General features: G+C 56.3%; 36 protein-coding genes (2 of these 36 only partly in view). 27 read left to right on the top strand and 9 right to left on the bottom strand.

All coding sequences use genetic code 11. The features are described from left to right. The 10 genes from fliQ to Q0778_RS05065 form a co-directional block, all read left to right on the top strand. Nucleotides 1-218 carry the 3' portion of a flagellar biosynthesis protein FliQ gene (gene fliQ / locus Q0778_RS05110; protein ID WP_298303638.1) on the top strand. Its footprint begins 52 nt before the window's first position, so only the last 218 of its 270 coding nucleotides appear in the window; the start codon falls outside the window, past its left edge; it ends in the stop codon at nt 216-218. A gap of 20 nt (nt 219-238) precedes the next feature. Next, on the top strand, nt 239-1,003 hold the full coding sequence (locus Q0778_RS05105; protein WP_298303640.1) for a flagellar biosynthetic protein FliR: 765 nt from the start codon (nt 239-241) through the stop codon (nt 1,001-1,003). After that, entirely contained in the window at nt 1,000-2,097 is a 1,098-nt protein-coding gene (locus tag Q0778_RS05100; RefSeq protein WP_298334509.1) for an EscU/YscU/HrcU family type III secretion system export apparatus switch protein, read from the top strand. Before Q0778_RS05105 ends, Q0778_RS05100 begins: the two co-directional genes overlap by 4 nt. Beyond that, entirely contained in the window at nt 2,094-4,133 is a 2,040-nt protein-coding gene (locus tag Q0778_RS05095) for a flagellar biosynthesis protein FlhA (protein WP_298303647.1), read from the top strand. The genes Q0778_RS05100 and Q0778_RS05095 overlap by 4 nt, the downstream gene beginning before the upstream one ends. 30 nt (nt 4,134-4,163) lie before the next feature. Then, a complete protein-coding gene (locus Q0778_RS05090) occupies nt 4,164-5,294 on the top strand; it encodes a tetratricopeptide repeat protein (RefSeq protein WP_298334507.1) in 1,131 nt (376 codons plus the stop codon). A gap of 361 nt (nt 5,295-5,655) precedes the next feature. Then, nucleotides 5,656-6,504, top strand: coding sequence for a phenylalanine 4-monooxygenase (gene phhA / locus Q0778_RS05085; RefSeq protein WP_298303652.1), 849 nt, complete (start codon nt 5,656-5,658; stop codon nt 6,502-6,504). Next, nucleotides 6,501-7,421, top strand: a complete 921-nt coding sequence (locus tag Q0778_RS05080) for a tryptophan 2,3-dioxygenase family protein (protein WP_298334506.1) — start codon at nt 6,501-6,503, stop codon at nt 7,419-7,421. The genes phhA and Q0778_RS05080 overlap by 4 nt, the downstream gene beginning before the upstream one ends. After that, nucleotides 7,411-8,043, top strand: coding sequence for an arylformamidase (gene kynB, locus Q0778_RS05075; protein WP_298334504.1), 633 nt, complete (start codon nt 7,411-7,413; stop codon nt 8,041-8,043). The genes Q0778_RS05080 and kynB overlap by 11 nt, the downstream gene beginning before the upstream one ends. Continuing rightward, the gene (gene kynU, locus Q0778_RS05070) at nt 8,043-9,272 is read left to right on the top strand and encodes a kynureninase (protein WP_298334502.1); all 1,230 of its coding nucleotides are present in this window, start codon (nt 8,043-8,045) and stop codon (nt 9,270-9,272) included. The genes kynB and kynU overlap by 1 nt, the downstream gene beginning before the upstream one ends. Before the next feature lie 251 nt (nt 9,273-9,523). Further along, the gene (locus Q0778_RS05065) at nt 9,524-10,195 is read left to right on the top strand and encodes an SDR family oxidoreductase (RefSeq protein ID WP_298334500.1); all 672 of its coding nucleotides are present in this window, start codon (nt 9,524-9,526) and stop codon (nt 10,193-10,195) included. 5 nt (nt 10,196-10,200) lie between these two features. Here Q0778_RS05065 and Q0778_RS05060 read toward each other — a convergent pair whose 3' ends face one another. Further along, on the bottom strand, nt 10,201-10,662 hold the full coding sequence (locus tag Q0778_RS05060; RefSeq protein WP_298303662.1) for an Lrp/AsnC family transcriptional regulator: 462 nt from the start codon (nt 10,660-10,662) through the stop codon (nt 10,201-10,203). 127 nt (nt 10,663-10,789) lie between these two features. Between Q0778_RS05060 and ald the strand changes: the two genes are divergently transcribed. Further along, a complete protein-coding gene (ald, locus tag Q0778_RS05055; protein ID WP_298334498.1) occupies nt 10,790-11,905 on the top strand; it encodes an alanine dehydrogenase in 1,116 nt (371 codons plus the stop codon). A gap of 21 nt (nt 11,906-11,926) precedes the next feature. On the opposite strand, the gene Q0778_RS05050 is transcribed toward ald, so the two are convergent. After that, on the bottom strand, nt 11,927-13,666 hold the full coding sequence (locus Q0778_RS05050) for a methyl-accepting chemotaxis protein (protein ID WP_298334496.1): 1,740 nt from the start codon (nt 13,664-13,666) through the stop codon (nt 11,927-11,929). A 436-nt stretch (nt 13,667-14,102) separates the two neighbouring features. On the opposite strand from Q0778_RS05050, the gene Q0778_RS05045 reads away from it, so the two are divergent. The 4 genes from Q0778_RS05045 to Q0778_RS05030 all read left to right on the top strand — a co-directional run bounded on the left by Q0778_RS05045 (nt 14,103) and on the right by Q0778_RS05030 (nt 30,807). Continuing rightward, nucleotides 14,103-16,385: a TonB-dependent receptor gene (locus Q0778_RS05045; RefSeq protein WP_298334494.1), complete on the top strand. Its 2,283-nt coding sequence runs from the start codon at nt 14,103-14,105 to the stop codon at nt 16,383-16,385. Nucleotides 16,386-16,793: 408 nt separating this feature from the next. Further along, nucleotides 16,794-19,952 (top strand): CHAT domain-containing tetratricopeptide repeat protein, encoded by a 3,159-nt coding sequence (locus Q0778_RS05040; RefSeq protein ID WP_298334492.1) that lies wholly within the window; start codon nt 16,794-16,796, stop codon nt 19,950-19,952. After that, nucleotides 19,949-21,754 (top strand): ShlB/FhaC/HecB family hemolysin secretion/activation protein, encoded by a 1,806-nt coding sequence (locus Q0778_RS05035; protein WP_298334490.1) that lies wholly within the window; start codon nt 19,949-19,951, stop codon nt 21,752-21,754. The genes Q0778_RS05040 and Q0778_RS05035 overlap by 4 nt, the downstream gene beginning before the upstream one ends. A 17-nt stretch (nt 21,755-21,771) precedes the next feature. Then, nucleotides 21,772-30,807: a hypothetical protein gene (locus tag Q0778_RS05030; RefSeq protein ID WP_298334488.1), complete on the top strand. Its 9,036-nt coding sequence runs from the start codon at nt 21,772-21,774 to the stop codon at nt 30,805-30,807. A 257-nt stretch (nt 30,808-31,064) separates the two neighbouring features. Here Q0778_RS05030 and Q0778_RS05025 read toward each other — a convergent pair whose 3' ends face one another. After that, the gene (locus Q0778_RS05025) at nt 31,065-31,868 is read right to left on the bottom strand and encodes an SDR family oxidoreductase (protein WP_298334486.1); all 804 of its coding nucleotides are present in this window, start codon (nt 31,866-31,868) and stop codon (nt 31,065-31,067) included. A gap of 86 nt (nt 31,869-31,954) precedes the next feature. Further along, a complete protein-coding gene (locus Q0778_RS05020; RefSeq protein ID WP_298334485.1) occupies nt 31,955-33,121 on the bottom strand; it encodes an acyl-CoA dehydrogenase family protein in 1,167 nt (388 codons plus the stop codon). Between the two features lie 304 nt (nt 33,122-33,425). Here Q0778_RS05020 and Q0778_RS05015 point away from each other — a divergent pair, with 304 nt between their 5' ends. Both Q0778_RS05015 and Q0778_RS05010 read left to right on the top strand, forming a co-directional pair. Next, entirely contained in the window at nt 33,426-34,742 is a 1,317-nt protein-coding gene (locus tag Q0778_RS05015; RefSeq protein ID WP_298334483.1) for a FecR domain-containing protein, read from the top strand. An 8-nt stretch (nt 34,743-34,750) separates the two neighbouring features. Beyond that, nucleotides 34,751-36,937 (top strand): CHASE2 domain-containing protein, encoded by a 2,187-nt coding sequence (locus Q0778_RS05010; protein WP_298334481.1) that lies wholly within the window; start codon nt 34,751-34,753, stop codon nt 36,935-36,937. A 12-nt stretch (nt 36,938-36,949) separates the two neighbouring features. On the opposite strand, the gene Q0778_RS05005 is transcribed toward Q0778_RS05010, so the two are convergent. Together Q0778_RS05005 and Q0778_RS05000 are read right to left on the bottom strand one after the other, a co-directional pair. After that, a complete protein-coding gene (locus tag Q0778_RS05005; RefSeq protein ID WP_298334479.1) occupies nt 36,950-37,471 on the bottom strand; it encodes a hypothetical protein in 522 nt (173 codons plus the stop codon). Nucleotides 37,472-37,499: 28 nt separating this feature from the next. Beyond that, nucleotides 37,500-38,201, bottom strand: a complete 702-nt coding sequence (locus tag Q0778_RS05000; RefSeq protein WP_298303688.1) for a response regulator transcription factor — start codon at nt 38,199-38,201, stop codon at nt 37,500-37,502. Between the two features lie 183 nt (nt 38,202-38,384). On the opposite strand from Q0778_RS05000, the gene Q0778_RS04995 reads away from it, so the two are divergent. After that, a complete protein-coding gene (locus Q0778_RS04995; RefSeq protein ID WP_298334476.1) occupies nt 38,385-38,540 on the top strand; it encodes a hypothetical protein in 156 nt (51 codons plus the stop codon). Between the two features lie 217 nt (nt 38,541-38,757). Here the strand turns inward: Q0778_RS04995 and Q0778_RS04990 are convergent, their stop codons facing one another. Continuing rightward, a complete protein-coding gene (locus Q0778_RS04990; RefSeq protein ID WP_298334474.1) occupies nt 38,758-39,390 on the bottom strand; it encodes an isochorismatase family protein in 633 nt (210 codons plus the stop codon). Between the two features lie 64 nt (nt 39,391-39,454). On the opposite strand from Q0778_RS04990, the gene Q0778_RS04985 reads away from it, so the two are divergent. From Q0778_RS04985 to Q0778_RS04970, 4 genes are all read left to right on the top strand, one after another. After that, the gene (locus Q0778_RS04985; RefSeq protein ID WP_298334472.1) at nt 39,455-40,726 is read left to right on the top strand and encodes a cytosine permease; all 1,272 of its coding nucleotides are present in this window, start codon (nt 39,455-39,457) and stop codon (nt 40,724-40,726) included. After that, a complete protein-coding gene (locus tag Q0778_RS04980; RefSeq protein WP_298334469.1) occupies nt 40,723-42,282 on the top strand; it encodes a hydantoinase/oxoprolinase family protein in 1,560 nt (519 codons plus the stop codon). The genes Q0778_RS04985 and Q0778_RS04980 overlap by 4 nt, the downstream gene beginning before the upstream one ends. Beyond that, nucleotides 42,279-43,346: a DUF917 domain-containing protein gene (locus tag Q0778_RS04975; protein WP_298334467.1), complete on the top strand. Its 1,068-nt coding sequence runs from the start codon at nt 42,279-42,281 to the stop codon at nt 43,344-43,346. The genes Q0778_RS04980 and Q0778_RS04975 overlap by 4 nt, the downstream gene beginning before the upstream one ends. A 106-nt stretch (nt 43,347-43,452) precedes the next feature. Continuing rightward, nucleotides 43,453-46,743, top strand: coding sequence for a glycosyl hydrolase (locus tag Q0778_RS04970; protein ID WP_298334452.1), 3,291 nt, complete (start codon nt 43,453-43,455; stop codon nt 46,741-46,743). Nucleotides 46,744-46,818: 75 nt separating this feature from the next. Here Q0778_RS04970 and Q0778_RS04965 read toward each other — a convergent pair whose 3' ends face one another. Together Q0778_RS04965 and Q0778_RS04960 are read right to left on the bottom strand one after the other, a co-directional pair. Continuing rightward, nucleotides 46,819-48,417, bottom strand: a complete 1,599-nt coding sequence (locus tag Q0778_RS04965) for an alkaline phosphatase D family protein (protein ID WP_298334450.1) — start codon at nt 48,415-48,417, stop codon at nt 46,819-46,821. A 193-nt stretch (nt 48,418-48,610) separates the two neighbouring features. Beyond that, on the bottom strand, nt 48,611-51,124 hold the full coding sequence (locus Q0778_RS04960) for a TonB-dependent receptor (RefSeq protein ID WP_298334448.1): 2,514 nt from the start codon (nt 51,122-51,124) through the stop codon (nt 48,611-48,613). 213 nt (nt 51,125-51,337) lie between these two features. On the opposite strand from Q0778_RS04960, the gene Q0778_RS04955 reads away from it, so the two are divergent. The 5 genes from Q0778_RS04955 to Q0778_RS04935 form a co-directional block, all read left to right on the top strand. Beyond that, nucleotides 51,338-52,006, top strand: a complete 669-nt coding sequence (locus tag Q0778_RS04955) for a GntR family transcriptional regulator (protein ID WP_298334446.1) — start codon at nt 51,338-51,340, stop codon at nt 52,004-52,006. Between the two features lie 8 nt (nt 52,007-52,014). Further along, a complete protein-coding gene (locus tag Q0778_RS04950) occupies nt 52,015-52,944 on the top strand; it encodes a hydroxymethylglutaryl-CoA lyase (RefSeq protein ID WP_298334882.1) in 930 nt (309 codons plus the stop codon). After that, nucleotides 52,944-55,004 carry a hydantoinase/oxoprolinase family protein gene (locus tag Q0778_RS04945; protein ID WP_298334444.1) on the top strand — a complete coding sequence of 687 codons (2,061 nt, stop codon included), beginning with the start codon at nt 52,944-52,946 and terminating at the stop codon, nt 55,002-55,004. Before Q0778_RS04950 ends, Q0778_RS04945 begins: the two co-directional genes overlap by 1 nt. A 124-nt stretch (nt 55,005-55,128) precedes the next feature. Continuing rightward, nucleotides 55,129-57,012, top strand: a complete 1,884-nt coding sequence (locus tag Q0778_RS04940; RefSeq protein WP_298334442.1) for a hydantoinase B/oxoprolinase family protein — start codon at nt 55,129-55,131, stop codon at nt 57,010-57,012. Beyond that, nucleotides 57,005-57,671, top strand: the 5' portion of a protein-coding gene (locus Q0778_RS04935; protein ID WP_298334440.1) for a CoA transferase. It continues 533 nt past the right edge of the window; only the first 667 of its 1,200 coding nucleotides appear in the window; the start codon lies at nt 57,005-57,007; its stop codon lies beyond the right edge, outside the window. The genes Q0778_RS04940 and Q0778_RS04935 overlap by 8 nt, the downstream gene beginning before the upstream one ends.

The raw sequence follows: 57,671 nt of genomic DNA, 5'->3' as shown, positions 1-57,671 counted from the left end.
CATTGGTCGCAGGACCAGTCATGCTCGCCACTCTTCTTGTTGGATTGACTATCTCAATCTTCCAGGTCGCAACACAGATACAGGAAATCACGCTCTCCTATGTGCCAAAGATCGTAACCGCTGGGACGATGTTGATCATTCTGGGTCCATGGATGGTCTCGCAGCTCACCAGTTTTGCGACTGAACTCTATCTATTGATCCCTCAACTAGGCCGCTGACGGATCATAGGTCTGTACCGATGGAAGATCTGAGCAATACTGTCCTTGCGATTATGCTGGTGACCTTGCGATTGGCGCCAAGCATTACCTTTGCCCCTCCGTTTACGTTGCTGCGCGTCCCAATTACGGTTCGGGTATTCTTGTCGATAAGCCTGTCCATTTGGCTTGTCGCAGCTCGGCCAGAGCAGATGACTGCGGTTAGTGAGACTGACAGGTTTGCGATGCTCTTGTTTGGCGAATTGCTAGTCGGCGTGAGTTTGGCGCTGGGGCTGCAATTGACATTTGCAGCTATTGTTTGGGCAGGGAGAGCATTAGATATTCAAGCGGGATTTGGACTTGCAATGCTTGCAGATCCCACCACCAACGCGCGCATACCTTTGGCGGGCACTATTCTCGCTTATGGCGCTGGTATGATCTTTTTCGCGATCGGTGGCCATTATGATCTGATTGCACTTTGGGCCTCATCGTTCGACGCGTTGCCAATTGGATACGACCTGTTCGCACCAGACATCGGCGCGATCGCCGCAATAATGTCGACACTTTTTCTTCTGGCCGTTGGCCTTGTCGGCATTTCAATGCTGTCGATTTTCCTGACCGACTTGGTGATTGCCTTCCTCAGTCGAACCTTACCTCAGATGAATGTCCTTCTTTTAGGCTTTCAGGTGAAGGCGATGGTGATGTTGGTGACGCTTCCAATCTGTCTCACTTTCGCCCTCGGAATATATCTCAGAATCCTTCGAATTGCTGTGACCGAACCAGCAAATTTTTGGCAGGTGATCCCGTGAGCGAGCAGGGGGAAGAACAGAATAAGACCGAGGAACCTACCCCGTTCAAGCTGAAGAAAGCGCGGGAAAAAGGACAGGTTGCCCGTGGCATGGACCTGGGGTTTTCCGCGGGATTGATTGCGCTCGCATTTGCAGCTTCATTCTTGGGACAGCGATTTGTCGTTCAAGTCGCAGATGTAATGCGCTTCACATTCGCAACCGGCATAGATGGGCGAGGGGATGCAAACGAAGTCTTGGGCATTATCGCCTCGATCTACTGGTATTTGTTCCAGCCGCTTATCATCTTTGGCTGCATCGTCGCGATCCTGCTCATCACCCTGGATCTGCTCCAGTTGCGTGGACTTATCTTCAGTGCGCATCCGCTCAAGCCTGACTTCAAAAGGCTCAACCCTGCCAAGGGTTTGAAGCGCATATTCAGCCTGCGAATGGTAAAGGAAACGATCAAGAATATCGTCAAATTCTCCACCTATACGGTGGCCGCCTATTTCGTAATCAGCTCCGCGATTGAACAGTTTGGGATCCGGCTGACCGATGCGAGCAAGCTTGCGATGACGATGGAGGAAGCCGGGCTGTGGATGCTCTACGTTTTCATCGCATTCTCGCTGGTGTTTGCGGCAATTGACCAGATCATCGTGCGGGGCGAATTTCGCAAACAGATGCGCATGAGCCGTCGTGAGCTAACCCGTGAGACCAAGGATCGAGAAGGCGAACCTCGGATCAAGCAAAAGCGCAAAGAGCTGCATCAGCAAATGAGCCAGCAGTCAGAAAACCTCGGCGCTGTTCCGGGGGCGGATATGGTTGTCGTTAACCCTGAACACTACGCTGTGGCGCTCAGCTATGACCCAGAGAATGACTCGGCACCAAAGGTCCGCGCAATGGGCAGGAATCATCTGGCTCAATTGATCAAGCGCAAGGCGGGACTCCACGCTGTTCCGATCATTCCCAACCCGCCGTTGGCACGCGCGCTCTATGCCGATTGCCGCCCGGGTGGGGAAATCCCGCCCGCACATTATCGCAAGGTGGCGGCTCATTATCGCCAGTTGCAAGTCGATAAAACACCGATGAGGGGCAATATGCCAAAGAGTGTCACATGATTGGCAATATAATAAATAACAACAAAGATTTGGCCTTGGTTTTTGGCACCTTGGCGATCCTCATAATCTTGTTCTCGCCGATCCCACCGGCGCTTCTTGATTTTGCCATCATCGTGAATTTTGGCTTTGCGTTCACGATTCTTCTGCTCACTTTCTATGTGCAGAAACCGGTCGAGTTTTCGACCTTCCCTTCGATCTTGCTGGTGGCGACTCTATTCCGCTTGTCGCTCAATGTAGCGGCCACGCGGTTGATCCTGACGGATGCTGACGCCGGTGAGGTGATCGACTCGATCGGCTCTTACGCGGTCCAGGGCAATTTCGTGATTGGCCTCGTCGTCTTCATAATACTCGTCGTGGTGCAATATGTCGTGGTTACCAGCGGTGCGCAGCGCGTGTCTGAGGTGGCGGCGCGCTTTACTCTCGACTCAATGCCCGGCCAACAGATGAGTATCGATGCTGATTTGAATCTTGGCATCATAACTCAGGACGAAGCCAAGGCGCGGCGCGAAGAGCTTGAGAAGCAAGCCAATTTCTACGGTGCGATGGACGGAGCGTCCAAGTTCGTCAAAGGCGATGCGATTGCCGGCGTTATCATCGTGTTGGTCGATATTATCGCAGGTCTGATCGTCGGCGTCGCGCAGATGGGCATGTCTTGGTCAGAAGCGATGCAGCGCTTTACCCTACTCACAATTGGCGATGGTATTGCAACGCAGCTCCCAGCTCTGATCATCGCGGTTGCGACTGGGATCATTGTGACGCGCTCTGCTGCTGACAAACAGCTTAGCACAGAGATATTCAAGCAACTCGCTTCTGTCCCACGCATCCCCCTGATTGTGGCGGTGATCCTTGTGTTCATGCTGCTTTTGCCAGGCATGCCCAAATGGCCGATTGTAATCGTGGGCGCCGTGGCTTTCCTGGCCTGGTGGCGCATTCGTAAGAGTGGTGCTGCCGCGGCGTTGGAAGAAGGTGAGGACGACGAGAAAGAGAGTGCGCTGTCGGTCGATGGTCCGAATTCAATCGAACTTCGTTTGGGTTCTGAGCTTATGGAAGCATGGCAGAGCCAGCAAGCAATCTTGCTTGATCGGATCAGCAAGCAACGCGAATCTATTGAGCGAAACCTTGGCTTTTCGCATCCCAAGGTATCGATCCTGGCGAGCTCCGATCTAGGGGGGCTAGACTATGAGATTGCGGTCTATGGCGATGCCTATGGCAAGGGAATGGTTCATCCAGACCGGCTTCTCGCATTGAAACAGAATGATTCTGCAACCCCGATTGCAGGCATCCCGGGCAAAGACCCTGCATACGGCCTCGAAGGCTTCTGGATCGAACAATCGCTTGCCGATACCGCACGCCGTTCAAGCTACAGCGTGGTTGAGCCTGAAGCAGTGGTTACCGCCCATATCAGCGAGGTGGTTAAGTCGGAGATTTCTGCGCTCATGACAAGGGCGGCGACGGTTGAATTGCTTGATCAGGTTCGTTCACGGCAGCCCGGGCTGATAGAGGAATTGGTGCCAAACATCATGACCGCGTCTGACGTACAAAGAGTACTCCAGAACCTTCTGCAAGAGCGCGTGTCTATTGCCAATATCGACCTTATTCTGGAAACGCTTGTTGATATAGGTCGCCACACCAAAGAGCCCGCCGTTCTAAGCGAAAGATTGCGTGAACACTTGGCGGTATCGATATGTTCTTCATTGCGTGGGCAAAACTCAGACCTGTCAGTGCTCAGTCTAGACCCTCGTGTTGAAAATCGTATCCTTGCCAATCTCGGCGAAGGTGGGGGTGAAAACCTGATCTCAGCAGATCCACGCCTTGCGGAACAATTGCTCCAGTCGCTCGCTCCGATGGTGGACAATATGGTGCGACAGGGCCGTAATCCCGTGCTGCTCTGCGCAAGTCCGATCAGGCGGGCGATGGTACGGCTGGCTCAGCGCACGATCCCTCATTTATCTGTCATCTCAGTCGACGAGATCCCGCTTCGCACTGCCTTGAGCAGTTTTGGTATTGTCAAAATACCCGATCATGAGCCAGCCTAAACACTGACAAGACAAATAAAGAAGATACGCATGGACAATCTGCCCGCTGCCCGCCTCAAGAGCCTGACCCAGTTTCTGGAAACCGATCCAGAGAACCCTGCGCTCTTGCGCGATGTTGCTGAAACCGCGCTTGAAGCCAATGAATGTGATCTTGCCGTGAGTGTTTTTGCACGCCTCCACGGAATTGAGCCATTGGAGGGAGCGCTGGCCAACCTTGCCGGAATTGCTTCCATGAGAGCGGGTGACCAGAAAACGGCGGGCGAATGGTATGCTGTCGCGGCAAAAGAAATGTCGGACGACGACGGGCTCAGATTTAATCAGGCGTGGAGCCTTGCGCTTTCCGGCGACTTTAGCGCGAGCGCCGAGTTGCTGAGTGATGATGTGACCAAGGCACTTCCTCAAGCGGCCATGCTCGATATGCAGATTGCGCATGAGCTTGGAGAATTTGAGGACGCCGAAGCCAAGATGGATGCCTATGTGGCGCTTCATCCAGACTATCCGCCCCTTCAGGCCGCGGCATCAGTGCTTGCGATGGATGTGGATCGGCCCGATCTAGCACGTGAAGCTGCGCTCAAAGGGGGCTCCCATCCCGACGCTGTTACGACATTGGGCACGCTCAATTTGGGAGATTTCAAGGTCGACGAAGCGCAAGCTCAATTCGAGCAAGCTCTGGCCACAGGGCACAAAAATCCAAGGGCCGAAATCGGACTAGGCCTAGTGGCACTTGCGCGGCAAGACTACACTGGCGCGGCGAATTCCATCGATAAGGGAGCCGAGCAATTTGGCGATCACCTGGGCTCGTGGATCGCCGCAGGTTGGTCATACCTCCTTGCGGGAGATATGGAAAAGGCCAGAGAGCGTTTCCAGAAGGCCTTTGATGCCGATGACACCTTTGGCGAGGCTCAGGGTTCGCTTGCAGTCATGGATATTCTGGAAGGCGATGTTGAAGAAGGTCAGCGTAAGACGAAGGTTGCCCTGCGTCTCAACCGTCAGAGCTTCTCGGCCTCCCTTGCAGGCATACTCCTTGCCAATGCCAATGACGATACCAACACCGCAAAGCAGATCTTCGAACGCGCGCTTCAAACGAGTGTTCTGCCAGGCGGAGTATCCCTTGAACAGGCGATTGTTCAGTCAATGGCCGTCGGGACAACAACGAACTAGGCTTTGTGAGCCACACCCCTCCATACCCAATAGTACGCGGCCTTTTTCATGCTCGCCGAAGCGAGTGAACTCGGCGGGGATAAGCGTTCCAGCACCAGTATCCAGCCCGGAGTAAGAGGTTGCTCAGACCGCATTCTCGACGGCCTCACGCGGTACGGGTTCTGTCTCGTCGATATGATTGGTGATATGCTTCAAGCCCGGGGGAGGGGGATTTCGCCATTGTGTTGCCACCCACCTCGCGTATGCGCTTGCTGCTTTCAGACCATACTCAAACGTCTGGAAACAAGGCTGGAGCAAGCGCAGTGCTGCAGTGTAGGACTGAATTCAGGACCCTATAGGTGGGGAAAGAAGGAGCAAAGCCATGGGCGAAACCCATGTGTTCGAGACGAGACCTGAAGGTGTCGCGGAAGATTGGAGCATGCCCCAAAATTGGGAGCAATTCTCCGACAGCGACCACGCGCGGTGGAGTAACTTTGCGGCCAAGCAGACCAAGACACTTGAAGGACTGGCCTCCGACACGTTTATAGACGGGGTCCGCGCGCTTGAGCTTGATCGATTGGGAGTGCCCGAGTTTGACAGCTGGAATGAGCGTCTTCGCGACGTCACCGGTTGGGAGGTGGTCGCTGTGCCCGGCGTGATCCCAAACGAGCCATTCTTCAAAATGCTCGCAGAGCGCAAATTTCCAGTCTCTAACTTTCTGCGCCAGGGGCCCTCGTTCGAATACAGCGATGAGCCTGACATGTTTCACGATGTCTTTGGCCATATGCCAATGTTCATCGATCCCACTTTCGGCGAATTTATGACTGCCTATGGTCGTGCAGGCATAAGGGCGGAAAATATGGGGATGTCAGATTGGCTGGGCCGGCTCTACCTTCACACCGTTGAATTTGGGCTGATTGAAGACGGTGGCTCTTTGCGCGCATACGGGGCCGGACTAATGTCGAGCTATGCCGAGACAGTTCATGCGCTCACCAGCAATGCTCCGCGCCGACTGCATTTTGATTTGCCGCGCCTTATGAGGACAGAGTGGCCGTTTGACGAATTTCAGCCGACCTATTTTGTGATTGAAAGCTTCGATGCACTGCTCGAGGAAATGGAGACGACCAGCCTTAAGCAGGTGTATGCTCAGGTTTCGGACTTGCCGATCATCCCCATTGGCGAGAGCGTGCCGGGGGACCGTGAATTCAAAAAGGCTGGCGCAAATTCATGAGCATCAAAAAGACTATCGTTGATGGGGTCGAAACCTTCGAGGCAGAGATTGATGGCGAGACGATCCAATGGGATCGTGGCCTTTCCTATGCCCGCCACCTCCAGACCGAAACGCTTTTGAACAGCCAGATACCGGTCTCGGACAAGCCCGATGAGATGCTCTTCATCATCATGCATCAGACTATGGAACTGTGGATCAAGCTTGCCATCCATGAGGCGACCCAAGCGATGGAGCACATTCGCGCGGATGAGCTTGGTAGAGCGGAGAAAACGCTCGACCGGATAGCGACGATCTTGCGCCACATGATCCATTCGTGGGAGGTGCTCGCCACGCTTTCTCCGCATGATTTCGTCACCTTCCGAGGCTTTCTTCGCAAGGCCTCCGGCTTTCAATCACATCAATATCGCGCGCTAGAATTTTGCTTGGGGCTAAAGCGAGCGGACCTTGTGCTGGTGCATAATGACGATGCGGAGAAACGGGCGCAGCTGGAAAAGGTGCTTCATGCGCCATCGCTTTATGATGAGCTTCTGCGCCTGCTTGCGCGGCGTGATTTCGATATCCCAGCGGACAAATTGGAACGCGATTTCTCACAAAGCTATGAGCCTTCCGATGCGATCGAAGATGCATGGCTCGCGATCTATACCAATCCGGGCGACGACTGGGACCTCTACTCGCTGGCCGAGAAAGTCACGGCGGTTGAGTACTATTTCCAGGAATGGCGGTTCAAGCACATGAAGACCGTCAGCCGCGTGATCGGTCACAAGACGGGGACAGGCGGATCGTCGGGTGTGAATTATTTGGTGAAGGCTTTGGACTTGCCGTTTTTCCCGGAACTCTGGGCGATGCGCACGCGTATGACGGCTCCCAAAGAAGGCGGGAATTATGCCGATGATGGGGAGTGTCCCCTTGGTCACTAAGATTTGGGATATCACGCAAAAGCTCGGGGCCCGCACACCTCTATGGCCGGGAGAACCCGATCTGGTGGTTCAGCGCAATGTCGATCTTGGGCCCGATTGCCCGGTCAATATCGGCCAAGTCACCGCGCCTTTGCACGCTGGCACCCATGCCGACGCGCCGGTGCACTATTCCAATGACGGCGTCGATAGCGCGGGGTCTGCCCTCGATGCTTACATCGGTCCATGCCTTGTCATAGACATGCGTCATGCGGGCAAACGGGTGGAAGTCGAAGACTGCGATTGGCAGGCTCTCGAAGGCGCAGCGCGCGTTCTCTTTCGCACCTATGAAAGCTTCCCGCATGATGCGTGGGACGAAAATTTCAAAGCTATCGCGCCAGAAGTTGTTGCTCGGCTTCGGGTAGGGGGCGCAGTTCTCATCGGGGTCGATACCCCGTCGCTTGATCCGCAAATCTCCAAAACGATGGACGCCCACCATGAAGTGCTCGCAGGCGATATGCGCATTCTCGAAGGTTTGGTTCTCGATGATGTGCCGCCAGGCGAATATGAACTGATTGCCCTGCCGCTGCCGCTGGAAGGTGCAGATGCAAGCCCGGTTCGCGCTATCTTGAGAGAGCTTCCCTGATGACGATCACGCCCGAACTCATTGCTGAGATGGATGCCGCCGATCCTCTGGCGCATTTCCGCGATGAATTCGCGATCCGCGAGGGGTTGATTTATCTCGACGGCAATTCGCTCGGCTGCCTGCCTAAGCGGACGGTGACCCGCATGAACCGCGCGGTGAACGAGGAGTGGGCCGAGGGGCTTATCACCAGTTGGCTGGGCGCGGATTGGGTGAATTCGCCAAGACGCATTGGCGATAAAATCGGCAAGCTTTTGGGCGCAGAGTCGGGCGAAGTGATCGCGGGTGAAAGCACCTCGATTAATGTTTTCAAGGCGCTCACCGCTGCATTGTCCTTGCAAAAGGGGCGGCGCGTGCTCCTGACCGAGACGACCAACTTTCCGACCGACAATTACATGATGCAAGGGCTTGCCCGCTTTGGCGATCTGGAATGCCGCGAGGTGGCACCTGACGCTGTGCTGGATGCGCTGGACGAGAGCGTCGCCGTGCTGCTCCTCACACAGGTGCATTACAAAACCGCCCGCATCCGCGACATGGCCAAAGTGACCGCCCACGCTCACGAAAAGGGCGTTCTGGTGGTCTGGGATCTGAGCCATTCCGCTGGTGCAATCGAAGTCGATCTGAACGACGCGAAGGCGGACTTCGCGGTTGGGTGCGGGTACAAATTTTTAAACGGTGGCCCCGGCGCGCCAGCTTTCCTGTTTGCCGCCAAACGTCACCACCATGCTGACCCTGTGCTGTCGGGTTGGTTCGGCCATGCGCGGCCCTTCGACTTCGACGGACGATTTGAACCAGCACAAGGCATTGAGCGTTTCCAGTGCGGGACACCGCCGGTGCTGGGTATGAGTGCATTGGAAGAGGGCGTCGATTTGATGCTGGAAGCGGATATGAGCGCGCTTCGGCAAAAGTCGATCGCATTGTCAGAGCTGTTTATTGAGCTGATTGAAGAACGGTGCGGCGAGTATGGCTTTGAATTTGTTTGCCCCAAAAACAGCGCCGAGCGCGGCAGCCAAGTTGCCTTCGCTCACCCAGAGGCATACGCGATGATGCAAGCTTTGAAGGCGCGCGATGTCATTGGCGATTTCCGCGCGCCCAACATCATGCGCTTTGGGATTACGCCGCTGTATTTGAGCTTCGCCGATATTGCGGAAGGGATCGAGAGGCTCCGCACGATCTGTGAAACCCGCGAATGGGACCGCGAGGAATATCGTACGCGCGCGGCGGTCACTTGAGATGAGAGGAGGCAGGAACTGCTGATTTCCTACTGTCGCTTGCCTTGATACTTACGGCCGCATGTCAGCGAACCCAACGCTACCAGAATCAATCGATTTTTCCGATTAAATCACCCGTCATTAATCGATAGGATTTTAAGCCTTGGACAGTGTCTCAAGTGTCTCAAACTTTGTTTTTCACGCCATGGTCGCAATCAGCGACTCACCGCTCTATCTCGCTCTCAGTTGGGCTTTCTTGAGGAATTGAATTGATGAAAACTGTTCTCGTCACCGGCGCTTGCGGCATTGTTGGAGCGGTTGTTTGGGAAACCCTTGTGCGTAAGGGGTATCATGTCATCGGGGTTGATCTGGCTGATAGCCTGCCATTTGAAAACACCAGCGTTGATTTTCGCGGCGGGTTGGACCTGACCAGCGAAGAGGCCGTGCAATCCCTTGCTGACACTCTCAAGGTGGAAGGTCGCACGCTCGATGGACTCGTCAACATCGCTGGCGGCTTCGTCTGGGAGGAAATGCTCAGCGGCTCGGCAGGCGCGTGGCATCGCATGTTTGAGATGAATGTGATGACAACGCTCAATTCCTGTCGCGCGTTTGCGCCGCTGCTCAACAATCCGTCCAGTGTGATCAACATCGGGGCGGCTGCAGCCGACAAAGCGGGGCTTGGCATGGGCGCATACGCTGCGTCCAAATCGGCAGTGATCAAGCTGAGCGAAGCCCTCAATGAGGAATTGCGAGGGCGCGGCGCTCGCGTGAATGTCATCTCGCCTACGATTGTCGACACGCCAACCAACCGGGCCGAGATGTCCGATAGCGACTTCAGCGACTGGGTCTCGCCAAGCCAGATTGCGGAACTCGCGGCGTACCTGCTTTCAACGGACTCGTCGGCAATCAACGGCGAGAATGTGCGCATTCGTGGAGGCGTTTGAGTCGCCTATTCGCTGCGGACTGGATAGCCCGACCAAGGTTTGACTTCGCGGATCGAGAAGAAGCTCTTCATTGTCGCGACACCAGGGAGTTTGGCGAGCGCTTTGCGATGGATGCTGTCGAAGTGATCCAAGTCCGTTGCGGCGATGCGCAGCATGTAATCGGCCTCGCCCGAAAGGAGGTGACAGGAGAGGATTTCATCAAAACCGCATGCCGCCTCTTCGAAAAGGTCCATCGCTTCCTGGCCTTGGTTGGCAAGAGTGATCTCGACGAATGCCTGCATGCGAAGCCCCAGCTTTCGCGGGTCGAGCCGTGCTGCGTAGCCTTGGATGGTTCCATCATCCTCAAGGGCACGCATCCTGCGATGCGCGGCGGAGCTAGACATGCCGGTAACTTGTGCAAGTTCGGCGATCGAGCGTCCGGAGTCGTTTTGCAGTTCGCGAAGAAGTCGGTCTTCTGGGGTTGGCAAGATTTCCCTCCATTTACACCTAAGTCAGAGGTTTATCCCACTATAGCACCGATGGCCGATGAAATAGGGGAAATTTCCCGCACTTTTCATGATATTCTATTGGTAAAGAATTAAGAGGAGACATACTATGCGTGTCGGCTGTCCCAAAGAAATCAAGAACCATGAATACCGCGTTGGCCTTACTCCAGAGAGCGCGCGTGAACTTGCGACCCATGGCCACGAGGTATGGATTGAAAGCGGTGCTGGTCTTGGCATTGGTGCGTCGGACGAAAGCTTCATCGCGGCGGGTGCAAAGATTACAGACGGGCCCGACCCAATCTTTGCCGAATGCGAGATGGTGGTGAAGGTCAAGGAACCCCAGGCGGTTGAGCGTTCCAAGCTCCGCGAGGGTCAAGTGCTGTACACTTACCTGCACCTTGCTCCCGATCCTGAACAAACCGAAGACCTCGTCAAATCGGGCGTCACCGCAATTGCCTATGAGACCGTGACCGGAGCGGAAGGCTCGCTCCCATTGCTCAAACCGATGAGCCAAGTTGCTGGTCGTATGAGCGTGCAGGCTGGTGCGAGCGCTCTGGAAAAAGCCCACGGTGGCCGCGGTGTTCTGCTTGGCGGTGTGCCCGGTGTACTTCCTGCCAAAGTCACTGTGATCGGTGGTGGCGTTGTTGGCTTTAATGCGGCGCAAATGGCGGCTGGCCTTGGCGCAGATGTGACGATCCTCGACCGCAATCCAGAGGTACTGGAAAAGCTCGCCATGCACTTTGAATCGCGCGCCAAGACTCGCTTTTCAAACCTTGCGAACCTTCAAGAAGCGGTGTGCGAGGCAGACCTTGTGATCGGCGCAGTTCTGATCCCCGGAGCAGCGGCACCCAAGCTGGTCTCGCGCGATATGCTCAAGCAGATGCAGCCCGGCGCGGTGCTGGTTGATGTCGCGATTGACCAAGGTGGATGTTTTGAGACTTCCAAAGCCACCACCCACGCAGAACCCACCTACGTGGTTGACGACGTGGTCCACTATTGCGTGGCCAATATGCCAGGCGCGGTTGCGCGCACCAGCACCTATGCCCTCAATAATGTGACCTTGCCGCACGCATTGCGCATCGCCGACCTCGGCTGGAAAGAGGCTCTACGCCGTGACCCGCATCTGGCGGAGGGCCTCAACGTACACGGCGGCGCAGTGTGCTACAAAGCGGTCGCGGACGAGCTCGGCTACGACTACCTACCAGTCGCATATATCCTGGGGTGAACCGTGAGCCGGAGTTCGGGTTTAGTCTCTTCTAATCTGCTCGAGGAAATTCGCCACTTTCTCTTTTAAGAGATCGGACTGCACCTCAAGATCGTTCGACGCGGAGAGAAGCTGTCCGCACGCTTCTCCCACGGTGTTTGCTGTTTTTCGCAGCTCCTGAGTGGTTGCAGAAACTCCTGCTACCCCCGCAGCGGCGAGATCAATGCTCTCTGCTAGGCTCTTGCTAGCGTATGATTGTTGATTCATTGCTGAGGCAATTGAAGTGGCCGCGGTCTCCAGCACGCCAATTTGTTCACGAATTTCGGCGAGCTCAATTGCACTTGCCTTGGTGCCTTGCTGCATTTCTTTGATGCTGCTCGACACATCTCCAGTAGCGTGATGCGTTTGGTTGGCGAGTTCTTTGACCTCGCTTGCAACCACTGCGAACCCACGACCTGCCTCTCCACCGCGTGCCGCTTCGATTGAGGCGTTTACGGCGAGCAGACGCGTGCGCCCGGCGATTGAGTTGATAAGCTCTGCGATCTCGCCAATGCCTTCCGCGCGCTCCGTAAGAAGGGTGACTGTCGCGTCGGTTGCAGTTGCGGTTTCGTTGGTGAAGCGCGCAAGTTGCGCTGCGTCGGCGGCCTGTCCGGAGACGCTATCGATCGAAATCGCGAATTGATCGGAGGCCGCTGCCGCTGCTGTACTACCTTGCGCGACCTGTTCTATGGCTTTGGCGATATGCTCGATCTGATCAAGAGCTTCGGTAGCTTCGCATGACATATCGCGAGCCGTGATATTGAAGCTGTGGGCGGCCGAAGCCACCGTTTCAGAAACCTCGCCGATAGTGGCTTCGAATTGGGCGGCGAGTTCAAGCAGCTCCCTTTTGCGTGCTTCATTTTTGCGGACTCTACGCTCTTCATCGCGCATTCGTCCTTGTTCGCGCACGTTGAGCAAAGCACGTTCTGCTTCATGCTGAGATTGAATGGCTTGACGCTTCTCGGCCTCGCTGGCCTCCAGTTCGGCGGTATCGCGAACGTGTTTGAGCGCCTCACACGATCGAAGCAAGAATTGCGCATAAAGCATAAGAATCAGTAAAATATATGCGCCCACATAGTAGGCGGTCAGAGCATTCTCTGACACCAGAACTCCCAATACCCCACCAGACGCAATGATGATCATGAAGATCAGGGATAAGAGCGGGTAAGGTGAGCCTCCAATCCCGCCAAGAGCAATCACTCCAACAATCGCACCTACTGCAATGCCGTGCCATTGCTCTGGTAGATAGACCATGGAGGCATAGCCAAAGCACATCCAGCCCAGAGCAAGCCCAAGCAGAGAAACAGCCGCGACAGATGTATCGTGTCTGTGGCCCGACAATTCATCCGATCCGGCGGACAAGCTCGGCATGAAGACAAATGCAAATGCCAGAGAAAGGGCACTGATTAGGCAACCGGCATTCATCAGCCAGCTTTGCTCGTGGATGCCTGAAGCAAAGTTTACAAACCCTATGAATACGACGCTCGCCCAGCCGTTTTGAGCAAGATAGCGAGTGACCATCTTGGTCTGATAGTCTCTTTGCAGTTTCTCCCAACGGGGGTCGTAGGCGGGAACACCTAGGGCGCGCTGTGCTGTTGCCATGAATGCACCGAAGTAAGTTTGGCGCGAAGCTGACGGGATTGCAGCTCCATCCGCAGGAAGGTCATTCTCGCGAGTATTGCGCTCTAAAGCCTTGGTTGCTGATGCTGTAACAATCGGACTATCGCCACTAAACGCATTCATTGGGTGCCAGCCTCCTTACAATGCGGGATACGCCTGAGTGCTTGTGGTGCTCTTAACTGTGCTTTGCGGGATTCCACCCTGCTTCAGTCTCGACTACTGACAACAAACGGTCAGCCGGTGAGTATGAGTGGTTCATGATGCCAATCAGATTTGCTTGGCCAGAGAGGAGATTTAGCATGACCTCGTGGGTCGCAGCATCATTCGGCCGTCCAAAGTGTTGCAAAAAATCGACCTTCAGCTCTCGAGTTGACGAACCAATTCGTGGTCGTTTGACTCCCCCAAGTTTTCTCCTTAGCGCCTCGAAATTCTACAAGCACAACTATAAGACTGGCGTTGGGATTAGCTGGCTCGTTTGAACGTCATCAGTTGACCAGTTCCGCGAGCCCAAGCTTGGGTTAGGCATTTGTTTTCAGACGAAACGGGGAGTTCAATAGCCGTGTTCAATAGGATCGTATTCTTAAGCACAGCCGCGTTCGGGGCATTCATGTTCAGTGGTCAGGCTCTTGCACAAAGTGCCGATCAAGAGGCGGCAGAAGAATCTCGGCGTGACAACACCATTATCGTGACCGCTCAACGCCGAGAGCAGGACCTGCAAGACGTTCCGGCCTCGATTGGTATTCTGTCCAGCTCCTCTCTGGAAAACGCCCTTTCCGGTGTTGAGGATGTTCTAGGCCTCAATGGTCGCGTTCCCGGCCTCGCTATTGAAAGCTCCAATGGGCGCCAATCTCCGCGTTTCTACATTCGTGGACTTGGTAACACCGACTTTGATACCGCAGCCTCTCAGCCGGTTTCTGTAGTCCTCGACGATGTCGTTCTTGAAAACGTCATACTCAAAGGCTTCCCAATTTTCGATGTAGAGCAAGTTGAGGTTTTGCGTGGCCCGCAAGGCACTCTGTTCGGCCGCAATACACCTGCCGGGATTGTCAAATTTGACACTAGGAAGCCTTCGGACGTGCTCGAAGGATCCTTCAATCTTAATTACGGTCGCTTCAACACGGTAAATGCTGAAGCAGCAATTGGTGGCCCATTGATCGAAGACGTTCTGAATTTCCGCGTGTCGGGCCTGTACCAGCGTCAAGATGATTGGGTGGACAATGCATTCACGGGAGAAGAGAACTTCTCAGGTGGATTTTTTGACGCTGCCGCGCGTTTGCAGCTCGAACTCAACCAGCCTGGTTTCAACGCACTCGCAATGGTTAGCTATGCCGATTCAAATGCCTCGGCCACCTTCTTCCGCGCCAATATTCTCAGCCCTGGCAGCAATAGCCTGAACAGCAACTTTGACCGCGATGTTGTTGCCTATGATGGCGGTGGCGGAAATCCGGCAGACCGAGATATCTTCCTTTCATCCCTGCGCCTGAGTGTGGACGTCTCTGATAACATCACTCTGACTTCGATCACCAGCTACAGCGATCTCAACCGCTCTGGGCGCGGTGATATCGACGGTGGGGCAATCGATTTTGCAGGGACATTTGGCGGTGTGGCTCCCCCGCCGTTCACTGGTGGAACCAGCGCCTTCACCGGCGGCACATTCTCCTTCCCAGGCGATATTCCATTTCCATCCGACACCGGTGGGCGCTCGGACAGTGATCAGTTCACTCAAGAAATCCGGCTCGCAAGTGATACCTCGGGCGTGTTCAACTGGCAGGTAGGCGCGTTCTATTTTGAGAACGGCCTACTTGACTCCACCTTCCTAGGCGGCGCTCCAACGCCTGCTACAACATGGCAGTCCGACCAACAGAGTTGGGCCGTGTTCGGCCAAGTTGGCTTTGATGTGAGCGATGCGCTCACTCTTAGTGGCGGCCTGCGATACACTGATGATGAAAGGACCTTTGAGGTTCTAGTGCTCCCAAACCCGACTTTCACGCTCGACAATGGCACACTGGAAACCTCTATTGACGATGGTCAGGTCAGTTGGGATGTGAGCGCAACCTATGAGACATCCGAGAACGTCAATCTCTACGGCCGTATTGCTCGCGGATTTAGGGGGCCATCGATCCAAGGACGCAGCATTGCCTTTGGAGTGCCCACTTCTCAGGCGCAGTCAGAAACCGTCATTTCTTACGAGACCGGCTTCAAACTCATTTCCTCAGATGACACGCTTCGCCTCAATGGCTCGGTCTTCTATTACGACGTGAACGACATTCAACTCACCGCGGTTGGCGGAGCAGGGAACTTCATCTCGCTCATCAATGCTGAGAATGCTGATGGTTTGGGTTTTGAGCTCGACTTCGACTGGAACCCAAGTGACTACTTCTTCCTGCGGGCTGGCGTTGCTTATGTTGATACTGAGATCAAGGATGATGATCTGGCGGTAGCTGTGTGCTTTGCATGCACCGTGACAGATAACTTGAATGCCGCTGGCCTCGCCCTGATCGACGGTAATCCTTTGCCTCAGGCGCCAGAAATCAACTTCAATGTTGAAGCGCAGCTTACGTTCCCGGTCGGATCAAACGAAATCTACTTCAATGCGGATTGGTTTGTCCAAGGGAGCACCAACATCTTCTTGTATGAGAGCCTTGAGTTCAATCATTCGGGCAATCACGAATTGGGCGTTCGCGTGGGGTACATCTTTGCCGATGGTCAGTATGAAGTGGGCGCATTTGCGCGCAACGTGACCGATGAAGAGAACCTGGTCGGCGCGATCGACTTCAACAACAACACCGGTTTTGTGAACCAGCCGCGCATTTACGGCGTAAGTTTCCGCGGCAACTTCTAAGCAGCTTCACGGCTAACTAAAGTGGGCACCGATGGCGCTTCTTGGCGCTGTCGGTGCCCTTTTTGCGTCCCAGATTGCCCCTCATACTCTGCGAGAATTCTCATTGCCCTGATCGGCGTCGATCCAAATTTGTAAAAAGTGATATGCGTCACTGCATGGGGTCTCCCGCTCGCTTACATCTGTATTGAATTGAACCAGTCGTTCTGCAGAGATTCGTGTCCGAGCCAAAAAAAGGCTACAACGCGTGTCGTAGGGAAATTCGGCGAGTCCTAAAACCTGTCGGGTTCATACTATTGAGGCGCGCTTCGGGCCTCTAAGGTGCGATAGTGCAATGTGAGTGCGTCTCCCTTTCCGGTTGAGGGCCAGCAGAGGGCTGGAGAGGGTTTAGGGCGCAAAAAGGGGGAAGATGTGGGGCGAATTTCCACAAAGATTTCGGCTGTCTGCGCGACTTTTGCTGTCTGCGTGACAGCCTATTCGATAACGGGAGGCTCGACCGGGGCATCAGCGCAGACGGGTTCGGTTTTGACTGCGGACAGTTTCCCGATTGGCGATAGCAATGGCATATTGTGCCAGGTCCAGGATCGCAGCCTTAGCAACCCTGCAAAACAATCGATCTTTGATCGCCGGTGGGCGATTGTTTGTCGCGATAGCCCGCGTCCGATCGCCGAAGTCTTTGCCTTCGAGGACTTCAACTCCGATGCCAGAGAGGCTTTGCGCGCCATGCGCCGCTTTGGTGTCAATTGTGCCGCCGGTGAGCAAAGTTCTGCAGGCCCAGTTGAGGGTTCACGTAAAGAAACCTGCACCGTCGAAGAATCGCAGCTTCAATGGAGCCAGATCACAGCAGAGTCGGATGGTCTAACCTATTATGCCGAAGGGTTTAGCGCTTATGATGACGCGACCGTTCTCGCACTCCGATCCGTTCTCCAAGATGCAGTTGCCGATGGAGCCATCGATGTAGCGTCCACTAGCGTTTCCGACCCGCTGTCTTTTGCGAGGGTTCAAGCCGATACACTCAAGCCAGAGCAGGCTCTAGCCGAAGGGTACCGTCGGAATCTGGCGGGCGAATATGCAGAAGCCGCAGCCTATTTCGAAACCTTGCAAAAACGCCTTCAGGATGATGGCGATGAAGCGATCAATTCGGGCGAGTTTTTCGTTAATCGTGCGCTTCAAAAAAGTAATCTTGGCGAGTTTGGCGTAGCGAACAAGCTGTTTGAGCAGGCGCGTCAGTTTGGCGGGGAAGACCCAATCACGGCGCGGCTCCTGCGCAACTTTGAGGCGATCCATCTGCTTAATCAAGGCTTTGGTGATGCGGCTATCGAACGGTTGACGGAGGAACTCCCAGCAGGCGCAAGAGGCGCAAGCGAATCTAACGGCGACCTCTCCATCACTGTGCCTATCTCAGAGCGGCTGAACCGTGAGCAGCAGAGCGGTTATCTGTTCGGCATTGTCGATGAGCTTAGCCTCACGACTGAAGAGCGAGCGCAAATCATCGATGCACAGGCGCTTCAAATCCGTGGCACAGCCAAGCGCATAGGCGGTGATCTCGACGGAGCGCGTGACGACCTAATCATCGCTTATGAGCAGGCGCTGTCGGTGCGCGATGGTCGAGTGACATCGATCACACGTTTCCGTGCGCAGGTTTTGGGAGACCTTGCCCTGATTGCCGAACGGCAGGGCAATTCGGCGGATGCAGAAGCTTATCTGCAGAATGGTCTCGCACTCTTGCGCGCGCAGTTTCCCGAGCGCCGCGCCGTTAGTGCTTCTGAAGCTCGACTTGCGTCCTTCCTTCTTCGCGAAGGTCGAGAAGATGAGGCCCTTGATCTCTATGGCACAGTTATCGACCGGGCCCTGGGCAAGCGCAACGCAATCATCGGTTTCGCAAACCAGTTGACCCCCTATTACCAATTGCTGGCTAACAGAGTTGCGACCGACCCAGAGGCCGCCAATGCGTTCTTCAAGGCTGCGCAGGTTCTAATTCGCCCTGGCGTCGCTGAGACGCAGGCGGTGCTCGCACGTCGGCTGAGCGCCAAGTCAGATGAGGCATCGCGGCTGTTCCGGCAGTCGACCGATCTTGGCCGGGAGATTGAACGCTCCCGTATCCGTTTCGAGGCTTTGGATGCGCAACCTCAGACCGCGGAAACAAGAGCCCGAGCCGAGATGCTTGCCGCACAGATCGCCCGGCTAGAAAACGCGCAAATCCAAACACAGGTGCAGCTCAACGATTACCCGCAATATCGGGTTGTCGCGCAGTCTTCGCTGGGCCTTCAAGAGTTTCGCGACATACTGAAACCGGGCGAAGTTTATGCCCGCGTCGCATTGGTGAGCGATGATGTTTATGTCTTCTTTACTGACCGCAATAGCGCGATGGCATACCGTGTCGAACTCTCAGCGGATGAGCTGGAACAGCAAGTGGACATTATTCGCGAGTCAATCTCGCTGTTCGATGGGGGGCAGAACATCACCTTCCCATTCGAAATCGCATCAGCTCGCGAGTTATACAAATCCTTGTTCGGCCCGATTGCTGCGAACCTTGAAGGTGCAGAGCATATCATTTTCGAGCCTGATGGTGCTCTGCTGCGTTTGCCGATTGATCTGCTGGTAACTGACGATGCGTCGGTGACGCGGTATCAAAACCAGCTCGCTGGTCCTGAAGGTGATGAATACGATTTCCGTGGGGTCAATTGGCTCGCTCGCAGCCGTACAATCAGCACGGCAGTTTCTGCAGAGGCCTTTGTCCAATCGCGCCGTGCGCAGAATTCGCAAGCTAATCGTGAGTATGTGGGCTTTGGCGAGAACGCACCGATTGGGGAGAGCTACCCTGCCAGCTTCACCAGCGATCAAACACAACTTGCGCTCGATTGCTTCTGGCCAGCCACCCAGTGGAACGATCCGATCAGCGCATCGGAATTGCGGACCGCTGCGGGGCTAATCGGTTCAGATCTCGCGCAGGTCGTGACCAAAGATGGCTTCACGGACAACAGCATCAAAACTCGTGAGGATCTGGATGAGTTTCGGGTGTTGCACTTTGCAACTCATGGGCTGGTAACCGCGCCTAATCCCAATTGTCCGGCCAGGCCGGCGCTTGTGACCTCATTTGGAGGTGAGGGTTCTGATGGTCTCTTGAGTTTTGAAGAGATCTTCGAGCTCAATCTTGATGCTGACCTGGTGATCCTTTCTGCCTGCGACACGGCTGGCGCGGCGAGCGTCGAAGCGACGCTGGCCGCGGGCATCCAGTCCGGCGGTGGTTCGGAGCTTGAAGGTCTTGTGAGGGCATTCATCGGAGCGGGTGGACGTGCGGTAATGGCGAGCCATTGGCCGGTGCCAGATGACTTCGATTCAACTGAGCGATTAATGACCGAAATGTTTAGGCGGGGGCAAAACCAGACCATTGGCGATGCTTTGGGCCAGTCACGCAAGCTGCTGATGGATGAGGCAGCAACCTCGCACCCCTTCTATTGGTCAGCATTTGCGGTGATCGGTGATGCAACCCGGCCCTTGCTCTCAGGAGTGAAACCAGACCGATCGCTTGACCTCGCGATTGCGCAAAATCCTGAGGGAGAAGAATGATGGTTTCACTTCTTTCCCGCTCCTCGCAACTTTCGCGCTTGAAGCTGGCCGGCATTGCTGGCTTGGCGATTGGCTCAGCCATGCCCGGTGCTGTCGCGGCGCAAGTTGCACCCACGCGTGAGGAAATCCAGCGGCAAGGTCTCGAAGCGCAATTGCGCGGTGAGGCCAACCCGGTTTCGGTCGAGGGCGAAATCGAACGAGCTCCATGCCCGCTTGCCTCGGACGAGTTCGCCGATCTCAGATTCACCTTCACCGCCCCTGAGTTTTCGGGGCTTGGCAGTGTCGATCCTTCGCTTCTGACACCGAGCTATGCCGAATATGTCGGTCAGGAAATCCCCGTCGCAACCATTTGCGACATTCGCGATAGAGCCGCGACCATTCTGCGTGCGCAAGGCTACCTAGCTGCCGTTCAAGTGCCGGTTCAGACCATTGGCGAGGGCAGGGTCAAATTTGACGTCCTTTTAGCTTCGATCAAAGCGGTGCAAGTGCGCGGGGATGCAGGCAATCAGTCTGGCGCTTTGCAGCCGATCCTAGATAGAATGGCTGCTGAAGAGGTCTTTAACGCCAATAAGGCGGAACGTTATCTGCTGCTGGCGCGCGATATTCCGGGGCTTGATGTACGCCTGACGCTTCAGCCGCTGACCGCAGAACAGGGCGGAGCACCCGGTGATGTGATTGGTGTGTTCGATGTCGTGAACACGCCGATCATAGTCGATGTGAATTTCCAAAATTTCGGCTCGCAAGCAATCGGTCGTTTTGGCGGCCTTGCAAGGGTACGTTTCAACGGGCTCACTGGGCTTGGCGATGAGACCATGATTAGCGGCTATTCCACGCATGATTTTGACGAACAATTCGTTGTGTCGGGTTATCATGAATTCAAAGTGGGCTCTGAAGGGCTCACGTTTGGCCTCTCAGCGACACGGGCCTGGTCAGAGCCCGACGTGCCTGGAGCCAATGTATTCGATACCGATACACTCGCGATCTCGGCCTACGCACGCTATCCTATCATTCGATCGCAGGCTCGCAATCTAAGTGTTTCACTAGGCGGCGATTACATCAATCAAAGCGTTGATTTCACCGACCTTGATTTTAGCCGCGACGAATTGCGCGTTGCCTTCGCCCGGCTCGACTTCTCTGGGACCGATAAGGGCAGCATCAATGGACGCGGCGGCTACACCGTGTTTGAGCCCAAGTTTGCCTATAAATCAGCGCTCGAACTGCGCCAGGGTGTTGATATATTTGGAGCAACGCCGTCCTGCGGTGTTAACTTTGTTGTGTGTTTGGCACCCGGATTTGTGCCGCCCAGCAGGCTCGATGCAGATGCAACCGGTTTCGTCCTTCGCGGGGACACCAGTGTCACCTACCGCCCGAACCCGATTTTCGGTTTCACGGGAAGATCGCGTTTCCAATGGTCGCCGGACCCGCTCCTCAGCTATGAACAGTATTCGGGCGGAAACTTCACCGTCGGGCGCGGATATGACCCTGGCGCGATTATTGGTGATGAAGGTTATGGATTTCAGCTCGAGGCGTTCTACGGCTCGCTGATCCCGGAAACGCCAGACGGGGTTGCCGTCCAACCCTTCGCCTTTGTCGATTACGCGGAGGTTTCGGTCAACAATGTGGCCGACGACCGCGACAGCATAACATCGGTGGGCGGCGGAGTACGCATGGCCATCGGGAGACAGGCCCTGTTCGACCTGTTCGCAGCCGTGCCTCTGGAGCGGCCTGACCTTGCTGCCAGCCGTGGCGATGTAAGGATTTTGGGGACGCTCACAATTCAATTGGAGCCCTGGTTCAATTGAACCGGTGGGGGGAAGATATGATCAACAAAAACAATCCAGCCCATCGCAGCCTGCTTCGCAAAAAGTGGCTTCGTAGCATTTCAGTAATCGCAGCCGCTTCGGCCACGGTGGCTGGGGGGTCGCCTGCCTTTGCGCAAGCTGGACCCGGTTTAGCAAGTCCGGGCGCAGGATCACCGCATGTCCGCATATCTCAGGGGCCCGCTGACATGCGTTTGCCCACGCAGGCTCCCGTACGCATCACTAACGTAACGCGACAGAATACTCCGACTTTCAACACGCGGGTTCCGCAAACGTCGCCCAATTCGTCGACACCCAAGCACAACACCGTTGCGCCTAATGTGCGGACGCAAATGTCGATCAATCCGGCGCCTGCTCGCTCCTCAACCTTGATGACCACAACGCCTGCGCCGGCCACGACAAGGACGGTTGCGAGTGTTCCATCCTCGCCTACGCCATTTGCTACAGCGAGTGGCAATGGCGTTTCGGTCAACGCGTCTGCTGAGTTTGACGACACACAAGTCCTTTTTACGCCGTCTGCCGCTGGGGACACGGTTGAGTTGCTCGGCACATCGGCAATCATCGATTGGACGACCTTCGACGCGGGAACAGGCGCGGCTGTCACCTTCCTAGGCTCTGAGCGAAATCTGACATTTACCAGTGACTCTTCAGACTACACCGTCCTTAATCGCATCACCACTCCCGGTGTCGAAAGCCCGGTACTGATCAACGGCAATGTGACATCAACCACCAATAGCGGCGCGACTTCTGGCGGTAACATCTGGTTTTCCAGTGCCGGTGGTTTGATAATCGGCTCCGATGCAGCGTTCAACATTGGCAGCTTGCTGCTAACCACCAGTCAGATTGACCCAGCCGATGTTGTTGGTGGTGCGTCCTCATTCAATTTCCTCGGAGTTTCTGATCCAAGCTCAACAATTGAGATCCGAGATGGCGCATCTATCAACGCAGCAAACAACAATTCCTATGTTGCCATGGTTGCTCCGCGGATCGTTCAGGGTGGCACGGTCAACGTCAACGGATCGGTCGCCTATGTCGCGGCTGAAGAAGCGACTTTGACCATTCAGAACAATCTGTTCGATATTACCGTTGGCGTTGGAAGCGCTGATGGAGAAGGCATCGTCCACACCGGCACGACCACAGGCCCTTCCTCAACCGGCTTGGCGGATGAGCAGGCGATCTACTTCGTCGCTGTGCCCAAGAACGATGCGCTCACTATGCTTTTGGGTGGTGATATTGGCTATGCTCAAGCTGGTTCTGCGAGCATCGTGAATGGCAACGTCATTCTTACCACGGGCAATCGGGTGGAGCGCGGAGAGCGGATCGAACGCATCGGTGGCGCAAATGTCGAGGTTTCCTTCAACACGCTTGATACCTCAATCGACGGAGGCCCGGCGGGTAGCATCGAGCTGCAAGATCTGGAGCTTACATCCGATACGCAGATATTCGCTGAAGATACGGTTGATTTGACCGCACTTTCCACACTCGATGATGGTGATTTCGATATTATCGCGGGTAGCGCGACAAATGAAGTCGATCTTGAGATTATCGGTGGCAATGCCGTCAACATATCGGTGAGTGAGGTTGCTCTCATCGACGTGAGCGGTTCGCTAGACGTCACCGCTGGTGATGGCGTTGGCAATGGCGGCGATATCACTGTCGATGTCGATTTTGCCGACGGTTTCAGTTCGCCCGACGGCGGGACTCTTACCGTTGGCAACAATCTGACGCTTGATGCCAGCGGACGCGGTCTCGATGATATTGGTACGTTCCGCAACAATGGCGGCAATGGTATCGCTGGGGATGGTGTCGGCGGTGACATCAGCGTCGTCGTCGGTACATCTGCGGGTCTTATTGTCGGCGGGTCCTTCGATATTGACACTTCCGCCAATGGTGGGCGCGGCGATGTCCGCCACGGTTCGGCTCAGGCTGGATCAGTGTCATTCGCACTTGGTGGTGGCTTTCTTGATGTGGGCGGTGCGCTTACCATTCAGGCCCAAGGCCGGGACGCGGGGACTGCTGTGGACAGGGGCAATGGGCTCGAAGGTGGGGACGCCACCGCTGGCGATGTAGCAATCATTTTTGCCGGTGGCGGAGCCGATCTTGGCGCGCTCAATATCAATGCAAATGCAACATCGACGGGCGGAACCGATAGCACCGTTGCGCAATCAAACGATGCAACCGCTGGCGCAGTCTCATTCGACATTACAGGCGGTGCACACTTTCTTGGGCGGATTGACATTGATGTCTCTGCCGATGCCGCTCGCTCCTTTGATGGCTCGTCGCCTGATAGCTTCGTCGGTGTAGTGGGACGCGGTCAGGCCATTATCAATATTGGCAATTCTGACACTCTAGTTGATGTCGGAAGCTCGATCGATATCGACGCATCGACTGACGGCCGCGTTTCTGCACCGGTAGGAGATACGGTTGCACTGAACATAACTGATACCGGTTTTGGTACGGGATCGGGGCTAACAATTGGTGATAGTCTCAACATTAATGCCACTGCAATTAATGGTGCGCCTGGCAGTCTTTCCCAAGGTGGAAATATTCGAATAACTTCGGATAATGGCCAGTTGTTTGCGGATAATTTCTTCATCGACACTGATTCAAGGGTGCGTTTTAACTCAGCGGTTGAACGCAAAGGAACAGATTTTCAGGGCGGCACCATAGATATCACTGCGACCAATGGCGGGTCGATTTTTGTGAATGGTTTCAGTACATTGAGTGCCGATGGTACCGGTACGCCAGTTGATGATGACCCAGGTAGCGGCATCGGCCAAGGCGGCTCCATAACACTACTGGCCGACGATGGTTCGATTGGATTTGGTGGATCGCTTTTCCTAAATGCCAACGGGTTCGCGACTGTTGGCGAGAATGTGAATTCACAAACTGGTGAAGGCATTGGCGGTACTGTCGATATCACGGTGCAAGGTACGACAGGCCAACTGAACTTCGATGAACTGTTCGCGGGTACAAACGGAACCTTCGCTTTTGATGGCGAAGTGCTGAACACGAACTTTGAGGGGGCCGGAAGCATCGGCGCAGGGGGGCTAACCCAGTTCAACGTTTTTGGTGGGACCTTGACGGCACAAGACATAACAGTTTCATCCAATGGTGAAGGCGGGCCCGGAGGCCGGTTTCCCAATGGAACGGTCAATCCCCTCAACGGACTGCAAAACACCGGCCGTGGTGGTGATGGAACCGGTGGTGAAGTTGTCTTCAACCTGGATGGCGGAAGCGCAACCGTTGCTAATCTTGAGATCGCATCAATCGGCGTAGGAGGCGCTGGCGCGCCAGGCAGTCTGAACGCTGGCACAAACTCGGGCGACGGCGGCGATGCAACAGGCGGATCGGCGACGTTCAACGCTGTCTCCGGTGATCTAACCGTTACTGGTACACTCACGATTGAATCGACCGGCAACCGGAATTTCCGCTCTGGCACATCTGGTGGCGATGGCGGCTTTGCCAGCGGCTCCATCGGCGGAATGGGTGGAGTTTCCACTGGCGGCACGGCCGCCTTCAACCTTGATGGCAATGCCACGGTTAACGCCGCTACAGTCCTAGTTTCTACGCAAGCATTTGGTGGGGACGGCGGCGACAGCTTTCGAGACTTCAACGGGAACCCGGATCAGGGAGGCGGAGACGGCGGCAATGCAGTTGGCGGGACAGCCCAGTTCAATGACACTGCAGGCAATCTCACTTTTGGCACACTCACGGTGAACTCTAGCGGGCAGGGCGGCGAAGGCGGTCTAAGCAGCGGAGGCATTGCGCAGGCTGCGGGCGGCGACGGCGGCGATGGTGAAGGCGGATTGGCGCTGGTCTCACTCAACCAAGACGATGTTGATCCAAAAACCTACTCGGTAATCTCGCAAGGCATTGGCGGTGTCGGCGGTAATGGAGCATTTGCTGGCGACGGTGGAACAGGGATTGGCGGCGTTGCGGAGCTTGCGGTTAACGATGTCTCTGTTGTCTTTGAAGCGCTTACAATCGATGCGACTGCGGTAGGCGGCCTGTCTGGTGATGTGACCGGCGATCAAGTCGCTGACGGCGGCGACGGCGGTGATGCGGAGGGCGGAGATGCACGGTTGCTGGTTTCAGGTTCCAATGGCGATTTCCAAGCCAACTCTACGATCGCGATCATTGCGGGGGCCACTGGTGCTGCTGGCGGACTAGGCTTCGCAAGCACTAACGACGTTGACCGCAGCGGCAATGGCGGCATGGGAGGCAATGCGATCGGTGGCTCGGCGACGATTGCTGTCGAAGACGATGCACTCATCACCATCGATAGTCTCGATTTTGCTCTCAATTCGGACAGTCAGGGTGGCGCAGGTGCCGATGGCCAAGACCAACTCCTAGGGCTTGATGCTGGCAGCGGTGGCGCTGGCGGTGCAGCGACCGGCGGCGTGGTAGGAATAACGGCAGCCAATGGCGGTGAGGTTACGATTTTGGGCGGGTCCGGCCCATTTGAGCTTTCCAGTACTGGCACCGGCGGCACGGGCGGTGCTGGCGGAGATGGCACCAGCCTCAAAACCAGGGGGCAAGGCGGAATAGGCGGCTTTGGCACCGGTGGTTCGCCCTTGCTTAGTGCGGTCGGTGGTACGATAAACATCGGCGATGTGAGTCTGCTCGCATCCGGCGTGGGCGGTGCTGGCGGACCTACCGGACAGGATATCAACCAACCTCTCGACAGCTTACCGGGCCAAGGTGGCAATGGCACCGGGGGCACCCCGACAATTGAAGCCGTTGAGGGCAGTCCGGGTGTCATCAATCTGGGCAATGTCTCCATCGTTGCAAACGGCATTAGTGGCGGAGGCTTCGGTTCCACAAGCGGTGGCGGTCAGGTAACGATCATTGACACATCGACCGATCCAGATGGCCTGATCACGATGGGTGATCTCACTATTGATGCGACCGGGGACATTGGAACCAATTCAGGTCTGATTTTGATTACCTCCGACAGCGGCCCAATTGAAGTTGACGGGATCTTCAGCGCCGATGTCTCGGGTGATATCGATATTGCGATGGATGGCGACGGGCAGCTTCTGGTTGCTGAGGGAGCGACCTTTATTGCCACGGGCGACATGAATGTCACTCACACAAACAACGCTGCGGACACTCCTTCTGTAGAGGTTGGGCAAAGCATCCGGGTTGATATCGATGGCTCGTTCACATCGGACGAAGGCTCAATCTTGAGCGCCTTGGGAGGGCAGATCTTTGATGTCGGGGGCAACATAATCGCCAACGACCTTCGTGCGGGTCCGGCGATTGCTCTCACGGCACAAGGCAGTGTAACCCTTAACGATGCGACTGCCACGGGACCTCAAGGCACAAGCAACTTCCGCGGGATTACTATTGATGCGGGCTTCATCGATTTTGGCAGCGGTCTCTTCTTCTATGAAAATCTCGCCAATGCGACGATCACCGGTACGGTCACAAGCTATGCCGATATCAACATCACTGCTGGTGGAAACGTCGTGTTTGCAAATGGCTCCAATACTGCTGCGGATAACGCGCTGATCGTCAATAGCGGCGATGATATCATCGTCGAAGCAGGAGCTTTGCTCTCCAGCGCAAACAATCCGACCGACCCGGTTGCCCCAGCCAATCCTTTTGCATTCGGGCCCAATGTTGTGCTTAACGCAGGCGGCGAGGAAAACCTCCTCTCTGTGCCCTCGACCCCAATTTCATCGCTCGTGATTGATGGGACGATCAACGCTAATGAAGCGGCGATTGTCCTTGAAGGCAACGCGATTGAAGGGCTGGACAGCACGCTTATCGCGGGCTCGATCAGAGCCGATGTGCGCGACGCGCCCGATCAAGGCATCGCATTGGGCGATGATGACGGACTCCTCACCACTCCCTGCCTCGAAGGGGTCATCTGCCTTGGCAATATGGATGCAGAACGGTCGATCGAGATCGGTATCAATAGCAACAACGATGCTATCCAACTCTTCATCGAACAGGCAGTAGTTTCAGCAACCGACATCTTCATCTCGACGCGCAATGATATCGTGATGGGCACTGATGGTATCGACACTGAGATCAACGCGACAGGGACTTTCTCAGCAGAGAGCATCACCGGCAATGTGGACCTCCGCGATGCCTTGATTGGTGCGGATCAGATACAGATCCTGGCTGCGGGCAGTGTTTTAGGCAGCGGCATTCTTACGAGCGGCAATGATATCGGGATCACCGTCGGGGATTCCATTTCGGTCGGCGGAATTGACACTTCGGGTGACTTGACCACGGTCGAGAACATTGGGGCTGGCGCGGGCTCATATGAAGTTCCCGGAAGCTTCACCGCCGGATTCTTCAGACAGGGCGCTAGCAGCATTGACCTGTTTGCTGGAGACAGCATCAGTATTGGCGATGCATTCTCGCCCTCCGATGTCATCCTGTCGGCGAATGGTGACGTATCCCTCGATTTCTCCAGCGTTGGCGGCATTATCAGCCTTGACGGTGCCAACATCTTCTATGGCTTCCTTGATGGAAGTGACGTTTCGGTCAGCGGTTTTGGCGCGGTCAACGGGGGCAATATCATCGGCGGCACTGTCAGCGTTGATGGCGATTTGGTTGACATTCGCGATATCGATTCATCGGGTGAGGCATTTATCAGCGGCGGATCGGTCGCTGTTGGTTTCGTTGTAGCCGACGACATCATCATCAGCAGTGATTCTGACATCTTCTTTGATGGCCTCGATTCCACCAATGCGATCGACCTTGATGCAAGCAGCGGTTCCATTGCTTCCAACGGTGGTCCAGGAGACATCAACAGCGACGGCAATGTGACCCTTGAGGCGCTCGATATCGCGATCGGAGATGTGAATTCTGGCGGTTCTATCACGGCCACGGCAAGCGATGGTGATGCCACCTTTGGCATCGTCAACGCTGTCGACTTTATTACAATCGACGCGGCAGGTGCCCCCACTTTGCTTGGCGCAATCAGCGGCGGGGATACCTCTATCACCGGTAGCATGGTCGCAATCGACGCGATCGATGCAGGCGGTGATGTGGATGTCACTGCAACCATTGGTGCGGTGACCTTACTGGACACAATGGCCGGCGGCGATATCACTATCACTGCACCGGGTAACATCGACGTCGACCATGCAGAGGCGGACGGCAGTTTCTTCGCGACGGGCGATGGAAGTATAACAACCGGCCTCAACTCAATCATCACTGACGGTGACATTGTCATTGATGTCGCGGACGCAGCGGACCTGGGCAATTCGAGTGCAGGGGGCCTGGTTGATGTGTCGGCCCTCTCGATTGACTTCGTTTCGCTGGTGGCAGGGTCCACGGTTGATCTGCTTTCCGAGACTTTCATCACAGGAACCACACTCACCGCCGATGGAGCTGTCGACATGGTCGCGGGCTCCGCAGGCGGAACTGGCGGGGGCGCGGGTGGGCCCATTACCATTGGGCTGCCCGGAGAGATTGATCTGGGGACACTGACAGCCCCGGAAGCCAGTCTTCTCGCCAATGGAGGCCCTGTTACTGTTGCCGATGCCGTGATCGATGGCCTGTTGACGGCCGAGGGCACTGCGATCGATATCGCTTCGAGTACAAGCCTGACAGTCAATGCAAACGCGAATGACGGAGATGTGCTTGTCTCCACGCAAGGCACTCTTGAGGCAGTGGTCGCAATTGCAACTGGGGACGTTACTCTTGAAAGCAGCAATGGCGATCTTCTCGTCAATGATGCGCAAGGGACCAATGTAAATCTGTTTGCTGCAAGCCGCGTTGAGATCGAGGGCTCGGCTGATGCGGTCGAAGCTCTTGCAATTGATGCAGGTGGCGTGTTCGATGCGATCAATGGTTCTGCGAGGGGTGAGACGATCAACGTCCTTTCCGGTGATGTTGCGCTCGGCGATGACAGCATCATCGGCGATGCCACCCAAACCAGCTCGATTGTGTTTGAAACCTTTGGCGACATGGTTATTGGCGGGGTTAGCAATGACAATAACCCCTACCAGATCGACAATTTCGAATTGTCGCGGATCCGGTCTGCTGGCGATCTCAGCTTTACAGCTTTCTCCAACGGAAGCGCTCTGGACGCGTTGATCACACTGGATCAAATTGATGTGACCGCCGGGGACAGTTCGAGCAGCTTTGGGCAGAACTTTGGGCAGTCCGGCGAGCTGAGCTTTACCGCAGACGGCGATATCGAAGTGATTGGCAATGTGAACGTTTCTGGTGCGCTTGTTACTACCGCAGTCACTCTCGACGCATTCAATCTTGTCAGGATCGACACCGCGAATGGTGGGGTCTTTGTGCTTGATCCTAATGGCGGTTTGTCCGGCGATCTCGCGATTTTTGCAACGGATTTCGTCGCGGCGACCGACCAGGCCTTGATCGATATCGATGGGCTTAGCGTCGCTGACATCGACACGCGACTTGAGGATAGCGACGGCGTGAATCGGCCTGATGGTGTTATCCGCGCTGACTCCCTCCTGATTGAAACCACCGCAAGTGATGTGTTCATTCAGAACACGGCTCCTGGGACCGATTTCGATGATCGGCGAGGGTTTGAAGTCAATTCTCTCACGATCACAACTGGCGGATCGACAGACCAGCCGATTGTGATCAACGGTATTGTCGCCGGGGCGACTGGCGTGGATGCAATTCCGCTGACTGACATTGGCAGCACGCCTGCTGATGCCTCCACAATCAATGGCTGCATAATTGCGGACCCAGCTTCGTGTGGTTTGGTAGTGGCACCACCACCACCACCGCCGCCTCCCCCTTCACCTCCACCTCCACCTCCACCTCCGCCTCCACCTCCGCCACCGCCACCGCAGGAGCCGAGCGGAGACGGCGGCGAAGTGGAAACACGCGATTTGATCGATGAAGGCCTCGCTCCGGATGACGTGCGTCCCGAGGGACCACTTGACGGCGGGTTGATCAATCTCACGCCGCAAGCCGATTTCGAAGATGATCCTCTCATCGACGATCCGGTTACGGGGGCGGGTAATGAAGACTTCTGGGTCGCCGAAGACCAGTCCTGCGAGGAGGGCGAAGACTGCGGTGCATAGCGACTGCAGCCTTCACTCCAAGAAAAGGACGGCCTGACCCGGATCAGCCCATAGGGACAAAGCACCGGCACCACCGCGCATCTGTTCGTGAGACACTTGAGACACTATCTAAGCGATTAAAACCGTTCGATCAGTCGAGCATGTTTTGATCGAAAAAGACGATTATAGAGGCTTGAGCGCGAAACGGTCATGGGCTCTTCTAACGCTGGCAGGGAAAGTAGGAAAACTGGACGTTCAATGTTGCCGCTTCCCTGCGCCTATTTTTCCCGTGGCGGCGGGTTGAGGCAGTCAGTGCTGGCATCGCCTGCGTACAATCCGCCATCGACATAGATCACTTGGCCATTGATATAGCGCGCTGCATCTGAGCTTAGAAACTTCGCCGCATCGGCGATTTCATCGACGGTACCTAGGCGTTTGCCCGGAATGCGGTTGATCGCTTCATCAAATTTGGTCGGGTCTTTGCTGAGGAATTGGACGCCCACGGTGTCGGCAATTCCTCCTGGCGAGATGATGTTGGCGCGCACGCCCGCTGGACCCCATTCGACCGCGCAGACTTTGGTCAATTGGTTGACGCCCGCCTTGGCCGCGCAGGCATGGGCCTGCATTGCGCTTGCCCGGTCCGCTTGCCCGGCAGATATCGCGATCAGCGAAGCACCGGGCTTGGTCAGGTAGGGATAGCTCGCCCGGAACGCGTTGAATGTGCCGAACAGGTCAATATCGACCACAGTACGGAAGGCATTGGGCGACATACCCAGGAGCGGTGCGTAGAAGTTTCCGGCAGCACCCGCAACAAGGACATCAATCGAACCGTATGCTTCGGCGACTCTAGCGAGCGCTCCTTCGACTGCATCGTAGTCGCGCACATCGCAGGAGAAGCCCATGGCATCGCCGTCATCAGTGCATTCGGCCTTGATCTCGGCCTCTGCATTTGCGGCGCGGTCCGGGTCGCGGCCGATCACTGCAACATTCGCGCCTTCGCGAGCAAACCCCTTGGCAATCCCGAGATTGATCCCGCTTGTCCCGCCGGTGATGAAAACCGTCTTGCCCGCATGTTCGGTCATAATCTCTCTTCCTCAATGTGCTTATGAGAAAGATAGCCCAAAGCCTTGAAATGGTTCCCGACTAATTGTGCCTTGCCGCTGACCGTTTAGAATTTGGGCGTTACCGGCTTTCCAAAGATGGTGTCAGAAATGATCCGTTGTTGGATCTCTGAAGAGCCTTCAAATATCTTGGTCAGGCGTGCATCGCGCCAGCACCGCTCTACCGGATAGTGCGTGGTGTATCCTGCGCCCCCTAAGATTTGTAGCGCCTCGCTGGTTACGCGCTCGGCCATCTCAGCGGCATAATATTTGACCATTGAGGCTTCCTGATCGCAGCGGCGGCCAGAGTCGATTTCGGTGCAGACGTGATACATCAATTGGCGCGCGGCTTCGACTTCGGTCGCCATGGTCGCAACTTTGAAGCGGATCGCTTGAAAGTTGCTGATGGGTTGGCCGAATTGCTCGCGCTCCTTGGCGTATGCAATCGCTGTGTCGAGCGCCATTTGTGCGAGACCGATCGAGCGGGCCGCCGTGTGGGCGCGGGCGATCTCCAGGCCGGAGACGACACCATAGAACCCGCGGCCTTCATTCTTCAAATCGCGCTCGTAAACCGGGACGCGGACCTTGTCGAAGGCGAGCTCAAAGGTCTTCCAACCGAAATATCCGATCTTGGGGATGGGTGATCCGGAGAGCCCTTCGAGGAATTCACCGCGAGGCTTTTCAACCGGGATCAGGGTCATCCCAGCGTGACGCGGCGCGCCTTCTTCGGCACCTGTGCGGGCGACAACCTGGATGAAGTCTGCACGGTCGGCGAAGGTGCACCAATATTTTGAGCCGGTGAGCACCCACTCATCGTCTTCGCGAACCGCTTTGAGAGCAACGGCAGCCGCGTCCGAGCCTGCGCCGGGTTCTGATAAAGCGACTGCGCCCATATATTTGCCCTTGGCCATCAAAGCGATCCGCTCATTGCGCTCTTCCTCGGTCGCGCCGGGGACCGATTTGTAGAAGGTGTTAGCCCGAGCAAGCAGCGAAGACACGCTCATCCATGCGCCCGCTAGTTCTTCGGCGGCGAGGCAGTATTCAAAACAGCCAAGGCCAAGCCCGCCCAATTCCTCCGGTATCATGATGCCGAAAAAGCCAAGCTCGCCCATCTTCTGGATCAGCTCATCGGGGATGTCGCCTTGGATGGGGTCAAGTTCATTCGCGATGGGCAGCACCTCCTCGCGAGCGAACTCGCGGGCCATTCGCTGCATCATCTTGCGTTCTTCGGTCATGTAACCTTGAACGCCTTCGCGCGCTTGCCTCTCTTCAGGCGGTGAAAACATGGGTTTGGCTTTCCAGTGATAAGTGATTTCGGATTTTTTCTATGCAAACCGCCTTGCCTGATGAGTTCAGGCGCGGGCAAGTGATATTCATCGGATGGGCCAAGTTATGGGCTCAGTATCTCTGGGCTATCTGCCTGAATACTGGCAAAACCTTGTAAAATCTCAGATCGTTCACTGTCTGGCTTTTTTGTGTCGCGTACGGATTGCGCTAAAGGTAGACCTGTTCGGAACAGAAATACGCTGAGGGGAGCATATGGCGCTCAAAAAGTTCGGCACATTCATCACCATTGGCATGGCAGCTGGGGTTGCCTTGGCAAGCCCGGTGCATGCTCAAGACGATGGTTCGGTCGCTTACACTATGGAAGCGGGCGATACGCTTTATGGTCTGGCGCAGGAGTATTTCGTTTCGGAAGAGGCGGCCTTGCGGGTGCAGCGTTTCAATCGCATTTCCAATGCGCGCGCGATCCCTGTGGGTGCTGTCATCGATGTGCCCCGATCGTTGTTGAAATGGGATCCGGTGACTTTGCGGGTGGCGTTCTTTACAGGCCAAGTGACCATTGCGCAGAACGGCCGCGAGCAGGCTCCTCAACGGGCTCAGCAGGTCCCTCAGAATTCCATCATTTCGACTGGTGAACGCTCCTTTATCTCGCTTCAGGGAGAGGGTAGGACAGCGGTCTCTCTTCCTTCCAATTCGCGGGTGCAGATCAGGCGAGCTCGACGTTATCGGATCGACCAGTCGCTTGATGTGGATCTGCGTGTGCTTAAGGGTCGCGGTGAGATAACGGCTCCCAAGCTGCGGGATGGCGAACGCTTTCGCACTGGCACTCCTATTGCGGTGACCGCTGTGCGCGGGACCGAGTTCCGCGTTGGCTATGATGAGGCCAGCGCGCTTGCTTTGACCGAGGTGACTGAGGGGTTGGTGGAGATTTCCGCAGACGGTGCGGCGGTTGCCGCCGAAGCGGGGAAGGGCGTTGCCAGCAACCCGAGTGGTCTTGGGGAGCCTGAAGACTTGCTGATTGCTCCCGAAATCTCAGGCCGCAGCGCCACTCAGACGGGTGAGACAGTTGCCTTTTCGATCACGCCGCTGACCGGTGCCACTGCCTATCGCACGCAGATTGCGAGCGATGTGACCTTTACCGATGTCATCGATGAGCAGGTGTCATCGGAGCTCAATATCGAATTCTTTGATGTGGATGATGGTCGCTATTCTGTGCGCACACGTGCGATTGCAGCAAGCGGGCTTGAGGGCTTCTGGCAAGGGGAAGACGCCTCCTTCCGTCGCAAGCGGGTGGGGACCTCTGTCGCCGCTGAGCCTGCGCCTTTTGCTGATGCGTATAAGTTCGCATGGCTGCCCGAAGGTGCCGGGCCAAGCTACACCGCGTTTCAAATGTGGCCCAAGGATGCGCCAGACACGCTGATCGTGGATGAGGTGGGGCTTGATGCGCCGGGGATCTACCTCAGCGATCTTGCACCGGGCATCTACAGCTGGCGCGTGGCGACTTCGGTGATTGATGAAGGCGAAGTCATCAAGGTGTGGACCGAGGCCCGTGACCTGACCGTCAGCGAATAGAGCCGAGATTGCAGCCCCATCCTGCCCTGCTCAAATCGCGCCTGATTGCCGAATGGCTGGTGCTGTTTGTGGCAATGTTGGCGCTGCTAATCGCGGCTCAGCAGCGCGACTGGGTTGAGCGGTTTGATCTCTTCCTCCTTGACCTTGAAGGGCAGTTCAACACGCCGGAAATCGATCCTGCGATTATCCTCGTTGAAATCGATGACCCGTCGCTCGATCAGCTTGGCGCATGGCCGTGGAGTCGCGAGACTCACGCTGAACTGATCAATCGGATCAATTCTTACGAGCCGCGCGCAATTGCTTATGATGTGCTGTTTGTTGAGCCCAGTAATGAGGAGAGCGATGCAGCATTGGCCGACGCCTTGGCTTCCAGCAACAAAGTCATCCTGCCACACAGTTTTGCGCCCAAGCCCAACGCGATAAACGGTGAAGTTCCGCTCTATCCACTCGCGCTTCTTCGCGCCAATTCCGCCGCATCCGGCCATGTCGCGCTGTTCCCTGACGAAGATGGCGTGGCGCGGCGGTTTGAGTTGTCACGCAACATTGATAGTGAGGTGTTCCCACATTTGTCGCTCGCGACGTTATCGGTGGCCGAAGAGAAGCCTTGGGGCGGCGATACTGCGCCAGAGACAGTTATTGTGCGCTATGGCTCGCAAGGAGCAATCCGCTCCATCTCAGCGGCAGCTGTGCTCTCAGGCAGCGCCCCGCGAGAGTTTTTTGAGGATGCCATCGTTTTTGTGGGGGCGACATCGCCTGGCCTAGGGGATCGTTACTCAGTGCCAGCCTATGCCGGGCGAATTCTCACAGGGGTGGAGATGCAAGGGCACCTCACCAGCGCGATGCTCACCGACAATCTGATTGAACGTGCTAGTGGCGCGACGACGCTGGCACTGCAAATCCTCGCAATTGTCATCCTCTTTGCAAGCTTTTGGCGTCTTTCGCCGCGCGCTGCTTTGGCCGTTACGCTTGCGCTTATCGCAGGGCTCTTCGCGGTCGCATTTCTCTCGCTCATCGTGTCCAACCTCTGGCTGCCTGTGGGTGGAGCTTTGCTGGCGATTGTGATCGCTTATCCGTTGTGGGGATGGCGTCGCCTTGCATCAGTAAGCCGCTTTCTCGAGAGTGAAGCGGCACAATTGCGCGAGCTTGCCAACATGCCCAGAGCACAAAGCGCCGAAGGCTTCGACGTGGTGGCGCAGCAAGTTGCTCTTCTCAAGCGCCTCACCAAAGGTGTTTCGGGCAATCTCAAGCTGATCCAGGACGTGATCAACGCCTCGCCCGATGCTATGCTGGTGACCGATGGCGATGGCTCGATCACCATGGGCAATGCGGCTGCAGAAAGCTTGTTTGGTCCAATGGGCACGGTTCAGGGGTATGAATTGCCGCAACTGCTCGAGTCTGCCGGAGCAGAATTCAACGAAGACCGGAATGAGATCAATCTTGGTGATGGTCGCACCTTTTGGCTGGCGTCGGCGGATCTTGATCCCGACGTAGGGAGCCAGGTATTTTCCTTACGGGAGGTCACCGAGCTCAAAGAGGCTGAACGGCAAAGGCGCGAAACGCTCGAGTTTTTGTCTCACGACATGCGCTCCCCGCAGGTCTCGATCATCAGCCTTGCAAAACAATCCGACGCCGGCCTTGCCCCTGATGATCGCTTTGCACGGATAGAAGTTCAGGCGCGCCGAACCCTTAAGCTGACAGAGGATTTTGTGCAGATTGCACGTCTCACCAATGAAGGGGTGGAGCGCGAAGAGACTGAGCTCAACTCCGTTATCCAGGAGGCGTCCGACCGCGCCTATCCGCTGGCACGTCGCAAGAACATGAAGGTCTCGTACAAGCCGAGCGATGAGCCGATCTTTGCCAGGCTTGATGCCTTTGCAATTGCAAGGATGCTCGACAACTTGATCAGCAATGCGGTCAAATTCTCGCCAGAGGGTTCGCAGGTCACCATGAGTCTAGAGCCCGGCGGTGACGAGAACTTCTCAATCAGCGTTGCGGATAAAGGTCCCGGCCTTTCACCCGAACGCCGCTCCCAGCCCTTTGTCCGTTTTGGCGCGCGCGACACCAGCGCAGGGCCAAGCTCGGGGCTGGGCCTAGCCTATGTGAAGCAAGTGGTTGACCGGCACGAGGGTACGATTGTGGTGGAAAGCAATCAGGGCGAGGGCACCAAATTTGTGGTCACTTTGCCCTACGGTTGAGTGCAAACGCTCTCAGTTGGCAACCGCACCATCGACCAGCAATTGGGCCAGATCGCCAAGCTGCGAAAGGTCATCGGGACAGGTGAGAAACTCGCCAGAGGATTTATTCTGAACCGCACCGCTATCGCGAGCGTAGATCACAAGGCTAGCGCTCACACGGGAAGGCTTGCATTTGTGGTACCAGCGGGAGCGGAATGTGGGCTCGATTGCCTTGCCCGTTCCAGCGTCTTCGGAAACCTCTTGGATCCCCACTCTGGCTTCGCGCTGTGAGACTGAGAAATCTACGATAAAAGCAGCCCCGTTTTCGACCCCTATGCCGCGGTTCGCGAATGACCCAGTGAGCTCGTCCAAAAGCTGAGCGCGTAGGCCGGCTTCATCCTCTTCGTTCAGCAACTCCACGCTTGAGAGCGTTTGGGGCGAGTTTTGTGTCGAAGTAAGCGTAGCGGGAGTGGAGACCGTACAAGCTGAAATACTAACGGCTCCAATAGCGAGCGTCACTTTGCCAATTCCGTGCGTTCGCCCCAAACCTGCCATATGCTCCCACTCCCGTTTCCGGTGTCACTTATGCGAGGGTCTCCACCTCAAAGTGATCCATGCGGTATCCAAAGCCAAAAACGGTCCTGATAACAAGCCCAGATTCGGGAGTGAGACCCAATTTTGAGCGGAGCCGTGAGATATGCATGTCGATTGTACGAGTTTCGACATCGATATTGCCGCCCCAGACGCGCGAGAAAAGATAGCTTCTCGAAAGCGGTCTATCGATGTTTTCGAACAGAAGGACAGCGAGATCATACTCTTTTGCAGTGAGTGTGATCGCTTCACCATCACGCGAGATGCTGCGCGCCCTGTGGTTGACCACGAACGGGCCAAACTCAGCGGTATCGCGTGTGTCTTTGACAGCAGTGCGTCGAGCAGCGGCTTCGATGCGCGCACGGATCACCTCTTCGCTTTCGGGTTTCACAATATAGTCGACCGCTCCAGCTTCGAGGCCCGCGACGATATCGCCCTTTTCTTGGCGACTGGTTAGCAGGATGAAAGGTGGCGCGGCTTCGATATTCTCTGCTGCCCACTGGAGGACTTCGAAACCAGTCCGCCCCGGCATGTTCCAATCGAGCAGGACCACATCGTACGTGTCGCGTTGTAGTGCCTTTTGTACATCTGGCCCGTTCGTGAATTCATCAACGATATGACCGGCATTCCTGACCAGCGCGGATACTTGGTCGCGGATGTCACGATCATCGTCTGCGAGTGCTATTCGCATCATTTGTGCTCCCTCACTCAAATTGTAACATGAACAGTCTGTTACATTTGAAATTGATTCTAGCCAGCCTTTGACTGGTCCTGAGTTGCAAAAATTACATCTTTTTACCTGCTCGGTAGTAAACCTTTTGAGCTGAGTGGAGTGAGGCGGACCCCGGGGGGTTAGGATGGGGTCCGCCTCAAACGCATGGCTTGGCTTGATCTTCGTGAACCCGAAGGGCCCAGCCGTACGTCAAACGTGAAAACTGTCTCTGATTACTGGCGAGCGGGAGAAGCGGCTGCTTCCAATGCATGGGGGTCTGTCGCCGAGCTCTCGCTACCGGTGCTGTCCGTCGAGGAATAAATCGCAAGAAAAAACGAGGCGAAGACTGAAAACACGCCCATCCCAATCGCAAGCCAAAGCATGCTGGGGTCGGGTGCTCGATCGTCGACCTTGTGCTCCATCTCTCGGATTCGCTCCTCTCCGTTCCCGAGAAGGGCGTATAGCTGCAAAGGGGGGAAACGCCTGTAAACTGTTGCAAATTGTCCGGTGGGTTTGTGCAAGTAGGGATCGAGTCACATCACTGTGGGTTTAGGCCATGCAGGTGAGTGATAATCTCCTCCTCTGAGACGACATCGGCATATTTGGCTTGCATGTCGAAGAGGTTGGCTTCGTGTGGGGCTTCGTGTCGGTCTCCACATGCCTCTCGCACGACGGTCGTAATAAAGCCGTGGCTCATCGCATCTACGCAGGATGCTCTTACGCAGCCGCTCGTAGTGAGGCCGGTCAGGATCACATTGTCGACGCCCAAGCTGGTGAGGGTCGAGGCGAGCGAGGTTCCGAAAAAGGCGCTTGGGTACTGTTTGGAGATGATGAGTTCATCTTCAGTCGGCTCCAGTCCTTTAGGCCAATCGCCCATCGGGCTGCCTTCGAGGAAATACCGCAGGGGCGAGGCTTTCTCGAAAAAGCGTCCGCCATTGATCGCCGTGAGGTGATAAACGACATTGGTCAGGATCACCGGGATGCCCGCCCGATGCGCGGCCTCGCGCACTCGCAAAGCCGAGGCAAGCGCGTCATCGACATCGGCGTAAAGATCGCAATCTGGATCGAAATAACCTTCGACAAAGTCGATCAGAACAAGTGCAGGCGATTTGCCAAAACCGGCTTTGCCATCATAGGCCTTCGCATAGTTTTCATCCAATCCGTCAGACACTTTGCGCCTCTTTCTGGTATCTGGGCTGTTCGTATCGCCCGTACATCTCTACGCCTTGGGGCAGATGGATAACGAATACCAGACCGAGCCCGTTCCTGACCACGCCAGCATTGTGTGGTGGCGCATCGCATTGATGAATGCGATTTTCAGCATTTCCTTGCCGATTTTTCTGGGCGGGCTCGAGCTTGTGGCGGTGACATCTGCATCGACTTTTGTTTGGGGCACAATCGTTGGCGGAGTGTTTCTCACCTGCCTCGCGGCGCCCATGGCGGTGATCGGGACGAAGACGCGGCTGAGTTCCTACATGCTCGCTCGGATTGCCTTCGGCGTTCAATCTTCGAAGCTGTTGAACTTTGCTTTCGCGATTTCGTTGCTTGGCTGGTTTGGGATCAATATTGAGCTGTTTGGCGATGCGATGGCGCGGCTGCTGGTGGAATTGGGCATCGGACAAGTGCCGCTGTTCGCGCTTCAGGCGTTGGGCGGGGTGATGATGACGACGCTGACCTATCTGGGTCTTCGCACAATCAATATGCTTACGATGGTTGTTACGCCGCTTCTGGTGCTGGTGACGGTGTTGATGCTGCTCACCGTTCTTGATGGAGGGGCTGTGGGCACGATTATGGGCTTGGGGCAAGCCGAAGGCCTGTCCTTTGGCGACGTCATGTCTGCGACGGTCGGCGCGGTCGCGGTGGGCGCGGTCATCATGCCAGACACCTGCCGCTTTGTGCGCGGGACTGCTGGAGGCGTCGGGGTTGCCGTGATTACGTATGCCGTCACTGCGCCAGCTGTCACTTTGGTCGCGGGGCTCGCTGGGCTTGTAACAGGCCAGACTGATCTTTTGCCGTTGATGTTGGCTTTGGGACTCGGCTTTGGCGCCTTCGCCATCGTCTTTGGTGGGAGCACGACCCTAAATGCGCTCAATCTCTACAGTGCGACGCTTTCGATGGGGACAGTCCTTCCAAAAGCGCGACGAGAGCTGGTTGTTCTCGTCGGAGGGATCGGAGGCACGATCTTCGCCTTTTTGGGCATCCTCGACAGTTTCATTCCGTTCCTGTTGTATCTTACCGTGATCTTTATCCCTGTTGGGGCAGTTATTTTGGCGGACTATTTCATGGTTGGGCGTAAGTATTACGGGCCTGAGTTCCGAGAAAATTTGCCCAATTTGCGCTGGCCGGCGCTAATCGCTTGGGGAGGTGGATCGGGTGTGGCGCTTGCCGCGATGGAGGGGCTGATCACATTGACGGGCACGGTCGCGATTGATGCGATTGTTGTGAGTTTTGGGCTCTACTTGGCGCTTTCTAAAGCTTGGCCCGAGCAGGAGGGACTTCCAGCGTGAGGATCGGTATCGATGTCGGTGGCACGCACACGGATGCGGTTCTGGTCGACGGGACACGGATCGTCGCCTCGTGCAAGGAGCTGACCAGCGCGGATGTGCTGTCAGGGGTCAAAGCAGCGCTGCATAACCTGCAGGAGCAAGTGGGCATATTGCCGCCGGTCGACGCGGTAATGCTGGGCACAACGCAATTCACCAACGCAGTGGTAGAGCGGCGCGAATTGGCCGAAGTGGCCGCCATCCGCATTGGCCTGCCTTCAGGACGGGGTCTTCCGCCTGGAACAGGCTGGCCCGAGGATATTCGGGAAGCATTGGGCGAGGGGGCTTACGCCCTACCAGGTGGGTTTCTCTACGATGGACGCCCACTCGCGCCTGAAGACAACGCCGAGACCGAACGATGCATCGCAGACATTGCGGCGAAGGGCTTAGCCAATATCGCCATCTCCTCTGCCTTCTCTCCAGCCAATGCTGAGCCGGAGTTGAGGCTGGCTGAGAGAATATTGGAAGCCATTCCCGAGGCGCGGATCACACTCTCACACCAAGTCGGACGGCTTGGCCTGCTAGAGCGCGAGAACGCAGCCATGCTCAACGCCAGTCTCAAGCCCTTCGCGGTGCGCGTTGTCGAAGCTTTCGAAGGTGCTCTCCAAGAATTTGGTATCACTTCGCCGCTGTTCATAAGCCAGAACGACGGCACTTTGATGGATGCAAAGTTCGTCCGTGATTTTCCCGCACTCACCTTCTCGTCCGGCCCTACCAATTCACTTCGGGGCGCGGCGCGGCTTACGGGTATCGACGACGCCATTGTCGTCGATATCGGTGGCACAACCAGCGATATCGGTGTCCTACGCGGTGGCTTCCCGAGGGAAAGCAACCGCGCCGTTGATGTAGGCGGGGTGCGCACCAATTTCCGCATGCCTGACATTATGGCGATCGGCCTTGGCGGCGGGAGCATAGTTTCCGAGGACGGGCGCACAATCGGCCCTCAATCGGTTGGACACAGGCTGGTCACTGAGGCTCTCGTTTTTGGCGGTAGCACTTTGACTGCGACAGACATTGTGGTGGCCGCAGGCATGGCTGACGTGGGTGATGCGAGCAAAGTCGCGCAGCTTGCTGAAGTGACAGTCACCAATGCGCTCGCCACCATGCGGGCAATGCTCGAAGACAATATCCGCTTGATGAAACCTGATAAACAGCCGCTTCCCGTTGTCCTTGTGGGCGGTGGCGCTATCCTTGCGCCAAAAGACCTGTCTGGCGCCTCCCAGCTGCTCTCCCCCGAAAACAGCGGGGTTGCCAATGCCATTGGAGCCAGCATTGCTTTGGTCGGCGGCGAAGCTGAGATATTCGCTGACTTTCGCAAGGAAGCGCGCGAGGTTGCTCTGGAACGCGCCAAGGATCAAGCGCGTGGCGTGGCGGTGAGCGCAGGCGGTGCACAAGGCACAATCCGCGTTACTGAGATAGAAGAGACCCCTATCCCCTACATGGATAATGGCGTGACCCGCATCCGAGTGAAGGTGGTGGGAGACCTTGCGAGCCTTTCGACGCTTGAGGTGCAAGCATGACCAATCAGATTACTCTGGACATGCTCGACGATATCGCAGCGGGTGCCGCATTCCTCGCAACCGGGGGAGGCGGTGATCCCTATCTTGCCTGCCTTTGTGCCAAGGAAGGTCTCAAGGCATACGGCCCTGCGACGGTTATCGCGCCCGATGCGCTTGCGGACGATGCATTTGTCATAGCCATTGGGGGTGTGGGAGCGCCGACGACCAGCCTTGAACTCCTTCCATCGGTTGATGAAGCCGCGCGGGTGGTTGAGGCCTATGCAGAGCATGTTGGCCGGAGGCCTGACGCACTGGTCTCCTTCGAAATCGGCGGGGCAAATTCGCTGATACCCATGGTGGCTGCCGCTGCGCTCGATATTCCGCTTGTCGATGGAGACGGAATGGGTCGTGCGCTTCCTGAGGCGACCATGATGACCTACGCCATTGCAGGCATCGCGCCGACCCCCGCAGTAGGCCTGGATTATGCGGGCAATGTTGAACGTTTCGACGTGCCCGATGTGCAAGCTTACGAACCCGTCATCCGTCGGTTCGCCATGGAGCGTGGTGGCATGGCAGTAAGCGCGGAGTTTGGCATGAGCGGTGCTGAGCTTAAGGCTTGCATTGTGCCTGAAACGGTCTCGCTTTCGCAGCGTCTGGGGGCGTATCTGCGCAGCGGTGAAGGCAACGCGGAGGATCGAGAGCTAAGCCTCGCTAAGCTCTTTGAAGGCTCGATTTACGGCCAGTTGGAGCTCATCGCGAGCGGACTTGTCACCGATTACACGAGCACCGTTGTGGGCGGCTATGATGTGGGCCAGGCGGTCATCGAAAGCAGCGTCGCGGGCGAGCTTCCTATGAAAGTCTCGGTCAAGAATGAGTATCTCTCTGTCCGACAGGGCGAGGCGCTGATCGCGTGCCTGCCCGATCTAATCACGATAGTTGATTTTGAGACTGGCTGGCCGATCAATGCAGAGCGACTGCGTTTTGGAATGCGCGTTGGCATCTTTCGCATTGGAAGCCCGGAGCATTACACCTCACCGGAGGGGCTGGCGTGCCTCAAAGACTTGATCGCGGTGGCCCAATCCTAAGGCGCAATTGAAAACCCTCACGCACAAATTGTAACGCGTTGCGAAGTTTCATTTCTCGGCTAAGGTTCAACTGTCAATGAGTCGTTACAGGGGAACGCATCAAGCCATGAGACATCTTTTCCATTCCGCAACGCGCGCTTTGGCCGTGGTCGCACTGCTTTTGAGCTTTGGATTGAGCGTACCGGTTGCTGCGCAAGATGATGAGAAAAGCGCGCTGTCATCGCTCCCCTTGCGGCTTATCGGGCCTTCCTACGTCTCAGGACGCATCTCTGACTTTGCCTTCTTCAAAGGCGGTTCGCACCATTATATCGTTGCAACAGCCTCAGGCGGGCTTTGGGTGACGAAGGATGCGGGCACGACTTGGACCCCGATCTTCGACCGCGAAGGCACCTATTCCATCGGTGTGGTTGAAATCGCCCCATCTGATGAAAATACCATCTGGGTGGGCAGCGGCGAAAACAACGCTCAGCGCTCAGTCGCTTTTGGTGACGGCGTTTATAAGTCCACCGATGGCGGCAAGACCTGGACCAACATGGGGCTCAAAGATTCAGGCCACATCGGTCAGATCTGGATCAATCCTGAGGATGCCAGCCACGTTCTGGTCGCTGCTCAAGGTCCGCTGTGGTCCGAGGGCGGCGATCGCGGGCTTTATAAGACAACCGATGGTGGGGAGAGCTGGGAGCTGATCCTTGAAGTGGATGAGCATACTGGCATCAACGAATTCGTCGTGCACCCTGACAACCCAGACATGATCACAGCCAGTTCTTATCAGCGTCGTCGCCACGTTTGGGTCTTGATCAACGGTGGGCCAGGCTCTGGCATTCACCGTTCAAGCGATGGCGGGGACACTTGGAGCAAGGTATCCGCAGGACTTCCTGGCAAAGACGATGTGGGTCGGATCGGTCTTGCGATGGCACCTTCTGCCCCGAACACGCTCTATGCGATTATCGAGGCGCAGGACGATGAGAAAGGCGTTTATCGCTCCACCGACTTTGGTCAGAATTGGACCAAGCGGTCGAGCCACATGACGACAAGTCCGCAATACTACAATGAGATTGTGGTTGATCCCAAAGACCCTAACGTCCTCTATTCGCTCGATACATTCTCGAAGCGTTCAACCGATGGAGGCAAGACGTTCTCAGACCTCAGCAATGCTACGCGTCACGTTGACGATCACGCGCTTTGGATTGATGAAAACAATACAAGCCACATGATTATGGGCGGCGATGGCGGCGTGTACGAGAGCTGGGATGGCGGTCAGAAATGGCGTCACTTCCAGAACCTGCCGATTGTGCAGTTCTACCGAATTCAGCCTGATAACGCTGCGCCGTTCTACAACGTGTGTGGGGGGACGCAGGACAACAACTCGCTGTGTGGACCATCGCGCACCACGGTCGTTCACGGCATCACCAATTCCGATTGGCACATCGTGCTGGGCGGCGACGGATATAAGCCGCAAATCGACCCGCGCGATCACAACCTTGTTTATACGCAGTACCAATATGGCGGGCTTGCCCGTTATGACCGCCGCACTCAGGAACGGGTGTTCCTCACCCCGCAACCTGAACCCGGCGAGCCTGCTTACAAGTGGAACTGGAACACGCCTCTACTTATCAGCCCGCATAACCCTGACCGGATTTACTATGCGGCGGAGTATCTCTTTGCGTCCAACGACCAAGGCAATTCATGGGAGAAGATCAGTCCCGATCTGACCCGCCAGATTGACCGGAATGCGCTGGAAGTCATGGGTCGTGTGTGGAGCGTCGATGCGATTGCTAAAAACGACAGCACCTCGATCTATGGCGCAGCGATTGCTCTATCTGAAAGCCCGCTGGTCGAAGGCTTGATCTATGTTGGCACCGATGATGGAGTGATCTCCGTCACCGAAAACAACGGCGCAAGCTGGCGGCGATTGGAAAGTGTTCGCGGGGTGCCGGACATGACTTTGGTGGAGGATATCATCACCTCCAACCACAGCAGTGATGTTGCCTATGCTGTGTTCGACAACCACAAACGCGGGGATCACAATCCATATGTTTACCGCTCCAGCGACCGTGGCCGCACTTGGGCCTCGATTGCTGGAAACCTGCCCAATTGGGGTTCGGTCCACACGATTGCTGAGGATCACGTTGATCCCAACCTGCTGTTTGTGGGAACCGAATTTGGTCTTTTCTATTCGCAAAATGGCGGTGGAAACTGGCAACAGTTGAAGGCCGGATTCCCGACTATCGACGTTCGCGATATCGAGATTCAGCAGCGTGAAAACGACCTAGTCGTCGGCACGTTTGGACGCGGTATCTATGTGCTTGATGACTATTCGGCCCTGCGCACCAACGCATCGACCGTTGCCTCAAATGAAGCCACGCTGTTCCCTGTTCGCGACCCTTGGATGTATATCGAAGGCGACCTTTGGGGGACTTATGGCAGCGCTCAGGCGTCGAATGGCGACAACTTCTGGTTTGCCGAAAACCCGCCGTTTGGCGCGGTCTTCACCTACACGCTTCGCGATGGTCTTGAGACACGCGCTCAATCCCGCCGCAAGGCTGAGCGTGAGATTGAGAAGACGGGCGGGGATACGCCGTACCCATCATGGGAGACCCTTCGCCAAGAAGACCGCGAGGATGAGCCAGCTATAATCTTCACGATCTCTGACGCGCAAGGCCAGGTCGTGCGCCGCATGACCGGGCCGAAGTCTAAAGGCCTTCACCGTGTGGCATGGGACCTGCGCTACCCTGCGCCTGATCCCGCCCGCGTGTCGGCAGCCGAAGTCAGCATCTTTGGCAGTCCTCCAACGGGGCCGCTGGTACTCCCAGGCGAATACACAGTAAGCATGGGCAAGCGTATCAATGGGGTGCTCACACCTTTGGGGGCGCCTCAGACCTTCACCGTCAAGCCGCTTGAGAACAGCCCAGAGTTGGCGACAGACCGCGCCGCTGTCCTTGCCTTCCAGCAAGAGACCGCTGATCTTTCGCGCGCTGTCTCTGGTGCGGGAGCAGCCTCACGTGAACTGCGCAACCGCGTTGCTCACCTGAAGGTCGCTGTAGAGGCTCTAACCCAGCCCAATGAAACACAGCGCACCACGATCCAGCAGATTGAGACCATCCTCGATCAAAGCGATATGGCGCTCTTCGGAGATCGCTCTGTCGCGAGCCGGAACGAGCCTGTGCCGTTCTCAATCGCACAGCGTGTGGGCCAGATCGAAGGTTGGGGTTGGAACCATCAATCTCCTGTCACGGGTTCTGATAAGAGCGCTCTGGTGATTGCTAAGAGTGACTTTGCCGGTGTGCTGGGTCAGCTTCGCGATGTGGAGCTTCGGGTCGATGCGCTCGAAGCTGAGCTTGCCAGCCTTGGCGCGCCATATACTCCGGGAAGCGGAGTTCCGAGCTACCCGCAATAGGTTGGGCTTCACGATACAAAAAAGGGGTGGGTGAGTTTCTCTCATCCGCCCCTTTTGTTTGTCTGGTGGGTGGGCTCAGGCTTCGGCCAATGACCCCGGTTGCCTATTCGCCACAGCCATACGTTTGCGCGTTTTGATCGTCCCGCCACGTTTTGAGACATAGTCCATCGTCTTGAACTCAGTCGTCCATTGGTCGCGCGTCACATCGCACATGACATAGCCGCGCTGCGCATTATGCCACTTAAGGCACTCGTTCTCCTTCTGGATTTGGATCGTATCGCCGCGCTTGTCTTCGCCATCGCCGCTTGACGTGATGGAGGTGGATACAAACTCGGTCGCAATCGGTTTTGCACCCGGGCGCTGTCCATCAAGGTGAAGCTCACCGGCATAGTTCTGATGCTCATCACCCGTCAGCACGATCACGCTGTCACGCCCAAGCTCTTTCACCTGCGCAAGCACACGGTCACGCGGCGTCTCATATCCGCCCCAACTGTCGAGATTGCGGCCCTCACCATCGCCAAAGCGGCGGTCGAGGTCCATCATCATGATTTGCTGTGCGAGCACCTGCCACTGCGCCTTGGAAGACCCCAGCTTTTCAAACAGCCAGTCCTCCTGTTGCTTGCCAAGCACTTGCGCGGCACGATCATCAACGCCGTCGCAATATTGCGCCCAGCGGTCATCGCATGGCTGATCGGTGCGGTATTGCCGCGTGTCGAGGAGATTAAGATCGAGCAAATCTCCAAACCGCGCTTGCCGATATATCTGCATCTGATTGCCGACCGGAAGCGAAGACGCACGCAGCGGCATGTGCTCATAATACGCCTGCATCGCCATCTGTTGACGCAGAGCAAAGATGCTTGCTGGCGTTCCGTCTTGATCAATGTCCGAGACCCAATTGTTGTCGATCTCATGATCATCCCACGTCACAAACCAAGGGGCAGAGGCGTGTGCTGCCTGGAGGTCGGTGTCCATCTTATACTGCGCATAGCGACGGCGGTAATCTTCGATCGTGTGGATCTCTTGGCCAAAATGCGGGCGAACGCTTTCTTCAACACCGCCGTGCCATTTGGCCTGCATCCGGTCGCCGCGATACTCGTAAATGTAGTCGCCATAGCAGTAGATGAAGTCGGCCTCTTCGCCCGCCAAGTGGCGGTGTGCAGTATAGTAGCCTTCCTCGTAGTTCTGGCAGCCAGCGACGCCAAAACGAAGCTTCTCAATCGGCTGACCCAACGCTGGCGTGGTCTTTGCGCGGCCTATCCCGCTGCGCTCTCGGCCCGAATAGAAACGGTAGAAATAGGGGCGATTGGGTTCCAGCCCTGCGACTTCGACATGGACCGCGTGACCAAGTTCCGGGCGCGCAACCGCTGTGCCTTCCGCCACCGTGTTGCGCATCCGCTCATCGCTTGCGACCTCCCAGCGCACCTCCACCGGAGCTGGGAGCATGCCATAGCCGATCTCAAACGGTTCGGGCGCAAGCCGTGTCCAAATAACAAAGCCGTCAGGTTCTGGCTCCCCTGAAGCGATCCCAAGCTGAAACGGGTATTGCCGAAAAATCGGCTGAGCGATCGCGCGGGTCGCCGAAATCAGCGAAAGCCCTGCAATAGCCGACGTGCCGAAGGTTTTCAGAGCCAGCCGCCTGCTCAATTCAAGTCGGGGGCCTCGCGGGTCATTCATGAGATTGTCGTCCTTCAGCTTTGGCTGTGTGCGTCGACCTTAAGCCACTAAACGCACCGTATTTCAATTTGACGGCGCATTATCGCAAGAGCCTGTCGCGGTACAGCAGTAGAGAAACGAAAGAAGGGCAGGCGGGCTTTTGCCCGTCCTGCCCTTATCGCGACATCCGAAGCGCTTTTTGATCGCGTTGGACCTAAAAGCTGTAGCCGACTTCCACGCCTATAAGGCGGCGTGCACCGGGGGAGATAAATGAGCCGCCAAACTCGATGGCGGGAATGACCTCGTTCAAGTATTCGCGATTGAGCAGGTTCTCGGCGAAAACGGTTGCCGTGAAGTCGCCAATCTCAAAACCGGCACGAAGATTGAGAACGCCAAAGGCCTCGCGTTCCGCAACGCTGAAGTCGGCGTCACCGACAAAGCTTGGCAGAGCGAGGGCAGATCCCGGCAACAGTCCGGAGAAGAGCGTTGGTGATGTTTGATCTTGGAAAGAGTGGAACCATGTTGGCCCAGTGATCCGGTAATCTGCACGCACGATCAGATCGACAGTATCACTCATCGGCGTGTCGATTTCTGTGCCAAGATTGATTGTATAGTCCGCCGTATAGGGCGATTCATTGCCAACCGTCGAAGGGCGTGAGCTGTTCTCTTTGATCTCGCTCTCATTCACGTTGATCGATCCGAAGAACTTCCAACCCTCGATGACCTCTACAGTTGAATTGAACTCAAAGCCGTAGACCTCAACCTCGTCGATGTTCGACACCACACGCAAGAGTCCGAACGAGCCCACGAAGAATTCGAAGAACTGCATATCGTCAATATCGGTGTAGTAGCCCGCGAGATCGAATGTGATCCGGCCATTCGCCAGCTGCCCCTTTATGCCAGCTTCAAAGGCGGAAGAGGTTTCTTTGTCGTAGACATCCTGAATGCTCACGTCCGCACCAATGAACTGGACGAAGTTTGCATCGATAATCGCCGATGAGCCTTGGTTGTTGAAGCCGCCAGACTTAAACCCAATGCCCCAATTGGCGTAGAGGTTGAGGTCGGGGGTGGGCTGATAACTGATGCTCACCTTGGGCTGAAGCTGTCTGAACGTCTCATCGACGGGCGTGAACGCACCAAAGGCAAGGCCAGGGTTAATCGGTCCGCCGGTGAAAGGGTCCAGTGCGTCAGCGGGGACAAGACTTTCTGAAGACCGGTCTTCGATGTCATACCGCAGCGCAAGGCCAATCGTCAGATCGTCCCAAGCGTACTCAGCATTGCCGAAGACAGCGTAGACAGTGGTGTCAAACTCATCGTTCAACAGCAGGCTGGTCGGGTTTGCGCTTCCAGCCGGGTTTAACAACGTCTCACTCACTCCAGCACCAGTGTCACCGCCGATACTGACGCCGGTTTCGCGATCGATGTTGAGGAAGTAGCCGCCGATTTCCCAACTGAGAGCATCGCCCCCTGAAGAGGCAAGGCGAATCTCGGCGCTGAAGTCTGATTGCTCGCGGATTTGCAACTGCGTGCCATCGCAAGTGGTCGGGCTGTAGGCACCGAAGGTTGACCCATTCGCGGGGGCGAAAATGAAGGGAACCGGGATTTCCCCGATGAAGCCGGGCTGGGCAATTGGGAAACCGGTAAGTTGGGCAGTCGTTGCAAAGCAGCTATCGACCACACCCTGGGCTGCAGGATCTGCCGCAGCAATAAAGCGAGCAAAGTCAGCAGACGTACCATCCGCTGTCAAAAGCTGATCCACGTCGGAATAAAGCGCCCATGCAGTCAATGCTACATCACCAAAATCATGCTCAATCTTGGCGGAGATGTCGAAACTGTCTTGTTCGTTCGTAGGCCGGATATTGCCGTTGTAGACGAAAGGATGCTCGTTCACGTCTTCGAAGAACGCCGGGTTGGTGGCCCCGAATGCGGGAATGTGGAATGAGGAGTTGAAGTTGATCGACGCGCCGCGCAGCTCAGAATAGCGGGCTTTGACATCGAGTTCGGTCGCCGGGCCAAGGTTAGCAACAAGCCGCCCATCCACTGACCAGACCTCTTGATCATCGACCACATCGTCATTGAGAAAGTCGTTGAAGAAGAAGCCATCAGTTGTGCGGTAGTAACCAGAGGCTACCACTCCGATGTTCTCTGTCAGAGGGCTGGAGATATAGGCCGTGCCTTCGAACGTGTTGTCATTGGCGTATGAACCGCGAACGCCCCCTTCGACAAAATCACTTGGCTTGATGGTTTGCAGGACAATTGCACCGGCCGCAGCGTTGCGACCGTAAAGCGCGCCTTGTGGACCCTTGAGAATTTCGACCTGGCGCAGCGTGCCCTGGTTCTGGTTGAGTTGTGCCGTACTGGTTTTGAGGATTCCGTCAACGACGAGCGCCACAGAGCTCTCCGCATCGCGTGCGCCGTTGATACCCCGAATGTTGATCTGAGTATCGCCAGCCTCGGCGGTGCCGGTCACGATTGTTACGCCAGGGGTGAGCTGGGAAAAGTCAGCGGCATTCTGAGCGCCTGTCTTCTCGAGCGCATCTGCCGTTAGAACCGAAACAGACGCTGGGACATCCTGCAGACGCTCGTTCTGACGCCGTGCCGTCACAATGATCGCGCCGTCATCTTCACTTGCGCCATCCTGTTCGGCGTTGTTGTCCTGCGCATGGGCAGGCGCCGTAATCGCCAGTCCGAATATTGAGCTTGCTACTAGTAAATGACGGTGACGCACGTTTCTCTCCTAATTCAATCGTTCCTGGTGCGAGGAACAATCCCCTGAGTAATTGGTTTTCTAAGCACCCAGCTATGCGGACCCGACCCGCTTGGTTCCCGTCCCTTTGAAAGATGGTGCCCGACACCGTCTTGCATGTGGTGAGCTTTATTGTATACAATTGATAAAAGTCAAGCTTCCTGACCTTCCAATTGACGAGCTGAGAATTCACCCATGACCAAAGCGTCTGACCGTGCCTATGAAGCGATCCGCGGCATGATCCTTTCGGGCGAATTGTCGTCGGGCGATCCTTTGCGGGAGGAGGCTTTGGCTGAGCGCTGCGGCGTATCACGCACGCCAATTCGAGAGGCCCTTCGCCAGCTCGAAGCCGATCTCATGGTGCGGCGCACTGAGTCCCAGCGCAGCTATGTTTCTGACTGGTCGCTGGATGATGTTGCCGATGCGTTTGAACTGCGAGCAATGCTTGAGGGGTATGCTGCTCGCCGCGCCGCCGAGCGCATTACCGATGACATCGTTGATCAGTTAAAATCATGTAATAAAGCAATTTATTCTGCGGTTTCTCGGGTGAAGCCTGATGTAACGACTTTCCTTGATCGCAACCGGGAGTTCCATGCCTTGGTGCTCGAAACTGCTGGTTCACGCCGGCTGACAAACCTGCTCACCGCGCTGATTGAGCAGCCAGTCGTATGGCGTACAGCACAGCATTATGACCCCGAGGCGTTCGAGCGCTCGCATGGTGAGCATGCCGATCTTTTGGCGGCGTTTGAGCGGCGCGATGGCGCGTGGGCGCAGAGCATTATGGAAAGCCACATCCGCCGCGCCTTGCATGCCTATTCCGATGCTCACAAGGGCCTGGGTAAGCTCGAAAAGGGTGCGGCATAGTGGCAACAGTGTATACAAAAACGGTTGAAGTCGTTGAGGTGAGTCCTCGCGATGGTCTTCAGAATGAGAAGATTGAGGTTCTAACGCGGGACAAGATTGGCCTTATCTCCCGTGCAATCGATTCAGGCGTGAGGCGGATTGAGGTTGCCAGCTTTGTAAATCCGCGTGCAGTTCCGCAGATGGCGGACGCGGATGATGTCTGCGCTGCGCTGCCTGAGCACGATCATGTGACCTACATCGGCCTCGTCATGAACCAGCGCGGTGCGGACCGTGCGCTTGCCACGGGCCGGATTGATCAGTTGGGTGCCGTGTGTGTCGCGACCGATACCTTTGCTATGCGCAATCAGGGGCAGACCTCTGATGGATCGGTCGATGCGGCAAAGGCCATCATCGCTTCGGCGAAGGCGGCGGGCAAAACCGCGCAAGCGACAATCGCTGCGAGCTTTGGCTGTCCTTTCGAAGGCGAAGTCCAAGAGGCACGCGTCATCGCGATGGCGCGCTCACTTGCCGAGGTTGAGCCTGTCGAAATCGCTCTCGCGGACACTATCGGAGTAGGCAATCCTGCGCATGTAGCTCGGCTTATGACAGGCGTGAAGGCTGCGATCGGCGACATTCCAATCCGTGTGCATTTGCACAACACGCGCGGGACGGGTCTTGCCAATGTCTGGGCCGCTATCGAAGCGGGTGCGGCCACGATTGACGCATCTATCGGCGGGTTGGGCGGATGTCCCTTTGCGCCCGGAGCGGCGGGAAATGTCGCGACTGAGGACGTGCAATACATGCTTCAACGGGCAGGGATCGAAACGGGCCTCAATCTCACAAAACTCATTGAGACCAACCACTGGCTATCGCCAATCATGGGCAAGCAATTACCCGCGATGGTCGCCAAATCCGGCGGCTTTCCGGCAGCCCAATCACAAGAAAAGGAAATCGCCTGATGCGCTACCGCCTGGGTGTGGACGTTGGTGGAACCTTCACCGACCTGCTGTTGTTCGACAACGATACCGGCGCGTTTTGGCGGCACAAGACGCCTTCCACACCGCATGACAGTTCCGAGGGCATCCTGAACGGTGTGATCGCGATTACGGAGGAAGCCGGCGTTGATCCGGGCGATATCGAGTTCTTCCTCCACGGAACGACCGTGGCCACCAATGCGGTGCTTCAAGGCAAGGGTGCGCGCGTCGGCTTGATCACGACCGAGGGTTATCGCGACATTATGCAGATCGCGCGGAGCTTTGTGCCAGGGGGGCTTGCTGCGTGGATCGTATGGCCCAAGCCACAACCTCTGGCAGCGCTCGAAGATACACTCACCGTGGGTGGCCGGATGGATGCCGACGGCAATGAAGTGCGCCCCGTGGACGAAGCGGGCGCCCGCGCCGCGCTTGAGAAGCTGAAAGCGCAAGGCGTTGAGGCGATCACGGTCAGCCTCATCAACGCCTATGTGAACGGCGCGCATGAGGTGCAGATCGGCGCGATCGCAGCGGAGGTATTTGGCCCCGATGTACCGATTTCGCTTAGCCACGAAGTGCTTCCCGAAATGCAGGAATATGAGCGCACGCTCTCCACGGTTGCCAACGCTGCGGTGCGTCCGGTGGTGGGCAATTACATTGCGAACCTGCGCGACAAGCTGGTTGAGGCAGGCGTGAAGGGTAAACTTTCACTGCTGCGCTCAGACGGCGGCTTGATGAGCAGTGAGAAAGCGCAGGAGCATCCCGTCAACATCCTTATGTCGGGGCCTGCTGGCGGTGTGACGGGCGCTGTTTGGGTGGCGAAGAACGCTGGGCTTAAGAACATTCTCACCCTTGATGTGGGCGGGACGTCGACCGACGTTGCTCTCATCGAAAACCTTGAGCCTCGCCGGGTGCGCACGACCGAAGTGGGGCACCTTTCCGTGCGCGCATCGGCTCTTGATGTGAAGACGGTTGGGGCTGGGGGCGGCTCTATCGCGCACGTGCCGGAATTGACCGGAGCGCTTCGGGTGGGTCCTGAAAGCGCAGGCGCAGTGCCGGGGCCAGTGGCTTATTCCAAAGGCGGCGAATTGCCGACCGTGACCGATGCCAATGTGGTGCTGGGCTATCTGCCCGAAGACCTCCTCGGCGGCTCGTTCAAGCTTGACCGCGAAGGCGCGAAAAAGGCGGTACAGACCATCGCCGATGCGCTTGGGGTCTCCCTGATGGATGCAGCGCGCGGGATCATTGATATCGTCAATGAGAACATGTTCGGCGCTCTCAGAATGATCAGCGTTCAGCAAGGCTATGACCCGCGCCACTTTGCCCTGATGGGCTTTGGCGGAGCGGGGCCTTTGCATGTCAACGCTGTCGCCAAACTGATGGGTTCTTGGCCAGCGGTTTCGCCCGTTTCTCCCGGCGTGCTGTGCGCGCTTGGTGATGCGACGACGCGGATGCGGACTGAGACGGCGCGCTCTTTCAGCAAGCTTGCGATGAATACAGACGTCGCCGAGTTGATCGAGGTTCTGGACGAAATGGCTGAGCAAACTCGAGGTGAGTTGGAGCAAGATGGTATTCAGCCGGATAGCATCACTAGCGAGTTTGAGATTGATGTGCGCTATGCAGGGCAGGCCTTTGAGGTTCCTCTCACAGTCGATCAAAACACTTTGCGTGAGCTTGGAATTGACGGACTGCTGGCTCGCTTTGATGAAGAGCATCACCGCCTCTTCACCTTCAACATGGATACCCCGCATGAGATCGTGAACCTGCGGGCTGTGGCATTGGGAGAGTCGCTGGAATTGGAGGCGCAGGAGCTTGCCAAAGGCAATGGCGATCCTTCCGCTGCCAAGATCAAAGACCACACACTTTGGATGGACGGGGAGGAACGCGCGGCTGTCATCTATGACCGTGCAAAACTGCTTCAAGGCGACACGATCCCCGGACCAGCCATCATCACCGAGATGGATTCCACAACGCTTGTCGAACACGATTGCACTGCAACCATCGACGCGGTCGGCAATATTTTGATCAATCCAACGGCTGCATCGTGATGCAGAAACTTCACCTTTCCCGTCACCCCGGCGCAGGCCGGGGGCCAGTGCGGAGTCACCAGTGCCGCTCCCTGGATTCCGGCCTGTGCCGGAATGAAGAAATAGAGAATTTTGGAGCGCAATAATGCCAGCACAAATCATCGAAACCAACACAACGCCTTTCAAGAAACTCGACCTTGATCCGGTCACTTTGGACATCATCGAGAACGCGCTACGCAATGCTCGGATTGAAATGGACGCGACGCTAGTGCGCACTGCCATGTCGCCCGGCATTCGCGAACAAGGCGATGCCTTCCCGCTGATCGCAGACCCATCGGGCAAGATGATCGTGGGCCAGTTCGGCAGCTTCATCGGCGGTTTTCTAAAAAGTTTTGAGGGCACCATCGAAGACGGAGATATGATCTTCCTCTCCGATCCATACTCTTGCGAAGGGGCTATCAGTCACTCGAACGATTGGCTTGTGATGCTGCCGGTGTTCAAAGACGGACGCCTCATCGCTTACACTGCTATGTTCGGGCACCAGTCCGATATTGGCGGCATGGTGCCTGGCTCCATGCCGATTGAGGCGACCTCAATTTTCCAAGAAGGCGTGCGCATTCCGCCCGTTAAGATCTGGAAAAAAGGCGAATATAATGACGATTTGATGAAGCTCGTCATGCACCAAACGCGCAAGCCCGATTGGTGTCAGGCCGATTTGAACGCGCTTATCGCCAGCTGCCGCGTGGCCTCCAACCGCCTCATTGAAATGGCAGAGCGGTTTGGTGATGACGTGTATTACTCCGCGACCCAAGAGCTGCTCGCACGCAACCACCGCGCGATGAAGGCGCTGATCGGGCAAGCCATCCCAGAGGCTAAGGCGAGCTTCGAAGATTTCATCTGCGACGATGGTAAGGGCTATGGCCCGTATAAGATCAAATGCACCATGTGGCGCGAGGGCGATAAGGTCATCCTCGACTTCGATGGGACTGATCCGCAGTCAGCAGCCTCGATCAACTTCTTCCTGAATGAGAACATGTTCAAAATGTTCTTCGGAATTTACATGATCATGGTCTTCGACCCACAGATCTTGTTCAACGATGGGTTCTACGACCTTATTGAGGTCCGCATTCCCGAAGGGTCGTTGCTTAAGCCGAAGTTCCCTGCTGCGCTGTCAGGCCGTACCCATGCATTGGGCCGGATTTTCGATATCTTGGGCGGATTGCTCGGTCAGGGTACGCCGGAGTTTCTCAACGCGGCTGGCTTCTCGTCATCGCCTCACCTGTTCTACTCGGGTTGGGATAACAGGGAGGGTAAGAAGGCGGATTGGTTCCAACTGTTCCAAATCGGTTTTGGCGGCATTCCGGGGCGTCCGCTGGGTGATGGCCCGGATGGGCACTCGTTGTGGCCGGGCTTCACCAATGTTCCGAACGAATTTTTGGAGCGTTACTTCCCGCTGCGCATCGAACGCTACGAGACTGAAAAGGACTCCGGCGGCGCTGGTCTTCACCGGGGCGGCAATGGCATTCATATGACCTATCGCTTCCTCGCGGACGGCGCGATTGGGATCCACGATGATCGCTGGTTCGTCCCCCCATGGGGCGTGAATGGCGGCCACCCGGGTAAGCGCGCGACCAAGCTGCTCGAACGCGTCGATGGGACCACCGAAATCGTTGGCAATAAGGTCGAAGATGTTGAGGTGAAGGCAGGCGAGCAACTCCACTTCATCACATGGGGCGGCGGCGGCTGGGGCGACCCGCTGGAACGCGATCCTGAGCTGGTGGTATTGGAAGTGCGCCAAGGCCTCGTCACCATTGAGGGTGCACGCGAATACGGCGTGGTTATGGCTGGCGATGAGACAGTCGATGCAGCCGCAACCGATGCTCTGCGGGCTGAGATGAAGGACGGGCGCGGCGAATTGTCACTATTCGATTACGGCCCCGGGATCGAAACCTTGCGCGCCAATTGCAAGGAAGAAACTGGGCTCAAAGCTCCCATCCAACCTTCATGGGATGAGCAGCGCCATGGGTGATCCTAGCAATACAGGAGCCCTCAAAGGCTTGCGCGTGGTCGAAATGGGCCAGCTTCTGGCCGGCCCATTCTGTGGCCAATTGCTCGGCGATATGGGCGCAGATGTCATCAAGATCGAGGCGCCCGGCAAAGGCGACCCCATGCGTGTGTGGGGTCAGGGCGAAGAGAAGGTGCAATGGGAAGTGATCGCGCGCAATAAGCGCTCCGTCACTTGCAACCTTCGCGTACCCGAAGGCCAAGATATTGCCCGCCAATTGATCGCCAAGGCCGATATTCTGATCGAGAATTTCAAGCCGGGAACGCTCGAGAAATGGGGACTTGGTCCCGAAAAGCTCCATGCGCTCAATCCCGGCCTCATCATCGCACGGATGTCTGGCTATGGTCAGACCGGGCCGTATTCCACGAGGGCCGGATTTGGCGGCATTGGCGAAGCGATGGGCGGTTGGCGCTACATCGTTGGAGACCCTGACCGCCCGCCTGCGCGCATGGGGGTGTCCATCGGCGATACGCTTTGCGCGACTTACGGCACGATGGGCGTGCTCGCCGCGCTTCACCACCGTGAAAAAACGGGCGAGGGACAGGTGATCGACACTGCCCTTTACGAGGCGGTCTTGCAGGTCATGGAAGGGCTCGTTCCCGAATATGATCACAATGGCTTTA

The organism is uncultured Erythrobacter sp., assembly GCF_947502395.1.
Lineage (GTDB): Bacteria > Pseudomonadota > Alphaproteobacteria > Sphingomonadales > Sphingomonadaceae > Erythrobacter.
Note: the sequence above shows the minus strand (reverse complement) of the source record. Positions and strands in the feature narration are given on the sequence as shown.

Bases quoted from the DNA above. Each gene is read 5' to 3' on its own strand.
- Q0778_RS05105 (WP_298303640.1), top strand. From the start codon at position 239: ATGGAAGATCTGAGCAATACTGTCCTTGCGATTATGCTGGTGACCTTG.
- Q0778_RS05095 (WP_298303647.1), top strand. From the start codon at position 2,094: ATGATTGGCAATATAATAAATAACAACAAAGATTTGGCCTTGGTTTTT.
- Q0778_RS05090 (WP_298334507.1), top strand. From the start codon at position 4,164: ATGGACAATCTGCCCGCTGCCCGCCTCAAGAGCCTGACCCAGTTTCTG.
- phhA (WP_298303652.1), top strand. From the start codon at position 5,656: ATGGGCGAAACCCATGTGTTCGAGACGAGACCTGAAGGTGTCGCGGAA.
- Q0778_RS05080 (WP_298334506.1), top strand. From the start codon at position 6,501: ATGAGCATCAAAAAGACTATCGTTGATGGGGTCGAAACCTTCGAGGCA.
- kynU (WP_298334502.1), top strand. From the start codon at position 8,043: ATGACGATCACGCCCGAACTCATTGCTGAGATGGATGCCGCCGATCCT.
- Q0778_RS05065 (WP_298334500.1), top strand. From the start codon at position 9,524: ATGAAAACTGTTCTCGTCACCGGCGCTTGCGGCATTGTTGGAGCGGTT.
- ald (WP_298334498.1), top strand. From the start codon at position 10,790: ATGCGTGTCGGCTGTCCCAAAGAAATCAAGAACCATGAATACCGCGTT.
- Q0778_RS05050 (WP_298334496.1), bottom strand. From the start codon at position 13,666: ATGAATGCGTTTAGTGGCGATAGTCCGATTGTTACAGCATCAGCAACC.
- Q0778_RS05035 (WP_298334490.1), top strand. From the start codon at position 19,949: ATGATGGTTTCACTTCTTTCCCGCTCCTCGCAACTTTCGCGCTTGAAG.
- Q0778_RS05030 (WP_298334488.1), top strand. From the start codon at position 21,772: ATGATCAACAAAAACAATCCAGCCCATCGCAGCCTGCTTCGCAAAAAG.
- Q0778_RS05025 (WP_298334486.1), bottom strand. From the start codon at position 31,868: ATGACCGAACATGCGGGCAAGACGGTTTTCATCACCGGCGGGACAAGC.
- Q0778_RS05020 (WP_298334485.1), bottom strand. From the start codon at position 33,121: ATGACCGAAGAACGCAAGATGATGCAGCGAATGGCCCGCGAGTTCGCT.
- Q0778_RS05015 (WP_298334483.1), top strand. From the start codon at position 33,426: ATGGCGCTCAAAAAGTTCGGCACATTCATCACCATTGGCATGGCAGCT.
- Q0778_RS05005 (WP_298334479.1), bottom strand. From the start codon at position 37,471: ATGGCAGGTTTGGGGCGAACGCACGGAATTGGCAAAGTGACGCTCGCT.
- Q0778_RS05000 (WP_298303688.1), bottom strand. From the start codon at position 38,201: ATGATGCGAATAGCACTCGCAGACGATGATCGTGACATCCGCGACCAA.
- Q0778_RS04995 (WP_298334476.1), top strand. From the start codon at position 38,385: ATGGCTTGGCTTGATCTTCGTGAACCCGAAGGGCCCAGCCGTACGTCA.
- Q0778_RS04985 (WP_298334472.1), top strand. From the start codon at position 39,455: ATGGATAACGAATACCAGACCGAGCCCGTTCCTGACCACGCCAGCATT.
- Q0778_RS04975 (WP_298334467.1), top strand. From the start codon at position 42,279: ATGACCAATCAGATTACTCTGGACATGCTCGACGATATCGCAGCGGGT.
- Q0778_RS04970 (WP_298334452.1), top strand. From the start codon at position 43,453: ATGAGACATCTTTTCCATTCCGCAACGCGCGCTTTGGCCGTGGTCGCA.
- Q0778_RS04965 (WP_298334450.1), bottom strand. From the start codon at position 48,417: ATGAATGACCCGCGAGGCCCCCGACTTGAATTGAGCAGGCGGCTGGCT.
- Q0778_RS04955 (WP_298334446.1), top strand. From the start codon at position 51,338: ATGACCAAAGCGTCTGACCGTGCCTATGAAGCGATCCGCGGCATGATC.
- Q0778_RS04945 (WP_298334444.1), top strand. From the start codon at position 52,944: ATGCGCTACCGCCTGGGTGTGGACGTTGGTGGAACCTTCACCGACCTG.
- Q0778_RS04940 (WP_298334442.1), top strand. From the start codon at position 55,129: ATGCCAGCACAAATCATCGAAACCAACACAACGCCTTTCAAGAAACTC.